Source organism: Acinetobacter sp. WCHAc060025 (assembly GCF_004209355.1).
GTDB classification, from domain to species: Bacteria; Pseudomonadota; Gammaproteobacteria; order Pseudomonadales; family Moraxellaceae; genus Acinetobacter; species Acinetobacter wuhouensis.
In genome coordinates this window covers 57,672-115,342 of the sequence record NZ_SGSX01000008.1, presented here as the reverse complement: position 1 = coordinate 115,342, position 57,671 = coordinate 57,672, and the positions used below count along the sequence as shown (strand labels likewise).

Sequence of the window (57,671 nt, the reverse complement as noted above, 5' to 3'; positions counted from 1 at the left end):
TGCAAACGCATTTCATCTAAAATTTGATCAAGTTGAATCAATTGTGTAGGCACACCAAAACCACGACTCGCATCATGTGCTTTTTTGATCCAAACACTGACTTTGGCGTCAAAATCAGCACGTTGCCCGATTCGGTAAAATAATTTTTCTTTATTTAAAATTTTGGCAATAATTTCTTCATCAAGCAGATCAATTGCATAGGCTTCATCTGCATCATAGTCATCGACTGCACCATCTACACCTGCGCGGTAACCATTCCAAATTTCCATTTCACGGTTACGTTCACGGCAGAATAAACTATAGATATATTCTTCACCGTCAGCATCGGTTTCAATCACTGCAACGGCTTGAGGTTCGGCGAATCCTGTGAGATAGAAAAAACTACTGTCTGCACGAAATTTATAATCTGCATCAGCATTTCGCATCACTTCAGGACTGGTTGCGATAATGGCAATACTATTGGGACCCATTTGCTCTGCGAGGCGGTCACGACGTTCCTGAAAATCGACTTGAGTGAGTTTCATTCTAGATCAGCTTTTGTTTTAAATTTGGAGTAATAAGGCAATATTTAACTTACATCTGCGTGATGATGAATGCAAATATTGTCCTCATTTGTGGTTTACACCTCTCACAGATGCGAAAGGTGTAATAGAAGAATGTTCAACAATTAACTTGGACGATGTGGGGTAAACATTTCCACAACGCTGTTACTTTCTGTGGCATCAATCGCTTGTTTCATTTTGCCATGAAAGTTTTGCAATAATGGGCTTTCCGCAACAGCAACTTTTTTGCGTCCCATTGACAATGACACCGGAATTAAACGTACAAATTCGTATAATTCTTGGTAGCTTTCTTCGCCTTCTTCATCATCGTCAGATTCATCAAATTCGACAGAAGCAACATCTTGTAAACTTTCAATCAATTCTTGTTCATCTGAACGGATATGACCTGAAGCCAAACCAAAACCAAGTACAACACCTGCACACCAATCTGCGAGCGCTTGTACACGTTCTGCCAATGTATGTTCATCATCTGGCAGCATCGGTAAATAGTCCAATTCATCTTCTGAAAGCGCATGTGAAACATCTTCTGTTTCATCTGCTAAGATTTCTAAAGCTTGATCGGTTAATTTTGGTACATCGAGTGTAGATAAAATTTGTAACCATTCATCAGGAGTTGGTATTTCTGTAACACAAACTATACCTGTCAACAAACCATGTAACTCACTCGGGCTTGAAATTTCTTCAATCCCTTCAAAATTTTGCTTCCAATCTGACCAACCTGAAATATCGTCTTGCATTCGCTTATCCAATCTCTATACTTCTCTATATATTACCTTTGATTGCAAATCTGTGCGACCCGTTATGTTAGAACAATTACAGCGTCTACAGACGCATATTGGTGTTTTAAAAACACGAATCGAAACACTTGAGAAAGAAAATGCATCGTTGTTAAAAGATAAAGATAACAGCGAAGAGCAAGCTCACTCTCAAATTAGTCATAAAAATAGTCTGATTACACAAAAGCAAGATGAAATTGAAAATCTGACGGAACAGCTAACTCAGCTACAAGGACAACATTCTCAACTTAATACTGATGCAGCGACACTTGCTGAACGTTATGCACGTTTAGAAAAGAGTTGTACTGATCTAAAAAATCGTTTTCAGGAAATTTTAGCTGAACGCAATGAATTACGTGTATCGAAAGAAAAAATGGCAAATGAAAACCGCCATCACTTACACGATATTAAAAGTCTTCAAGATGAACGCGAACGCTTAATTCAGAAAAATGAACATGCAAAATCAAAAGTAGAAGCGATTATCCAACGCTTGGCTATTTTAGGCACAGAACAAGACCATCATGCGCAAGAAATTCAACAGCTTGCTCATCCATCCGAAAGCAATGAGGAAGTTTAATCATGTCAGAACAAGTAACTGTAGAGCTTCGTCTGATTGAACAAATTTTTCGTTTGGCAACGACTTCAGATAAAAAGCCTGATTTGGAAAAAGCTGGACAATTGTTGAATGATAAATTTCAAGAATTTCGCCGTAAAGCTCCGAATGTTGAGCATAATAAATTGGTGATCATGGTTGCACTTGAATTGATGCAAGAAGTGCTGACCATGAATAAAACGTTACAAGAATATGCACAATGTGAACGTTTGCTTGAAAGCATGTTGGAAGATGTTGAAAAAGCGGGATAAACCGCTTTTTTTTCGTGCAAATGAGATGAGTTTTAGCCTCAATATTATGAAATATGGGTGCTAATGATTTGCCTCATCCCTCAGATTATGTATACTTAATATAACTCTGGGATGTTCGCCAGTACGTCTATTCCCCTGCCGATACTTAAACTTACGGATGCGTTCTGTGTATTTTGAGTGTATGCCCACCCCGAGTGGGAAACCCATTAAGTACGCGTCGTGTCCACCTTGAACTCATCGGGTTCAGGGTAACGACCATGCAGCGGCATCTTCGGAGTTCTTTATTTTAATAAATAACAACAACTTAAAGAAAATCAACATTTCAAAACCCGATTAAACACTGTTCTAAAATCCTTTCTGTAGCCGATGTGTAGCCACTAGAAATGTCACTTAATGTTCTAATGTATGGTTTCAGTTATTATAAAAATAATCCAAAGATTTAAACTCACGAAAACTTTTTTAAATAACCTTCCTTTAGAAAAATCAGGTAAAAAGGCTTTATTGTAATTCTTTTTTGCTTTTTATACTCATCACGAATTTCTCTTGCCTATTCTAATGTGATTTCAGGATATATCCAAAAAGAAAAATCTTACTGCTTTTTTTACTACTTTATAACGACCAATTGTCACGGTTTGACAAACCACAACACAAAGTATTCCCTAATTTTAATATTGAAAATGATCATTTTTCTAGCATAAAAAACTCAGGTAATAAAAAACCCTTGTTTACACAAGGTTTTTTTGAATTTGGCGGAAGCGGTGAGATTCGAACTCACGGAGGACTCGCGCCCTCGTCGGTTTTCAAGACCGGTGCATTAAACCGCTCTGCCACGCTTCCATGTGCGCCATAATACGAAGCTTTTTCGATTATGACAAGTAAAAATTACAGCCAAAGCATTCAAATGCATAATGTTTCATCAAATGCCTCGATTTTTCTTAAAGTTTGGCTGCTATTTCAGCACCTTCACGGATTGCACGCTTTGCATCAAGCTCACCTGCTAACTTCGCACCACCAATAATATGATACTGTGCTAAGGTCAATTCACCCTCTTGCGGCATTAAATCCTTCACAGACTCTTGCCCTGCACACACCACGATTGTGTCTACACGAAGCAATTGATCATGCCCATTGGTTTCGATCCATAAACCTTCATTGGTCACTGCTTTATACTGCACACCACGCATCATACGGACTGCATGCTTTTTCAACTGTGCACGATGTACCCAACCTGAGGTTTTTCCTAAGCCAATACCTAATGGCGTAGTTTTACGTTGCATCAAATAAATCTGACGAATTGGTGCTTCAACTTCAGCAGGCACAGATCCGCCTTCGGTCATATAGTTTGGATTTGAGTCTACGCCCCATTCACGTTGCCAATCTGCCAAAGGCTGTGGTTGAGGCTGATGTTCAGGCTTTAACAAAAACTCAGATACGTCAAAACCAATCCCGCCCGCACCGATCACAGCAACACTATGACCGACAGGTGCACCACGCAATACTTCTGCATACGACAACACTTGTGGTGCATCACTGCCTTCAATTTTCAGACCACGCGGCACAACACCTGTTGCAATCACGACTTCATCAAAGCCTTCACGTTCCAATTGTTCACGATTCACTTTGGTATTTAAGCGTAAGTCCACACCTGTTTTTTCGATTTGAACTTTGAAATAACGAATGGTTTCATGGAATTCTTCTTTCCCTGGTACCACTTTCGCCAAGTTAAACTGACCACCCACTTCACTCGAAGCTTCAAACAAAGTCACTTGATGACCACGTTCAGCCGCTACAGTTGCCGCAGACATCCCCGCTACACCACCACCAACAACTGCAATTTTCTTCGGTTTTTTAACTTTCAAATAAACCAATTCAGTTTCATGCGCAGCACGAGGATTCACTAAACAACTTGCACGTTTATTTTGGAATGAGTGATCTAAACATGCTTGGTTACAAGCGATACAGGTGTTAATTTCATCAACACGATTGGTCGCAGTTTTATTCACCCAAAATGCATCAGCAAGCAATGGGCGTGCCATTTGCACCATATCCGCTTTGCCTGCTAACAAAATTTCTTCAGCAGTTTCAGGCATATTGATACGATTAGATGCAATTACAGGCACAGAAACATGCTTTTTCACTTCTGCGGTATAATCAACAAATGCGGCACGAGGTACAGAGGTGACAATTGTAGGAACACGCGCTTCATGCCAACCGATACCTGTATTTAACAAGGTAATGCCTGCTTTTTCCAAAGCCTGCGCAACAGTGATCACTTCATCCATGGTGTTGCCATCATGGACTAAATCAAGCAATGACAAACGGAAACAAATAATAAACTTTTCACCGACTTTTTCACGAATCGCTTTCACGATTTCCACAGCAAAACGCATACGGTTTTCAATCGGACCACCCCAACGGTCTTCACGCTGATTGACATGGCGACTTAAAAATTGGTTCAGTAAATAACCTTCTGAACCCATGATTTCCACGCCATCATAGCCTGCTTTTTTTGCTAAACTTGCTGTTTTTGCATAATCCTGAATAGTATCCAAAATCAGACTATCGCTCATTTGACGCGGTTTAAACATCGAAATTGGTGATTTGATCGGGCTTGCAGACACCACAAAAGGTTGGTAGCCATAACGTCCTGAGTGCAAAATTTGCATCAGAATTTTAGCGCCATGCTTATGTACTGCATGCGTCACTAAACGATGTGGTGCAACATCGCCCAAGGTATTCATCGTACCACCTGCGGGTAACAACCAACCTTGGCGGTTTGGCGAAATACCACCTGTGATGATCAAGCCAACGCCACCTTTGGCACGTTCACCAAAATAGGCTGCAAGTTTTGGATAATTATAAAAACGGTCTTCCAAACCTGTATGCATCGAACCCATCACAACACGGTTTTTGATGGTCGTAAATCCCAAATGCAATGGTTTTAAAATATGTGCATAGCTAGTTGTCATGATGAATCCTTTTAGTTTGGCTTTGCAACTTGTTGCATATTACTTTATCGAGTTTTAAAAATTTTGTGATGACTATTTATGATATTTTCATGGTTGATTGTGTCAATTCAGCCAATCCTGTCAAGTCCAATCGCAGTCTTTTCAAAGAGATCAATACAGCTTTACAACAATCATGTATAAAAGTTCAGTTAGGCTAAACGCATGAATAAAACTTAGAAATGAGAAGATCCTCCCGATGAGCCATCCTGTTTTTTTAACACATTCAACCTTTAACCACATGCCAATAGGCAGTGAAAATCAGTGGCATGAATTTTTTCATACTGCATCCTTTGAATTGGAAGCTGATGCTTTTATTCCGATTTTATGGTTAATGCTATTTCGTCAGGCAAATTTAAAATGGGCAAAATATACGGATGAATTTGATATTTCTAATGCCGATATTCAAGTGGATTTAGCAGAATACCACGATCAATTTGGCGATGCACAATATGCCTATTTGGTGATTGATCAACAACAAGCTTTGGAAAATTTAACTGAACAAAAATCTGTATTTATAGAATTTTTTGGTGCTGAGAATATTGTACATTTTGAACAGTTTAAAACACTCATTGAACAACATTTTCCACAATATATTTTACTTAGACCAAGTGGTTTGGCTTTAGATTTAAATGATGCTGAATTTTTATTGCAACCTTTACAACAACTTGAATATTTTCAGCAAGATCCATCACAGCACTTAGGTTTTGCAGAGTTTCAACGCCAAGATTTCGCTCGTTTTGATGATCATCCTTATTATTTTTATGGCTCAAATCCGATGGAGATGATTACACCCTCTCTCAAAGAAAATGTTGATGAATTAAAAGATATTGAGGATATTAACACCACGACTGAACCATCAAATTGGGCGATTTGGATCTGCACAGCAATTGTTGTTTTAGCCACTTTAGCCGTTTATTTTATGACACAATCAATGCTGTATTCCGCTGTTGTATTTTTTGCCAGTGCATTTATTTTAGGTTTTATTTCATCGAAAATAGGGGAACAAAGAAAATTAATCCAAAACATGAGTAGTGATTCGCAATAAACTCAATGTGAATTTCAAAATCAATATGAGAATAATAAGATGGGATTGTATGCATTTTTAGACAGCTGTGAATTGGATCATATGCCAAATGGCAGTCTGAACGAGTGGGACAGCTTAAAGCCGAATGCATTTTCATTGGAATGTAAGTCTTTTATTCCACTGATGTGGTGGTTACTCTATCAACAGGATAGTATCCAACATGCACGCTATGTCGATGAATTTGATATAGATGACCCACAATCCGATATGGCTCGTGAGGAATGTATCGAAGATTACGGTGATGCAACCTATCCCTATTTTGTTATTTCTCAATCTCAAGCCTTACACAATCTTATACGACGTAAACAGGGATTTTTAAGTATTTTCGGGCAAAATTTCTCTGCATATTATGATGATTTTTATCAGCTCATTGAAATATATTATCCGAACTATATTTTATTCAGACCCAATTATTTAGATTTATCTGAGCAATCAGAACAAGAGTTTCGAGATAAACTTTCTGTTTATGAAGCCTTAGAATCCATGCAGATCGAAGCTCATCAAAATTATTGGGACACAGTTCAAACTGATCTATCACATTGGGAAAGCGATTTAAGATATTTTCTGTTGGGTACACGCTATTCAGGCGAAGAAATCGAGCAACTTCAATACATTCAAAACCAATATTATATTGAACCCGCATCTAAAAAGAATGAACTGCCCGAATGGTTATCATGGCTACTCGCTGTAATCATAGCAATCCCTGCCATCTTCGTTTGGTTCAAAACCCATTCTACTTTTTATACTGTTATGGCTTTTAGTGTGAGTGCATTCCTCATCGGTATATTACTCATCCGATTTTCATCACATAAATAAAAAACAGTCTGATTAATCAAACTGTTTCGACTATACACAAACAAATATTAATGAACGACTATTTCCAATTTTTTAACTTCGATGTATGCCCAATCCCGACATTAAAGCTATTGGTCGGATCAAGTTTTTGATAATGATTTTTCAAAGCGGGCTTCGCCACATATAAATGCCCGACATTATGTTCCGCAGGATATTCCGCACCACGATCATCGAGTAAATGCCACATTTCATGTTCCATTGCCAAAGGATCAACACCTTTCTGCACAATATAATCCTGATGAAACACATGACACAGAAAATGTCCGTAATACAATTTATGGATAATTTTTTCATCCATCGCTTTAGGTAAAGTTTCCACCCATTCACGGTCATTACGGCGTAGCGCAATATCAAGCGCGACAATATCTTCCACTTCGGAGCGATGCGTATCACGATAACGAATTGCTGCGCCTGCTACCGCAAAACGATGTAAAAATGCTTTACGCCCTTCTTCATCGGTACATTTAAAATAGTTGCCTGAAGTTTTATCTGAAAAATAAGTTTTTAAATATTGCTCGACCTGATCAACATCCTGATTTTCAATACGAATCATCAAATGATGTTCATACAGATCACGAAATTCATTCATGCGCTGTGGTAAATGATTCGGCAACATTTTAGTGAATATCTGTAAAACTTTATCAGATAAACCACGCAAACCTACTTTCTCCAGATAACCATCAACTTTATCTTTCATGGCAAATGCAGCAGGCACTTTTGCCGTACCGAATTTTTCAATAAACATAAAACTGTCTTTGCCGTATTCAGCACCAATATCATAGGCAACACGGTGAATGTACTCGCCTGCAATTGGCAAACGTGGCAAATCTTTCAATAAAAAACGACGAATTTCGGTCAAATCATCCTGTGAATTGGTGCCCACATAAAACACCTGACTCGGAATCTTTTCAAAGGTATCTAAACGCACTGCAAATACACAGACTTTCCCTGCCGAACCTGATGCTTCAAATAGGCGTGATGGATCTGCATTAAAACGTGCAGGAGTATTTTCATCGACCTGTTTCACATCATGTGAATAACGTTGATCGGAAGCACAGCAACTTGAATTGTTAATAATGTCATTGCTTTGATAATTTTTATTTTCAAGCGCATTCAAAATCTGTTCAGGTGTTTCACCCAAATTCACACCTAAATGATTCACTAACTCCAGTTCACCTGAATCATTGACTCGTGCATATAAAGCCAGTTCTGTATAAGCAGGACCACGGCGCACCAATGCACCGCCTGAGTTATTACACACTCCACCAAGCACCGATGCACCAATACATGAAGAACCAATCACAGAATGCGGTTCACGATTAAATGGTGCTAAATCTTTTTCGAGTTTATCCAGTGTCGCACCTGGTAAACAAATCACTTGTTTACCCTCATTAATCACCTGAATACCTACCAATCTTCGGGTGCTGATCAACACCACAGGACGGTCATAGTCATCACCGAATGGCGTTGAACCACCGGTCAGCCCTGTATTGGCAGCCTGCATGATTACCACACAATCCGCGTCAACAGCCGTTTTTAAAACCTGCCATTGCTCCAATAAACTGCCAGGTGCAACAACAGCAAGCACTTGTCCTGCACCATAACGACGACCTTGTCTGTATAGGCGTGTATCAGCATCGTCGGTTAAAACATGTTGTTTCCCAACGACGTTAATCAGGTTTTGAATGGTGTTTGATGATGAGGTTTGCATAGTCGATTCATTCCATTAAATGACAGATCGAAAATTTTTAATTAATAACGGCAATTCCCTCTCCTTTCAGGAGATGAACAGTACGGCTGTGCAAGGGGAGAGGTGAATATTTATTGAAAGATTATTTTCCAATTAAACATAATCTCCCCTAACCCCTCTTTAAAAAAGAGGGGAACTCCTCCCTTTTTCAAAGGGAGGTTGGGAGGGATTTATTTTCTAAAGAAGGAATCACCCCACCAACTCTTTCTCTAACTTCACCAAACAATCCTCAGTAATATCTGCAATTGTTTTCGCACCTGTTAAAGTCATCGCTACACGCATTTCTTTATCAATCAAATCAAGTAGATTGGAAACACCCTCACCGCCTGCTGCACCTAAAGCATAGACAAATGCACGACCAAGCATACAAGTATCCGCACCTAAAGCTAACATACGCACCACATCCAGACCATTACGGATACCCGAATCAGCTAAGATTTTAATGTCGCCTTTTACAGCATCTGCAATTGGAGGAAGCGCACGTGCAGACGATAAAACACCATCCAACTGACGACCACCGTGGTTCGATACCACGATACCGTCTGCACCGAAACGTACTGCATCTTTAGCATCTTCAGGATCAAGAATCCCTTTAATGACCATTGGACCATCCCAGAATTCACGGATCCACTCAAGGTCTTTCCATGAAATAGAAGGATCAAAGTTATTACCTAACCAACCTATATAATCTTCTAAACCTGTAGGCTTACCGAGATATTTTGAAATATTACCCAAGTCATGTGGACGACCCATCATGCCAACATTCCATGCCCAATGCGGATGGAAACAAGATTGCATATAACGGCGCATAGCAGCATTTGGACCACTCATACCTGAGTGTGCATCACGATAACGCGCGCCTGGTACAGGCATATCCACAGTGAATACCAATGTCGAACAACCCGCTGCTTTAGCACGTTCCAAGGCATTTTTCATAAAACCACGATCACGCAGTACATATAACTGAAACCACATCGGGCGGTTAATTGCAGGTGCAACTTCTTCAATTGGACATACAGATACAGTGGATAAAGTAAATGGAATACCCTTTTTATCTGCTGCAACTGCCGCCTGAACTTCACCACGACGTGCATACATCCCAGTCAAACCAACTGGTGACAAAGCCACAGGCATCGACAAAGTTTCATCAAACAGTTTTGTTTCCAGACTGAGTTGTGACATGTCATTTAAAACACGTTGTCTTAACGCAATTTTTGATAAATCTTCTACATTACGCTTCAAGGTATATTCAGCATACGCACCACCATCGATATAGTGGAATAAAAATGGCGGTAAACGACGACGCGCGGCTTCACGGTAATCATTCGCAGAAGAAATAATCATAACTATATCCTGTTCAATCGGCTAGCACGCTGACGACGGGCTTCTTCCTCATCAATCATCCGCACCTGCTGTACTACAAATTCTATATGTCCACAGACTGCATTCCGCGCAGCTTCTGGATCATGACGTTCAATTGCATCCATCACCTGGAAATGTTGATCACGCAACTGATCATAGCGACGTGCTTCGGTATAGACTTTTCGTCGTCCCAAAACCACGTTAAATTGCAACAAATCAAATAAACCACGCATCATCTGAATCAGCACCAGATTATGCGATGCCTCTGCAATCGCCAGATGAAACTCAGCATCCGCCATTGAGGCTTTATCATCATCACCCAAAGATTGAAAATGGGTAATCTGATCATAACAATAGCGAATTTTTTCCAGATCCTGCTCAGTTGCCCGCTTGGCAGCATACCAAGCTGTTCCACCCTCAAGTACCATTCGGGCTTCCTGCACATCAAAGCGATAAGCAGGATCTTCATCGATCAAATTACTTAATGGTTCAACAATCTGATTCTGTGACCAGTTCACAGGCAATTGCTGTAAAAAAGTCCCCGCTCCGACTTTGCTGACCAGCATGCCCGTACTGGTCAGTTGCGAAATGGCCTCTCTCAAAGAGGAACGGGATACACCGAGTTGCTCACACAACTTACGTTCTGCTGGCAGACGATCTCCGACTTGCATATTGTTTTCTTCAATCAACATGCGAAGGTTTTGTACCACTTTGTCGGAGATTTTCATCTGCTGTCCTCAGTTTTGCATCAGGTTTGTGCAATACCGTGAAAATTCATAATCATCAAGATCATGGAATCATCCACGGGAACACATAGGCTTGTAGAGTAATGATAATACCAATCATCACGGTAAATGAAATACTGTGTTTTACCGTAAACCTGAATAAATCAGACTCTTTACCCACTAAACCTACTGCGGCACAAGCAATCGCAATTGACTGAGGAGAAATCATTTTTCCTGTTACCCCACCGCTGGTATTTGCAGCAACAAGTAATACTTCTGGCACACCAATTTGCTGTGCAGTAGTCGCCTGTAATGCTGAGAACAACGCATTTGCGGAAGTATCAGAACCTGTCAGGAACACACCTAACCAACCCAAGAATGGCGAGAAGAATGTAAATGCCTGACCTGTATGTGCAAGTGCCAAAGCAAGCGTTGCAGACATACCTGAATAGTTTGCGATGAAAGCAAAAGCCAACACCATACCAATAGAATAAATTGGAATTTTTAACTCATTTACAGTTTCGCCAAATGTCACAATTGCTTCTTTTGGCTTCATTTTGAGGAAAATAATCGTAATGATCGCTGCAATGACAATCGCAGTCCCTGTCGCAGAGAACCAATCAAATTTATAGATCGCATCGTAGTCCTTAATTTCAGGAACGACAGGCGGCATCTTTTGCACCATTTGATGTAAAAATGGCACTTTGATTGAAATCACCATGTCATGCAAAGCACCATCTTTGGTGAACAAATCCTTAAATGGTTTAATACTCCAGACCGTCACCATTGCCGTTAAAATTGCAAATGGAGACCATGCTTTCGCGATTTGTGCGATGGTGAATTTCTTCTTACGTTCTTCGGCTAAATCAATCGCAGGCGTGCCTTCTTCATTTTCAAAACGGAAAATGTGTTTAGGCTGCCAGTATTTTAAAAGAATCGTTAAAGATACCAATGATGCAATCGCAGCGGTAATATCTGGAAGTTCAGGACCGACAAAGTTTGAGGTTAAATACTGTGCCAATGCGAAAGAACCACCGCCCACAATCACTGCTGGCCACGTTTCTTTTACACCACGCCAACCGTCCATAATCGCCATGATCCAGAACAATACGATCGGCACCATGAATGGCAACTGACGACCCACCATCTGACTGATTTCCATGGTGTCTACACCAGAAACCTGCCCTGCGACAATAATTGGAATACCCATTGCACCAAAGGCAACTGGCGCTGTGTTCACAATCAAACAAAGACCAGCAGCATAAAGTGGCTTAAATCCAAGTCCGACCAATAATGCAGCCGTAATCGCAACTGGCGCGCCAAAACCCGCCGCCCCTTCAAGGAAAGTACCGAAAGCAAAGCCAACGAACAGCATCTGTAAACGCTGATCTTCAGTAATCGACATGATCGAAGAACGAATGATATCGAACTGCCCTGTTTTTACCGAAACTTTATACAGGAATACAGCGCCAATGATGATCCAAGCAATTGGCCATAGACCATAAAGAAAGCCGTAGACCATTGAAGCCAAAGCCATTGCGATTGGCATTTGATAGGCAAAAAGCGAAACCAATAAAGCCAATACAACTGTAATTGTTCCCGCAACGCTTCCTTTCATGCGGAATACAGCAAGGGCTAAAAAGAAAAATACAATTGGAATAAGTGCGATGGCACTGGATACCCAGATATTGCCCATCGGATCGTAAATTTGTTGCCAATGTTGAAGCATTGTCATCTCCTTGAAATGCTTGCTAAAACGTCGAATGTGGTCTGATCAGCCAAGTATTTCACAACAATTGGTATGACCAATTAAAAATTTAAAACAAAAAAATAGCACTTTGTGCGCCTTAATAATAAAATCTGGCATTTTAAAGATCAACAAATTATTAAAAATAAAATATTGGTCAGACCAATAAAATCATGTTTTTCGCCTATTTAATCACTATTTTTAATTGATTCTGAACTCAACAATTACTAAAAACCACTGTTTTTGTTTATATTTTCTATTTAAAGCGAGTTTTTATAAAACTTTAGTCGTATCTGGCTATTTTATTAAACAATTTTATAATGTGCTAAACATATTTCAAAGACTTAAAACTCAATAGCAATAAAATATTGGTCTGATCATTTAAAAAATCACACCAATCTTATGACATTCAACGCATTTAGAAATTAAGTGTAAATCTGCCAAAAACTGCTAGCACCAAAGTCCTAAGCAGTTTTTGACAAAAAATAAACTGGTCTAAAAATAATCCAAAACAGCTTTCTACTTAAACTCATCAATGTTGATGATCCAAAGATACCGTTTGAATTTTTTGTTTGGATTTGAGCTTAAATGAACTCAAAATAATGCCTATGCAAATAAAGACTGCACCAATCATAATATTCAAGGTTAATGGTTCATCCCAAAACACATAACCAAAGAACAAACTTAAAATTGGAATACTCATGATCGAAATTGAAGCAACAAAGGTATCAACTTGAGTGACAATCCAATTCCACAATGCAAAAGCAGCACCAGTACCTATGATTGAAACATAAAATAAAATCGAATCATTCCATGGATTCATCCAGATATGTAGGTCAATAGGCTCAACCAGTAAAGCGCCAAATAATATGATGATGCCGCCAATCAACATTTGCCAGATTGTCAGTTTCACTTTGTCATAAGTCGCAAAATTTTTCTTGATATAGATCGTGGTCGCTGCCCACATAAAGCCAACAAAGATTAGCCCAAGTTCACCAAGCAAGGTAAGATTCATATGAATATCATGTAGCTGTGTCCAAAGAATTGAAACTAATCCCAAAACACCAAAAAACAAACCTACAATTTTCTGGGCATTCAATCGTTCTTTCAAAATGTAATGCGCCAAGACACCAATGAAGATCGGCATGGTAAATACCAATACGGCTGATAACCCTGAATCTACGAATTGCATGGCAAAAGTTTGAGTTGCATAAAAGCCAACACATAGCATTAAGCTAGAAATCAGTAATTTCCCCCAATCGCCTTTCTCAGGCAGGATTGATCTGTTTAAAAGCCGTTGGACAATTAACAATGTTAAGGCAGCGATGATTAAGCGTACTGAGATAAATTGAAATGGTGGGAAAATATGTAAGCTGAATTTAATCAATCCCCATAATGATCCCCACACCAGACACAACACCGTGATCGCACTCACCACTCGAATATTCATTTTTCTGTACTCTACAGATGGAATGTTTCCCTAGTGTAGAAAATTAATGACATCATGAATAATGCTATGTTTTAATAGATGCATCATTTTTTTTGATGTAGTTGTTTTTCATTTTATTCACCGTCTTGCGTAAATGTTCAAATTTTCGATTAACAGGCTTATTCAAAAATGTATCGGAAGCTCCTTCTCTTGCACCATATATGGCTCAGGGATGAGGAGGTAACTCCGCAAAAGGATCAAGGGTTTTTTAAATAGAAAACCTCTCCCTAACCCTCTCCTACAAGGAGAGGGAACATTTTAAATTGACCTAAATCAATCTGAAATTAACTTTTGCAAGAAGTCCATTGTCGAGGAGTTCACATGAATATTGATATGAGTGATATCCGTTCATTCATTACTGTGGCGGAGATGAAAAGCATTACAGCAGCAGCCAATAAGCTGAATTATTTACAGTCAAACATGACCGCTAAAATTAAAAAAATTGAAAATCATTATGATCGTCAAATGTTTATTCGAAAACCGAAAGGTGTTGAGCTGACAGAATCAGGGATCAATTTATATCAACAATACAAAAAAATGATGTTTACTTGGGAAGAAACTGAAAACAAAATTCATCAACAAGAAAAGTTTTTACGTTTTGGCACCAATACCAGTTTAGGAGGCATGCGCTTCTACCCTTCAATCAGTCAGTTATATACAACTTACCCCGATTTATCTTTTTCCATCAAAACTGGTGCTACAGGCTTTTTGGAACAAGAGGTTTTACAGGGAAATATTGATTTTGCTTATGTACTCGGACATCCCGAACAAAAAAATCTACAATATATTCAAAAAGGTAAAGATGAATTGGTGCTTATTGGCAAAGATGTCATCAACTATGAAAATTTATATGAAGCATTGAATCAGCAAAATTTATTATTTACCTCATTAGAATGTTGCTATTCGACAATGCTTGATCAAATTTATTTAGATCACACATTAAATAAAGGTGAAATGATTCATATTAATGATTATGAAGCGCTGGTGAATTTCACACAGTTAGGTATGGGGGTTTCTTTGGTCACTCGTTCATTGGCTCAGAAATACAATGTTCAATATAAGATGGAAATTCCTGAACAATATCGCCACATAGGGCTATATCTAATTGCGAGAAATGAGCATGTATTTACCCCAATTGAAAAACAGTTTATTGGGTTAAATGATCAGATAAAATAGAACATAGCCTTGTTGTTATATACTTTTCTCAAAAATTATTGATTATGTTCTAAACCCAACCTCATGAAGCAACATCTCCTGAATAAATCATAACTTAATTTTAGTGGCTTATGAGGTTAAAAGGTTTTATTCAAAAGTACTCAAGTCGTCGTGAACCGTACCATTACTCCCATTGGGTCTTTGTAGTTTTCCATAAAGAAAACAATCCTAATAGAGTTCCAATCGGAAAAGATGGCAACATCAAAACAGCCATCACGCGAGATAAAATTTTCCCTTGATTATTGCCTTTTTTAACACGAATACATGCCAAAATATTTAAACCAAACATCAACAACATGATGGCACTCAATCCCCATAACTGCATCTCTGCCATGGTCTTCTGTTGATACTCTAAATACCAAACAATTGCTAAAGCACAGAACAACAACCCTGCATAAATGCCATGAATTAAACTCAATGTTTCATTTTTACTTTTCGGTAATGTATATAACGGTGGTGGAGAATAATTCATGATTTTCCTTCAATTAGGATTCAGGCTAAGGGTCTAGTGCTATCATAGATTTAAATGAAGATTGATCATCAAATCTTTTTTGAAAATTATAGGCATAATTTAATAAAGACTTTATTAAACATAAGAAAAATCAAGATAAAATTCAAGTTGAATTATCTTTTATCCGCTTATTGCAAATGTATTCCCCTTAAATCAAGAGCAATAAAGCATCATGTTATTGTTAAAATTTATATTACTATTCACCTTTTTTTTAAGAATCGTTAATTCTTCTCCCATTTAAAAATAGAGAAAAACAACATGAAAATACCAATTACTGTTCCAATCGGAAATGCAGCTAAGACAAATAATGTGAAGAAAATAGAGGCTATACGCCCAATCGTACTTCCATGTTGCACTTCTCTCGAACACATATAATGAATAACAATAAGGCAAAGCTTACCAACCAAGCCACCTGTTAAATAAGCTGCATCTTGAACACCATTACTGATGGACAGGTAAATTAAATAAAAAGTATCCATCGCCACGATCACAGCAACAAGAATATGCAAATATGAGAGATATTTATTTTTAAAATTGAGCATGAAATTTTCCAAGGATTATTTTTATCGTAAAAACGTATATTTCAGCGATATTAATCTAATTTTCAAATGAAAAAAAATAATTTCCATTCAGAACGTGAAAAAAATCGCTGTGAGAAGTGCTATAATACTGCGTTTATAAAATTCTTTCGGGCGACCCGCTTTTGTGGTGCCTATGTTAAATAGTTAGGACTAGCAATGACTGATAATGCAACGATCTTGCAGAATGTACCAGTAGGCAAAAAAGTTGGTATCGCCTTTTCTGGTGGTCTAGATACTTCAGCAGCTTTATTGTGGATGAAACAAAAAGGCGCAGAACCTTATGCTTATACAGCAAATTTAGGTCAACCTGATGAAGATGACTACGATGCAATTCCACGTAAAGCTGAAGTTTACGGTGCTGTTAAAGCTCGCTTAGTTGACTGCCGTTTACAACTTGCATTAGAAGGTATTGCTGCGATTCAATGTGGCGCATTCCATATCAGCACAGGTGGCGTTCCTTATTTCAACACGACTCCATTAGGTCGTGCAGTAACAGGTACAATGCTTGTTACAGCAATGAAAGAAGATGACGTAAACATCTGGGGTGATGGTTCTACTTATAAAGGTAACGATATTGAACGTTTCTATCGTTATGGTTTATTGACCAACCCTGCGCTTAAAATTTACAAACCATGGTTAGATCAACAATTCATTGATGAATTGGGTGGTCGTGCGGAAATGTCACAATTCCTTATCGACAATGGTTTTGACTACAAAATGTCGAAAGAGAAAGCATATTCAACTGACTCGAATATGCTTGGTGCAACTCATGAAGCGAAAGATCTTGAGTACCTCAATGCAGGTATCAAAATCGTAGACCCAATCATGGGTGTTGCATTCTGGAAAGACGATGTAAAAATCGACGCTGAAGAAGTTTCAGTGACTTTCGAAGAAGGCTTCCCTGTTGCATTAAACGGCAAACGTATCGAAGATCCTGTTGAGTTCATTCTTGAAGCGAACCGTATCGGTGGTCGTCATGGTCTAGGTATGTCTGACCAAATTGAAAACCGTATCATCGAAGCAAAATCTCGTGGTATCTATGAAGCTCCGGGTATGGCACTTCTTCATATTGCATATGAACGTCTTGTGACTGGTATTCATAACGAAGATACGATTGAACAATACCGTATCAACGGTTTACGTTTAGGTCGTTTATTGTATCAAGGTCGTTGGTTCGATTCTCAAGCATTGATGCTTCGTGAAACTGCTCAACGTTGGGTTGCTAAAGCAATCACAGGTACTGTGACTTTAGAACTTCGTCGTGGTAATGACTACACGATTATGAACACTGAATCTGAAAACCTCACTTATGAAGCTGAGCGTTTAACGATGGAAAAAGGTGATTCAATGTTTACACCGATGGATCGTATCGGTCAGTTGACCATGCGTAACCTTGATATTACGGATACACGTGCAAAACTTGGTATTTATACAAATTCAGGTTTATTGGCTGTAGGTACAGGTTCTGCTGTTCCGCAGTTAAAAGACAAAAACAAATAAGTTCTAACTCTTAGAACAAAAAGAAAACCGCCAAATTGGCGGTTTTTTATTTTCAATGTGAAAAATATATTCAGATGAAAAATCACAAGAAATGAGAATGATAAATTAACTTTGGTTTTGAGTGTCTTCTAGCAACTTAGCTTGTTCATTTTTTCTTTGCTCTTGCTTGCGAAGTTCTACTTTGGCTTCTTGTTCTAAGCGTAACTTATCGTATTCTTTCTTAGTTTCAGCATCACTTTTAGCAGCAAAAAAAGCCATCGAGAGTATAAATATAGGAATCAACAAACCTAAAGTTGCTAAAATAAACAACTTCCTCTTCTTCTTTGCTTCTACTTGCGTCATCAGCTTCTGTCTTCAATCAATCACCATTTCGACTAATATAACAGAAGTGTAATGACAAAACATCGCGTTGTTTAACCTAGCAATGCTTGTTTTAAAATAGCTCTAACTATATTTGAGGTCTATTAACGATTTTTGGTTTTTTGATAAGCATCTTGAGCAAGTGCCAAACTCTTCTTTTTACCTTCAACACTATCTGGAATCTGATTGCTTGTACCATTATCTGAACGGCGTTGTAGATGTTGTGATTGCGAATACTGATGTACAGGTTGAGCCTGAGCTTGATTCAACTTTTGGAGTTCACGCATTTTTGCATTTTGACTTGCTGTTCTCTGCACCAGCTTTTGTTGCATTTGTTGTTGCTGATTAGGCGTAATAGCTCCAGCACATGGACGTGATTGATAAGTCACAGAACCATTCACAATACATTTATGCACATCTTTTGCAAAAACACTGTGTGAAAAAGCCAAACTCAAACCAATGAATAATATTTTTTTCACAACCGAAACTCCCTATAAGTTTCGTTAAAATATCAAAAAATAGACTAAGTTGCTATTTACATTATTCTTTTTAATCTTGACTAACAATATGTGAGTTAAAATGACTTTTTTTGGCAACTTAGACATTATTTTGTCATAAAACTTTTTATATCAAATAAATAGCACAGATGTTGAGAGGTCAATTTTACACTCAAGCAAAACACTTGGATAAAAAACCAAAGTACCCGAATAAAACCATCCAACCGTTCAATTGTAAAATCAATCATTATTTGAACACTTGATTCTGCTATTCGTTTAAAAATTTTCTTTAAGATCCAATACTTTTAGACAAGGTCTATTATATCAATCTGCGATTTCACGAATCACTCTGCAAGGATTTCCTACTGCCACAACTTTTGATGATATAGATTTAGTTACTACACTGCCTACCCCAATCACAGTATCATCACCAATTGTCACCCCTGGCATGATTGAAACACCCGCTCCAATCCAAACATTATTTCCTATGCTAATTGGATAGGCATATTCCAAACCTTGATTTCGCTGCACTTTATCAATTGGGTGTCCTGCTGTGTAAATCCCCACATTGGGCGCGATAAAAACATTGTCACCTATCGTGACTTTTGCACCATCTAAAATCACCAAGTTTACATTGGCATAGAAATTACGACCAATTTCAATATTGAAACCATAATCACAATGAAATGGACCTTCAATAATAAAATTATCCTCAATTTCCCCCAATAATGCTTTTAAAATTTCCTCTCTTTCATTCTTTTTTTCTGGGCTTAAATGATTAAATTCATGCAATTTCACTTTAGCTTGATGTCGCATTTCCAATATAGAAGCATCATTATTTGCATCATAAAGAAGCCCAGCTGCTGCTTTTTGCATTTCATTCATAAATTAAACCTTGAACATACTTTTTAAACTTACAACTATTTCATCCTACCTCTACTGGATCAATTAGGGTATCCATTTTTAATGGAATAGTATCTTAATTTATCTTGTATGTTGATGTACTTGTAAATTATCCTACGTGCTATAACCCGATCAATAAAAAGGCTTGCACATCGCAAGCCCTAAAAACCATGATATTAAAATCAATATTTAAATCAATCTTCCATATGCTGAATTATGGCTTGCCCAAACTCAGAACAACGAAGCAATTTAGCGCCTTGCATTAAGCGTTCAAAATCATAGGTCACTGTCTTTGCTGCAATCGCACCAGAAATACCTTTAATAATCAGATCAGCAGCTTCAATCCAGCCCATATCACGTAGCATCATTTCAGCAGAAAGAATAATCGAACTTGGATTTACTTTATCCTGCCCTGCATATTTAGGTGCTGTGCCATGTGTTGCTTCATAAACAGAAACAGCTCCACCAATATTTGCACCTGGGGCAATCCCAATTCCCCCAACTTCTGCAGCAAGTGCATCGGAAATATAATCACCATTGAGATTTAATGTTGCAATCACAGAATAATCCACAGGACGCATCAAAATTTGTTGTAAAAAAGCATCAGCGATAACATCTTTAATTACAATATCTTTGCCTGTTTTTGGATTTTTAATTTTCACCCAAGGACCACCATCAATCAACTCGCCACCAAAGCGATCAATTGCAAGCTCATAGCCCCACTCTTTAAATGCACCTTCGGTATACTTCATGATATTACCTTTGTGAACCAGTGTCACTGAAGGCTTATCATTATCAATGGCAAATTGAATGGCTTTACGAACCAGACGTTGCGTCCCCTCTTTGGATACAGGTTTAATCCCGATACCACAGTTTTCTTCAAAACGTATCTTGGTAACACCCATTTCTTCTTTTAGAAATTTGATTACCTTTTTCGCTTCAGGAGAATCCGCTTTCCATTCAATCCCTGCATAAATATCTTCAGAGTTTTCTCTAAAAATCGTCATATCTGTTTGTTCAGGATGCTGTACAGGTGATGGAACACCTTTAAACCAACGCACTGGACGCACACAAACATAGAGATCTAATTCTTGTCGAAGTGCAACATTTAGCGAACGAATACCCCCACCGACTGGTGTGGTTAATGGCCCTTTAATTGACACAACATATTCACGTAAAGCTTCAAAAGTTTCTTCTGGCATATAACTGCCATATATTTTATCGGCTTTTTCACCACAATAAACTTCCATCCATTCGATCGAACGTTTACCACCATACGCTTTTAAAATAGCTGCATCGACTACAGTTTTCATTGTTGGGGTTATATCTACACCTATCCCATCGCCTTCTATAAAAGGAATAATCGGATGATTGGGGACATTCAGTGATAAGTCTGCATTTACAGTTATTTTCGTTCCATCTGCAGGTACAACGATCTTTTGATAACCCATTGAGTAGGCTCTCCCTTTTATTATTGCTGGCTCATTCTAAAAAATATTTACCAATTCACATTACTTTCGACTGTACTTCACGCATAATAGTCTAATCGAATTCTAGTATTGTTTGAGATTTATACAGGGAATAACCACATTTCCCTTTTGAATAAAACTCAACTTACACCTTTTTTATGTAATTTAAGTAGTCATTTTTTATGAAAATCGTCATTCTCAATAAACCATACGGAGTCCTCTCCCAGTTCCGTAAAGACGAAGCACATATGACAATGTCTGACTATGTCAATGACTCGACTTTGCGTTTAGCGGGTCGTCTAGATATGGATTCCGAAGGCTTAGTCTTTTTAACAGATCATGGTGGTTTAAATCAGTTTATTACCAACCCAGCCAATAAAAAGTTTAAAACTTATTTGGTTCAAGTTGATGGTGATGTAACGGAAGAAGCGTTAGAGCAGTTGCGTAAAGGTGTTGAACTTAAAGATGGTATGACACTTCCTGCAAAAGCAGAGAAAGTTGAACAACCTGAATGGTTATGGGATCGTGATCCTCCTGTTCGTTTCCGTGCCAATATCCCAACATCTTGGGTTGAGATCTCAATCTGTGAAGGTCGTAATCGTCAAGTGCGTCGTATGACCTCTGCTGTTGGTTTCCCAACTTTACGTTTAATCCGCACCAAGATTGGCGCTATTGATTTGGTTCAAATGGGTTTAAAACCTGGTGAAACCAAAGAAATTGAACCTTTACTTTACCCAGACTTCCAAAATGTACCTGCCGAAGAACCTTATCGTTCACGTTCTTATGTGAAAAAACCAGGCGGTACTGGTGGTAAGCCAATGGTGCGTAAGAATAAAGATGGTTCTGTGAAAAAATCTGGTACTAAACGTATTTGGCAGATGGATGACTCTGAGAAACCGAAACGTCGTACCAATGGTACAACTCGTCCAAATACCAAAGCACCGCGTGGTCGTGGACGTAATGGTCGTTAATTAATACTCTAACTAATCTACAAACCTATTATTTAGGTTTGTAGATTGCCCCCATTACTAAGCCAACTCTTTTTCCATAATCTCTTGATATTCTTTTAATTTTATTTTTAAATCTTTGAAATTGCTAATAATAACAGCCCTTACCTCATCCTCATTTCCAGTTTCTATAAATTTTTCATAATCTTCTGAAGATAAAATTTGCTTCTGAAATGACAAATGCCATTTAGAAGAAAACTTTTTATTTACTTTTCCAAAAAATCTCGGATGACGTTGATAAATTTCTAAAATGTTTTTTCTTACATTTTGATCACCATCCCCAATTTTCAAATCAAAATTTATACAATCACTTTTAATATTAAATTCAAATAAATATATTGTGTCATTTTCCAAAACACCATTTGTAGGGAAAAGACTTTTTTCTATTAATTTATCATAATTAGAGTATAAAAAATTTGGCTGAAATCGGACATAACTTTTACTGCTTCGGAACGAAGTCAATGATTCATCCTTATCAATAAGCTCATGAAGAATATTATTGATTAAACTTGATTCAGTCTCAGCACAATATTTAAAAACCAAATCAAAAGCTGACTTATATTTTTGATAAAGTTTTTTTGTAATAATTTCAATTTCTTCGTTTTGATTAAGCATAGATTTCAACGTTTTCAAATATTGTTCAAGAACAAACCTTGTCTGTTCAGCCAAATTAATTTGCTCTGATGTAAGCAGTTGATTAAGTAACTTAATTACATGCTCATAGGTGATTTGTACATAATATTGGTTTCCAAGTTGACTTAGTTTTTGCTCTTCTAAAGACAAGTAAATATAAATTCGGTACTTATAATCACTATACTCTTTCTCTGCAAAATTCCGATATTTAGTCAGTTGACCATTTCCTTCTGATGAATAGATTTTATTTTCTACTACCATACAGAATTCATTTTTCTTTGATAGGAAAATAAGGTCAATATTCTTATATTCCCTCTTGATCACCAAATCATCAAAATCTAATTGAACAAAATCAAATACGGAAAGAGCTTTTTCATCACCCAAATCTTGAAACTCATTTTCCTTAAAATAAATTTTAATGAATTCTTTGAATGCAAAGTCACCTAAATTATGCGTTTCTTGTGGAGATAGTAACCACGCTAGAAAGTTTGAATGCTGTAGTTCCTTATGGGAAACCTTTAAAATTTCCATGAGATTAACTTCTTTATTCGTTAATCCCTGCAACCTTGAAAAATCATCATCAAGAATCAATTCTTTTAACTGATTCTCTACCCCTAAATCCATATCTAAAAAACCATAATGTTACATTTAACAAATTACATTATAAATCTTTCATTAATTAAATTTAAAGTACTGTTTATATTGAATTTTAATAAAAACAACCACCATGTAATTAATTAAAAATCACATTTTTACAAATAAATCATTTAAAGCCACCAATAAACACCTTAATAATGATACATTATTTTATTAAATAAAATATTTAAGTATCAATAAAAGGATTTACTATGACGCAAGATTTACAACAAGCTATTTTTGATAATGATACCGTGATGCAAAACTTAGGTATTAAACTCGATCATTACTCACATAAAGCCGCGCAACTTTCTCTTACAGTTACTCCTGCACATACCCAAGGACACGGCACTTGCCACGGTGGTGTTATTTTCACCCTTGCTGACGGTGCTTTTGCCCTCGCCTGCAATTCAGAAATGACAGCTGTTGGACAACATTGCAATATCAGCTATATCAAGCCTGGGAAAGTGGGTGACACATTAACTGCCAAAGCCATATTTAAAGCCCCAAGCGGACGCTCGGAAATTTATGACATTACCGTGACCAATCAAAATGCTGAAATTATTGCTGAGTTCCGAGGTGTCTCACGAATGATTCCAAATAAAATCTAGGCAATTTTTCAAAATAAAAAAAGCCGATGCAAATGCATCGGCTTTTTCGTACATCGGTAAAGTTTCTTAAAACGGTTACTTTACCAATGCCTTTTTCAATTTAAACTGAGTCAGCTTAGATTGCTTCAAGTGCTGTATTAAATGTCGCACTTGGACGCATGATTGCGCTTACTTTTGCAGTATCTACTGCATAGTAACCACCGATATCTACTGATTGACCCTGAACAGCAGCAAGCTCTTCAAGAATTTTAGCTTCGTTTTCATCTAAAGCTTTCGCTAAAGGTGCAAACTTCGCTTTCAATTCAGCATCTTCGTCTTGAGCAACAAGTGCATCAGCCCAATATTTCGCTAGGAAGTAATGGCTACCACGGTTGTCCAATTCACCTGTACGGCGTGATGGAGATTTATCATTATCCAACAACTGACCAGTTGCTTGATCTAATGTTTTCGCCAACAATTTCGCACGTGGATTGTTTTCTTTGATGCCCATTTCTTCTAAAGAAACAGCCAATGCCAAGAATTCACCTAAAGAATCCCAACGTAAGTGGTTTTCTTCAACAAGTTGCTGTACGTGTTTAGGCGCAGAACCACCAGCACCAGTTTCGTACATACCACCGCCCGCCATTAACGGAACGATAGACAACATTTTCGCAGAAGTACCCAATTCCATGATTGGGAACAAGTCTGTTAAATAATCACGTAAAATGTTACCCGTCACAGAAATTGTATCCAAACCACGCGCTACACGTTCAAGTGTATAACGCATTGCACGTACTTGAGACATGATTTGAATGTCTAAACCAGCAGTGTCATGTTCTTTCAAGTATTTTTGTACTTTCTTGATCAATTCGTTTTCGTGTGGACGGTACGGGTCAAGCCAGAAGATTGCAGGCATACCAGAGTTACGTGCACGAGTTACAGCAAGTTTCACCCAGTCGCGGATCGGTGCGTCTTTCACCTGACACATACGCCAGATATCGCCTTCTTCCACGTTTTGTGACATTAATACTTCACCAGTTTCTAAGTCAGTGATGTTCGCAACACCCGCAGCAGAAACTTCGAAAGTTTTGTCATGTGAACCGTATTCTTCAGCTTTTTGCGCCATCAAACCAACGTTAGGTACAGTACCCATCGTACGTGGATCGAAGTTACCATTCCACTTACAGAAATTGATCATTTCTTGGTAAATACGCGCGAATGTAGACTCAGGCATTACAGCTTTACAGTCGTAAGGTTTGCCGTCAGCACCCCACATTTTACCGCCACCACGGATCATTGCAGGCATAGAAGCATCTACAATCACGTCGTTTGGTGAATGGAAGTTGGTGATACCTTTAGCAGAATCAACCATCGCTAATGCAGGACGGTGTTCTTGGCAAGCGTGTAAATCTTCAATGATTTCTTCACGTAAAGAAGTCGGTAAAGTTGCGATCTTTTCATAAAGACCTGCCATACCGTTGTTTACGTTAATGCCAAGCTCATCAAACAATTTACCATGTTTTTCAAAAGCTTCTTTGTAGTAAATTTTCACACAGTGACCAAATACGATCGGGTGTGAAACTTTCATCATTGTTGCTTTAACGTGTAAAGAGAACAAAATGCCCGCTTCTTTACAATCATCTAATTCTTTTTCATAGAAGTCGCAAAGTGCTTTTTTGCTCATGAACATTGAATCAATCACTTCGCCATCTTGAAGCGCAACTTTTGGCTTAAGTACGATGGTTTCGCCAGCAGTTGTGATCAATTCCATTTTCACGTTACGTGCACGATCAAGTGTCATTGATTTTTCGCCATGGTAGAAGTCACCTTCGTCCATGTGTGAAACGTGAGTTTGAGACCACTGTTTCCATTCACCCATAGAGTGTGGGTGTTTTTTCGCATAGTTTTTAACTGCAGCAGGTGCACGACGGTCAGAGTTACCTTCACGAAGTACAGGGTTTACTGCTGAACCAAGACATTTGCTATAGCGTGTCTTGATTTCTTTTTCTTCTTCAGTAGTCGGATTTTCCGGATAATCAGGAAGCGCATAACCTTTTGCTTGAAGCTCTTTGATACAAGCAGTCAATTGCGCTACAGAAGCACTGATATTTGGAAGTTTGATAATGTTTGTGTCTGGATCTTGAGTGAGACGACCTAGCTCTGCGAGGTTATTTGGAACCTTCTGCTCATCACTGAGGTAATCTGTGAATTCTGCGAGCACGCGGATAGCAACAGAAATATCAGTTTTGACAATTTCTACGCCAGCTGGTTTAGTAAAGGTCTCAATGATCGGCAGTAGCGAGTAAGTCGCCAATAATGGCGCCTCGTCAGTCAGTGTGTAAATGATTGTTGACTTTCCACCAGCCATATATAGCCCCTTGCTTTAGAGTGTGTTGAGAGGATAGAACTTGTGGCCCCATCCCTTACGAACCGAATTGCTTAAAATTAACCCTGAGAGTATCAGCCTTCAACGTTTCACAGTCAACGTAAGATCTGTGATAACGACATTTCGAAAAAAAATGGTACATCATAAATACTGCACATTTATGATCAAAATACTCACAATTCACATTTATTGTGAAAAAAATTGCATTCTTTAAGTCTTATTGTATTTATTTGGTCAAATGCATGAAATTTCAAGCCCGCATTCTACATGAAAAATCATCAAGCATTTGCAAATAATATAGACTAATCACTGATACGCATCTTAAAGTTTCAGGTTTAGACTGCTTTTGACATCATTAAAATTTATTATGAGTACATCTATGTCACAACAAGATTATGAAAATGGTTTAAAAGTTCGTACCGAAGTGATGGGCGAAAGTTTTGTAAAACGTGCACAAGACAATACTGTGCCATTTACCCAACCGCTCCAAGACTGGATCAATGAACATGCGTGGGGCTCAACTTGGCAACGGGAAGGCGTTCTACCTCGTAAATATCGTTCACTCATTACCATCGCATTTTTAACTGCACAAAAAAGCCCAACAGAGCTAAAAGGTCATGTTCGTGGCGCTTTAAATAACGGTGCAACTGTAGAGGAAATACAAGAAGTGCTTTTACATAGCCTTCCCTATTGTGGTGCGCCCGCAACACAAGAAGCATTTCGTGCTGCGCTAGAAGTGATTCATGAATACCAAAAAACTGAATAACTTTTAAAGGTATGAACATAAAAATAGGAAGTTCAACTTGAGCTTCCCTTTTTCCAACAAAGATTAATTTTCAAACGAAGATCAGGATCAATTCCAAAACACATTAAATGTATAAAAAAATTCATCTACTTCAAATTTGATGTGATAGCCCAACTGCGTTAACTCAGCAGATAATGCACGAATATCTTCGAGTGCTAAATGCTTCGGTAAAACCGTAAAGACTGCCGTATTGCCCTGATTGGCATTTTCAATAATTAATTGAGCTAACCGCGTTTTATAAAGTTCAATGTCTAAATTAGAATTGGCTGCCATTTTTTTAGCCTCCAAAGCATGAATGAACATAAAATACCTATATAATTTATTTTTGATTTCTTTCAAGATATAAACAAAATTCAAAAGTTGATGTACATTTTGTGTACTGTTTTAGCATCATTAGATATGAGAAATAATAATGAAATTTACAATACCCACCTTATTTAGCATTGCATTATTACCACAGTTAAGTTTTGCATTACCCGCTTTCAAAAATTATCCCGCTGTTCCATTTACAGGAAAATACAAAGCGATAAAAATCGACCGTTCAAACCAAATCTATAAAACAGTCTTAACTGAATTAAAAAATGAAAAGATCAATTTTGCAGGAAAATATGTATTGTCTCCTATTGGTTGTGGGGGCGGTTGTTCGAATATAGCTTTTTATAATGCACAAAATGGTCATGCGGGTTATTTAAAACAAAGCTTTTCAGACTGCTATTCCGAAAAACATGGTTTTCAAATGAATGATTATGAATATCAAGCTAACAGCCAGTTACTGATCGCCATTGGTCGTCGTTCAGAAAAGATAGAACAATGTGAAAAAGTTTATTATTTGATGAAAAATGATCGCTTGGTTGAAATTACCCATCATCCAGTGTGGAAGTAAATCTCTATCCATCGAAAACAACTTATATTTTTAGTTTCGTTGATGATTATTTCAAAGCTTTCATTGCAAAATAGTGTTTTAAAATCAGCTATACTCTAAGTGTCTTGTCACTGTTTTGATTTTATTGGTACGTCTATGTCTAAACCACTTTCTATTTCTCCTGCACTTCTCAATCGTGCTGCAATGGGAAATCCTGCTGCTCAGTTTGAATTGGCTGAAATTTATATGGAAAGTGATGATGAAGAATATGTTCAACTTGCTGAAGAATGGGCGCTCAAAGCAGCTCAATTGGGTCATGTTGAGGCGATGTATTGGTTAGGTGAAGGTTATGCCGTCTATGCCAAAGACATTTTAGAAGAAGATCCTGAAGAAGCAAAAACCTACTTTGAACATGCGCATCGTTGGTTAGAACAAGCGGTCAAACATCAGCACCCTGCGGCAATTTTTGAATTGGCAAATTTCTACCGTCGTGGTGACGTGGTTGAAAAAGATGTGGCTAAATCGATTGAAATGCTTGAACAAGCAGCTAAACTCGGTGAAGTCCAAGCTATGCGTGATCTTGTGGTAATCTATGAACATGGTTTAGGTGTAGACGTAAATGAAGAAAAAGCGGATTTTTGGGCTGAAAAAGCAAATACTGCTGAAGATTCTGCCGAATAATATAAATGCATCAAACTTATATTAAATGAGTTTGATGCTCACTTTCTTTAATTGCGTAAGTTTACATAAATAATATCTAAGTCCTGTTTAGGAACAAAGTTCTTCTCCACCATCTGAAACTGTGTTGGACTAATTTTGCTGACTTTCCCTTTCCAACAAAATGACACCAATTCTTTTGGATCACGTTCAATGGTTAATTTAAAATTTTCAATCGGTTTTGCCCAATTCGCCCCTGTTGTTAAAATATAGCCCAACGCACTGAATGAGGAATTTTCTGACTGTGCTTTTTTCAAACCTTTTTTAAAGTTAGCATCCATACAATATTGTTGATTATATTCATCTTCATACAGTGCAACTGAACCACCAACCAGTGGTTTATATTGATGCTTCACTTGTGTAACTGAATTGGCTTTAAATGTTTGCTTCCAGCTATAAATGACTTGCCCTGTCCAATAAATTTCCTGATCTTTTGTATAACCTTGTACCAGTTTTTGAATTTTTGGCATTTTACAATTAAAAATTTTAGATGAAAAAAACTTGCTTTCAGAAGCATCCATCCAAGGCGTCAATAAATCTTTTTCAGAAAAACCACAATGCTTAAATTCATCAGTCACATCTGTTTCTTTTGCACGTTCATCGACTTCACCATTTTCAATGGTTTCATAAACGCTCTGACATGCATTTTAGGCACTACAGTTTTTCCATCAACTTGAACTTTAAAACTTTTCAATAATTCTTCGGTATGGGCAAAGTCTCCATCACGATAATTATCTAATTGAGGTAAAGGAAATAAGATGGTTTCTGTCACATCCTGCTTGCTGAGATTTTTAAACTGATAATCGACCTTAATAATTTTCTTGCTGATAAATAAATCTTCACTTTGCATCGTAATATTCTTATTTTTTAGATATTCGATTCCACCTGTACTGACATAGCCAGTGGAATCATTGGCAAGTGCCAAAGTTGAACAACATAAGCCTGAGAGTAAAATTATTCTTTTCATGATCATGTTCCATTTTTTTAATTTCAAATATTAAAGCATTTAAAATACTAAACTTAAGGTGCATTTTTAAGATACATAAATAAAATCCAACCAGCAAATAAAACACTCCATGTGATGATAAAGAATATAGCAATAAATAAATATCTTTTAGGTTTAGACCATGTTTGAATCGTATTATGTGGGTTAATAATTCTTTTCGCTCCAATACCGATAACAGCAAATACACCCAACCCTAGTAAAACTTGAAAAATCACTAAAAACTCAGAAATCCATGAACCACGAATATCAACGATGTCCTGACTGTAAAAAAAGATGGACTGCGATGGGTCTTTTGAGTTTATCAATACAATATTCTGCCCCTGTTGAAATGACTGCCGAATTTTAGATTCAGTCAGCTGATACAGATCCGAAGCATCATCACTCATCCACAAAGTATACTGCCGTGCGACATCACTCTGTTCAGTACTATAAATTTGCCCATTAAACTGATACTGATAAATCAGAATCCCGTAGGTCGAATTAATACTTCTCGAACCTCGATGAGCATCTAGCTCAAGTGAGATCAACTGGACATCGCTCCCTCGTTGCCAACTGGGATGCGTCCATTCAAATTCTTTTAACTGTAACAAAGGTGAAGAGCGTAAAATGATTTGTAAAAAGAGATATAAAACAAACGGTAATACCAAATACAGATACCAAGCAACTTTCTTCTTAAAATAAAATTGACTGCTCAATAAAATAAGCAAAGAAAGCACAAGACTATAAGGAACTACTCGAAGATTTTCATTATCAAACAGACTCAACCAAAGCCCAAAAGCAACAAGTGGAATTCCAAAAATGAGACTTAGATTTTCTTTTAATTTATTCAAATTTTATCATCCAAAAAGGTGTTAAATTCATTGTTTTAATCATTAATCCAAGTTTAAAGGATTTAGAATAGTTTATGCCTTAGTTGATAAGCTTTATACAATGAATCTCAAAATTTGCTGATCTATATTGTATGAAGATCTATACTTTTCATTAACGATTTATGTCTAAAATAGCATCGACCATTTTTTGGGAATATATTCAAAAATAAGCCCAACTCCACTAATGATTATTGCCACTACACTTATAAATAGAATAAAACAAATGCCTTTAATGCCAATTTTCAATACAACATTCATGTGTTGTGTATATTTCTCAACAAGCTCGGAAAATTTAAGTAGAATCAAAGCACCAATAAATATCAATGGTAATAAGAATATTTCTTGTGGTGATGATTCACTTCTACTTGCAAAAACTTGTGAACTGAGACTTAACGTGATTATTAACCAATATATTTTTTTAAAAATGTTCGGACTTTTATTCATTGTTCTAATTCAAGCTGTGTTCAGTTACATATTAGCCAATTTCAGATTGGAACAAAATTAAAATATCGGTACAATAGTCGCCAGTCGAGGGATGCTGCGACTTTCTTACAGGCACTAAATGTAAGATCGCTAGGCTCGACCATCGGTATTCTGCTCAAAGTTATCAACTTAGAATCACCAACAACGGCATCCGCGAGCATAATGATCAATTATTTAAATTAAGGAGATCGTGATGAACGCGGTTAATGCTTCATTTACAGATTATAAAGTTGCCGATATTTCACTTGCTGACTACGGCCGTAAAGAAATCAAACTTGCTGAAGCAGAAATGCCAGCTTTGATGGGTCTTCGTAAACGCTATTCTGCTGCGAAACCACTTGCAGGTGCAAAAATTTTGGGTTGTATTCACATGACAATCCAGACTGCTGTTCTCATCGAAACTCTGGTTGAGTTAGGCGCAGAAGTTCGTTGGACATCTTGTAACATCTTCTCTACTCAAGACCATGCTGCTGCTGCGATCGCTGCTGCGGGTATTCCTGTATTTGCGTGGAAAGGTGAAACTGAAGAAGAATACAACTGGTGTTTAGAACAACAGATTAATGTAAATGGCACACCTTGGGATGCCAACATGATTCTGGATGATGGCGGTGACTTAACTGCACTTGTTCACGAAAAATATCCTCAAGTAATTGCTAAAATTCACGGTATTACTGAAGAAACAACTACAGGTGTTCAACGTCTGTATGAAATGCACCGTGACGGTACTTTAAAAGTACCTGCAATCAATGTAAACGACTCAGTAACCAAGTCTAAAAATGACAACAAATACGGTTGCCGCCATTCATTAAACGATGCCATCAAACGTGGTACAGATATGCTTTTATCTGGTCGTCGTGCGCTTGTAATCGGTTATGGTGACGTAGGTAAAGGTTCTGCTCAATCACTTCGTCAGGAAGGCATGATTGTACGTGTAACTGAAATTGACCCAATCTGTGCAATGCAGGCATGCATGGACGGTTATGAAGTTGTTTCTCCATACAAAAATGGCGTACAAACGGGCAAGAAAGAAGACATCAATCTTGACCTTCTTCAAAACACTGACCTGATCGTAACAACAACGGGTAACTATCACGTATGTGATTCTGCAATGCTTGATTCATTAAAAGCAGGTGCAGTGGTTTGTAACATCGGTCACTTTGACACTGAAATCGATACTAACTATTTACGTGGTTACAAATGGGTTGAAGTTAAGCCACAAGTACACCAAGTGTATCGTACAGAAAATGAAAACGATTACTTAATCCTTTTATCTGAAGGTCGTTTAGTGAACCTTGGTAATGCGACTGGTCACCCTTCACGTATTATGGATGGTTCATTTGCTAACCAAGTCTTAGGTCAAATGCATTTATTCGCTGAAAAATTTGCTGATCTTCCTGAAGATCAAAAACAAGCTGCAATCCGTGTAGAACTTATTCCTAAGAAACTAGATGAAGAAGTTGCTGCGGCAATGGTTGTTGGTTTTGGCGGTGTCTTGACTCAATTGACTCAAGTACAAGCAGATTACTTAGGTGTAACTGTTGAAGGTCCGTTTAAGTCTGAGTCTTATAAATATTAATTGATATTAACCCTCTCCCTAGCCCTCTCCCATAGGGAGAGGGAACATTCATTATCAAATGTATGTCATCGAGGGTAAGTCCTCTCCTTTCAGGAGAGGATTTAGGAGAGGTAAAATCAATCAAAAATATTGATAAAAAAGGATTTAACCATGACCAAACGTGTCCCGATTTCTTTTGAGTTTTTCCCGACAAAAACCGATGCAGGTGCGGAAAAACTCAAAGTTGTACATCAAGAACTTCAGTTACTGAATCCTGAATTTTTCTCTGTAACTTATGGTGCGGGGGGGTCAACCCGTGAACGCACCTTGTCTACACTGGATGATTTCAACGGCAAAGGTACACCTGTTGCGCCTCACCTGTCTTGTATTGGTGACAGCAAACAACGTATTGCTGAATTGCTGGATTTGTATAAATCACAAGGCATTGACCGTATTGTAGCGCTTCGTGGTGATTTACCATCAGGTCAGGTTGGTTTAGGTGAACTGCCTTATGCAACTGATCTGGTTCGCTTCATTCGTGAACATTCAGGTGATCATTTCCATATCGAGGTTGCCGCATATCCTGAAATGCATCCGCAAGCCGACAGCTTTGACAAAGACATTCAACGTTTTTGTGATAAAGCCCGTGCAGGTGCAAATGCAGCACTGACTCAATTCTTCTTCAATCCAGATGCGTATTTCTACTTCGTAGACCGCATTCAAAAAGAAGGTATTGATATTCCTGTAGCACCAGGGATTATGCCGATTACCAATGCAAGCAACCTGATTCGCTTTGCTGATGGTACAGGTGCAGAGATTCCACGTTGGATTCGTAAGCAACTGGCTACTTATGGTGATGATTCTGCAAGTATCAAAGCCTTTGGTCATGAAGTTGTGGTGAAGCTCTGTGAACGCCTGATTGCAGGTGGTGCGCCAAGCCTGCACTTCTACACAATGAACCATACCGAACCAAACCGTCAGCTTGTACTGGATCTTGGTTTAGCATAATTCAAAATTGAATCACCTATTTTGCGAGTAAGACTGAATGCCCCGTTTTTATATTGAAACTGATTTAGCTGTTGATACTACGGTTGAACTGACTGAAACAGTTTTCCATCACTGGGTCAAAGTCTTACGTGCGCAAACCGGTGAAAAAGCCACGTTGTTCAATGGACAAGGTGGTGAATATGCTGTGACACTGGCAGATGTTGCGAAAAAATCCGCTTCAGTGCATGTTGATGCATTTAATTCTGACAACCGTACACCACACTTCACAGCTCTACTTGGGCAAGTGATGAGTAAAGGTGACCGTATGGATTATGCGATTCAAAAGGCTGTCGAGCTCGGTGTTTCCAGAATTCAGCTGCTGACTTCGGAACGTTGTGAAATGCGTTTAAAATACGACCGTGATCAGAAGAAAATTGATCATTGGCAAGGGATCGCAATTGCAGCCTGTGAACAATGCGGCATGAATATTGTTCCTCAAATACTTGCACCTCTCAGTCTTGAGCAATGGTTACAAACAGCATTACCGACAACTAAACTTGTACTCGCACCTGAAAAAGAACAGACGGATGTGCTCAAAGATGCAAGCCAAGATATTGTGCTATTGATTGGTCCAGAAGGTGGACTCAGTGAAGCTGAAATCAGTCAGGCGAATGATTACGGATTTAAAAACTGGTGCATCGGGAACCGTGTATTGAGAACTGAAACAGCTCCAGTTGTCGCATTATCCATTTTGAATTATTATAAATAAAAAAGCAAAACAAGTCACATATCACTATTGCAATCTGATATATTTCACGGTATTTTAGCTTTAAAACAGCCTATTGATTAATAAAACTAAAAAATAAATTATTATTTCAATGCTTTTCTTAAAATGACAAAGGTGTAATGATAAATGAATGATGTTCAGGAAGAGCTTCTTTCATATGGTGTCAACTCATCCAATATAAGAAAGATCGCAAAACAGCTTAGAATTTTTTTTCTATGGCTACTTTTTAGCTGTGTTTCTGATGTATTCATTTATTTTTGTCTATTTCATAAAACGTCGAGTGCATTAACGATTTGGTTGGCACTTTCAAGTTTTTTTATTTTGTCTTTTTTTATTTTTAATACTTACGTCGCATATCAATATAAAATAAAAAATTTAAATATATCAATATATTATTTCAGGTTTTTTGTTTAATTTTAGGTAGTCTACTGGGTTTAGGTATTTATATACTTAATTTAGAAATCTCGTTGATGCCAAATACAGTTGCTCCTTTTTACTCTTTTCTATTATCTGGATTTTTATTAAGTTTCCCATCCATGATGGCTATGAACTTTCTAAATCAAAGATTCAGCTACTTTTTAGCTTTTTATATCCCTGCTGTTACCCCAATTTTTAGTGTCCCTCTACTTTTTCCCACAAATACAAATGAGATCTACAGTACAATTTTTATTATATGGTTCTTACTTTTATTTTTTTGCGCCTATGTCTCACATAAAATTTATATTCGTGCAGAAAACCTAAACACTAAAAATAAATTTCTGTTTAAACAATCACAGGAACGACTTGAAGAATCACAATATTTGCAACAACAACTCAAATCAGAGATTTCAAAAACTCAAGCAATGAAAGATGAATTGCAAATGCATAATCATCTACTTGAACAAACTGTGAAAGAAAGAATTTATGATTTTAAGCAAATCAATGACCGTTTGGAGAATCATCAAGCCAATTTATCTTTTGCACATGAAACGGCTGGAATCCACTCATGGGTGTGGAATATTGAAAAGCGCACCTTTGAAATTGCCAACTCAAAAAGTGATGTAGAGTTTAGACAATTAAATCTAAAACCAAATAGTATCAATGACTATATTCATCCTGATGATATTGCGAACTATAAAACCTTACTCATCCAGCATCTCAAAGGAAAAAGTGGGCGTTTCGAAGCTATTTACCGTATTAAACATGATGATCAATGGTGTTGGGTTCAAGACATTGGTAAAGTCGTTTCTAAAAACTCAAAAAATAAGCCGCTAAGAATGGTTGGCATTCAACGTAACATTCAAAAAGAAAAAACAGATCAGGAAAAATTAAAACTTGCAGCGAATGTACTAGATCAAGTTGCGGAAGGTGTTTTTGTTTTAGATAATAACCTATGTTATTTAGAGGTTAATCCTTATTTCGAAAAACTCTTAAATTATAAAGAAGAAGAAGTTATTGGACGACATCTATTTGATATTACAATAAATAACAACCCGAAAATTCAACAAGAATATACCCTAATCACTCAAGAATTAATCCGCGATGGAGAATACGAGTCTGAAATACAGGTCGATTTCACTTCAGGTAAAAAAGTCATTCTGTGGGTTCATATCAATGCGATTTATGATGAAAAAAATAAAGTTGCCAATTATGTTGGCATTATTACTGATCTAACTGATCGTAAAAAACAAGAGCAACGGCTATCATACTTAGAACATTATGATATTCTGACCGATTTACCAAATCGTTTTTATTTCAAGCAACAACTCCACAATTATCTGACACATTATTCTGATTCATTTAAAAGCTTTGCTGTTTTACGAATCAATATCGACCGTTTTAAACTATTTAATGAGTTTACAAGTCACAAAGATGGAGATGAATTACTCAAACAAGTTGCCAATCGTTTAAGACTCAGTTGTACTCACGCGTCCTTAATTGCTTATCTGAATAATGATGATTTTGCAGTTATCTATAATCTAAGTAGCTGTAATATTGATATTCACCAACAAACTCAAAAACTATTAGAAGATTTTAAACAACTCTTCGAAATCAATGGACAAGAACAAATTATTACCATTTCTATTGGTGCCGCTATTTATCCAGAACATGGTCTACAGTTAGATAGCTTAAATGGGCATGCTGAATCCGCACTGAATGAAGCCAAGCGTTTAGGTGGAAATACTGTTTATTTCTATTCAAACAAGAAAACAGCCATTCATAATCAAGAAGTCAACTTAGAAAATGAATTGCGTAAAGCCATAAAAAACAAAGAGCTTGCAGTACATTATCAACCTAAAATTTGTATTCGAACCAATAGAATATACGGCTTTGAAGCATTAATTCGCTGGTTACACCCTATTCATGGTTATATTTCACCCGACATCTTTATTCCGCTTGCAGAAGAAACCAGTTTGATTTCAGACATTGGGCTTTTCGTACTGCATGAAACTTGTAAGCAAATTCAAGAATGGCAAGGCTTAGGTTTTGATCACTTTAGAGTTTCAATCAATATCGTTGCGCAACAAATTTATCGTGGTGAGTTAGTCGATGAAATTGATTATGCACTTCAAAAATATAATATTTCTGGGGACATGTTAGAGCTCGAACTGACAGAATCTACATTATTTGATAAATCAGAGGATGTAAATATTCTTCTACAGCAACTCAAAGAACGCCATATTTCTATTTCTTTGGATGATTTTGGTACAGGCTATTCATCGCTCGCCTATTTAACCAGTTATCCTTTCGATATTCTCAAAATAGATAAAGCATTCATTTCAAAGATTGGGCAAGAGAAAGATGAAGCGATCGTAAATGCAATCATTGCAATGGGCAATGCGATCGGGATTACGCTTGTTGCAGAAGGTGTTGAAACTAGAGAACAAATGTTGTTCCTAGAAAAACACGGTTGCTATATTTTACAAGGCTTCTATTTCTCTAAAGCGCTGTCCTCTGCGGATAGCACGAAATATTTAGAACAACATAAACTTATCACTATTTGTTAGGATATTTAGATTTCAAAGCTATAACTTTGTTTGAAATAAGCACATTTTGACTGTCGATATTGCTCAACAAATGGTATATTCAAGAAAATTTAGCCAAAATCACCAGCGCCCGCTGGTACATTGTAACAAACGAGATGTAAATGGACGATCAATCACTAAAACAGCAAGCTCTGTATTATCATGAATTTCCAACTCCAGGAAAAATCAGCGTCACTCCTAGTAAGCAACTCGTTAACCAACATGATCTTGCACTTGCCTACTCCCCAGGTGTTGCTGCGCCATGTTTGGAAATCGAGAAAGACCCATCAAAAGCGGCTCTTTATACAGCACGTGGTAACTTGGTCGCTGTGGTCAGTAATGGTACTGCTGTTTTAGGTCTTGGAAATATTGGTCCTTTAGCTTCAAAACCTGTGATGGAAGGTAAAGGCGTATTATTTAAAAAGTTCGCTGGTGTCGATGTATTTGACATCGAAATTGCTGAAAATGATCCAGATAAAATTGTTGATATTGTTGCAGCATTAGAGCCTACTTTTGGCGGTATCAACTTAGAAGATATTAAAGCACCAGAATGTTTCTACATTGAACAAAAACTTCGTGAACGCATGAATATTCCTGTGTTCCACGATGACCAACACGGTACTTCAATTATTGTTGGTTCTGCATTAATCAATGCTTTGCAATTGAATGGCAAAAAAATTGAAGAAATCAAAATCATCGCTTCAGGTGCAGGTGCTGCGGCCCTCTCTTGCTTAGATTTACTTTGTGCGATTGGTGCGAAGAAAGAAAATATCATCGTGGCTGACTCACGTGGCTTATTGACCACTAAACGTGAAGGTTTGGATGAGTCTAAAAAGCGTTATGTGCAAGACATCGAAGGTACTCAACTTGCAGACGTAATCGCAGGTGCGGACATGTTCTTGGGGCTTTCTGCGGCAGGTATTTTAACCAAAGAAATGGTTAAAGTGATGGCAGCTGATCCAATCATCTTTGCATTGGCAAACCCAGATCCAGAAATTTTACCTGAACATGCACATGAAGTTCGTCCTGACGTAATCATGGCAACAGGGCGTTCTGACTATCCGAACCAAGTGAATAATGCACTTTGCTTCCCATATATCTTCCGTGGTGCTTTGGACGTTGGTGCAACTACCATTAACGAAGAAATGAAGATTGCATGTGTACATGCGATTGCACGTATGGCGCACGTTGAAGCAGACGCTGCATCTTATGGTGAAAAATCTGCATCTTTTGGTCGTGACTATTTAATTCCACGTCCGCTTGATCAACGTTTGATTCTTGAAATTGCCCCTGCTGTTGCACAAGCTGCAATGGATTCTGGTGTTGCAAGCCGTCCGATTACTGATTTCTCTGCATATCGTCAACGTCTTTCTGAGTTCGTTTATAACTCAGCATTGATGATGAAGCCTATTTTTGCCCAAGCGAAATCTGCTCCTAAGCGTATTGCATACGCTGAAGGTGAAGATTTGCGTGTACTTCGTGCAGTTCAAATTGCAGTTGATGAAGGTTTAGCGCATCCGATCCTTGTGGGTCGTACTGCTGTAATCGAAGCAAATATCAAAAAATTAGGCTTACGTCTTGAAAATGGTGTGAATATCACCATCGTTGATCAAGAAAATAATCCTGATTATGAAAAATTTGCTGAAGATTATCACAGCATTATGCAACGCAAAGGCGTAACACCTGAGTATGCTCAACGTGAATCACGTCGTCGTTCTACTTTGATTGCTGCAATGTTAGTTCGTCACGGTCTTGCTGATGGTATGTTATGTGGTACCTATTCAAGCTATGACATCCATTTGGATTTCGTTAGCAATGTAATCGGGCTAAAAGAAGGTCGTAATAACTTCTTTACCTTGAATGCATTGATGCTTGAAGATCGCAATTTATTTATTGCTGATACCTATATCAACCGTAATCCAACTGCTGAACAATTGGCTGAAATGACTATTTTAGCGGCTGAAGAAGTACGTCGTTTCGGTATGACTCCACGTGTTGCATTATTGTCTCACTCAAGTTTTGGCTCAGATCAAACTGACCCTAGCGCTCAAAAAATGCGTAAAGTGTTTGAAATTTTGTCCGAAATTGCACCTGAACTTGAAGTTGAAGGTGAAATGCATGCCGATGCGGCTTTGGATGAAAATATTCGTCATTTTGCATTCCCGAACTCACGTTTCAAAGGTTCTGCAAACTTGTTGATCATGCCAAACCTTGATGCGGCAAACATTTCATTCAACTTGTTAAAATCTACATCTGGCAATAATGTGACCATTGGTCCGATCTTGCTAGGTGCTTCTAAACCAGTTCATATTTTAACACCGACTGCAACAACTCGTCGTTTGGTGAATATGACTGCATTAACAGTTGCTGAAATTCAACAAGCTGAAAGTTAATACATGAATCTTTAGTAAACTAAAGATCTGTACTTGAGAAAACCTCTATTCTGTTGCATGATGGCATTAAGAATAGAGGTTTTTTCATGCAAGTTTATTTAGTAGGCGGTGCTGTCAGAGATCATTTACTCGGTCATCCCTATCACGAAAAAGATTATGTTGTTGTCGGTGCAACACCTGAACAACTTCTTGCCCAAGGTTATCAACCTGTGGGTAAAGACTTCCCTGTTTTTTTGCATCCTGAAACCAAAGATGAATATGCACTTGCCCGAACCGAACGTAAATCTGGGCATGGTTATCATGGCTTTGAGTTTTATACCGATCCTGCGGTAACCTTAGAAGAAGATTTAATTCGCCGTGATTTAACCATTAATGCAATTGCGATGGATGCCGATGGTCAAGTGTTTGATCCCTATCATGGTCAGGATGATTTAAATAATAAAATCCTGCGTCATGTATCTATTGCCTTTGCTGAAGATCCTTTACGTGTACTCCGTGTTGCCCGCTTTGCGGCACGTTATGCGCAATATGGCTTTTCAATTGCTGATGAAACTTTGGCATTGATGCGTCAACTCGCTGAGTCAGGTGAATTAGAAGCGCTAACCCCTGAACGTGTTTGGAAAGAAACCTCTCGTGCTTTGATGGAAGATCGTGCTGATGTTTATTTTCAAGTATTACGTGAATGTGGTGCTTTAAAAGTTTTATTCCCTGAAATTGATGCCTTGTTTGGTGTTCCACAACGTCCTGAATATCATCCTGAAATTGATTGTGGTATTCATACTCTGATGTCTTTGCAACAAGCTTGCAAAGCCAATTATTCTTTGGATGTGCGTTTTGCTGTCTTGGTTCATGACTTAGGTAAAGCTTTGACGCCTGAAGCAGAATTACCGCGTCATATCATGCATGAAGAACGTGGAATTAAGCCTGTGACTGAAGTATGTGATCGTTTAAAAGTTCCTACGTTAACCAAGCAACTTGCTTTAGCCGTATGTAAAGAGCATTTGAAATGTCATCAGGCATTTACTTTAAAAGCAGGCACGTTGTGGCGTTTGTTACAACGTCTGGATGTGTTGCGTCGTCCTGAGCGTGTTGAAGCTTTTGTGCAGGCGTGTGAATGTGATGCGCGTGGTCGTTTAGGTTTGGAGGATCGTGATTATCCTCAGGCAAACTATGTTTTAGATGCGATGAAAACTGTTCGTACGATTAAAGCTTCTGACCTGCCACCTGAAATTCAAGGTGCTGATATTGGTGAAATGTTGATTCAGAAACGTATAGAAGCGATTGGTCATTTAAAGCATGAGTTAGGTCATCATACACATACAGCATAAATAAACGAATCCTCTCAGAAATGGGAGGATTTTTTTAGGATACAGAAAAGTGGGAATCCGGCATGAATTTCATTTTACGACCTATAAATTTAGAACAAGACATTGAAGATATTACCAACCTCACTAAACAATTGGGCTATCCAACCAATGCTGAAAATTTATATGACCGCTTCAAAATAATCTCATTTGATAAAAATTATCATACTTTAGCTGTTGAATTTGATCATCATATTATAGCTTATACTGGTTTCATCCGTCTAAAAAGTTGGGAGATTGATGGAGAATTCATCAAAATTCAAGTTTTTGTCGTTGATGAAAATTATCGTAGTCAAGGTATCGGTAGATTGTTATTAAATGCGGTTGAAAATTTTGCAAAAGAACATCAAATTTTTAGGATTCTATTGAATAGTTCAAATCGTCCTGAACGTGAAATTGCCCATAAATTTTATAAAGATTTGGGTTTCGAAGCGAAAAGTACTGGTTTTCATAAATGGGTTAAGTTTTTATAATAATCATACTAAAACCCAAACTCATTATTCAAAACTGAGTACTAAATTTGAATCCAATTCAGATAATTTTTTTAAATCATTTCCACTTATTTTATCTACATTTTCATGCCATACAACCCACAACTCGATAAATCCCGAGCCTGTAATTGTTGAATCATCATGAAGTGTTGCACGTGTCAATGCACCATCTTCTTCATCTTCACTTTCAAGCCAATCAACATATTCAACATAAGGAAAAATTTTTTGAGGTGTTAATATACAAAATCCTTCGCCAATATTTTTTAGAATGACTTTTTCAATAATACTCATAATTTATTACACTTTATTAAAATATATGGTCGATAGGTGCAGGGCTCGAACCTGCGTCCATTCGGTCCCAGAGCCGAACGTTCTACCACTGAACTAACCTATCAAAATTTATAATTTACCTGAAAAGTATTTATTCTTTTTTAGATAATACGCTAAAAACGGATTATCAACCTCAACACCATTTACAAGTTCAGGTGTAGGATTGAACTTTACAATAGCATGAATTTTAGGTGCTATCCAACCCGATTTTTCAGGGTCTAAGTTTGCCAATATGCACTGTTGCACTACATCTGCCTTTGTACATACAACTTTATTCTGAAAAATTTCCCATGGAAAAGGAAGGTTACGCCATACAAGTGTATTAGGATCGAGCTGCCCTCCTGAATTAAAATGCCAAGCAGCAACATCCCCCGCCATTAACCTAAGTACTTTACCAAAGCAGATATCATCAAGTAATACTTCCAACCCCATTGCATAAATAAGTTGCATCCACTGATCACGAGCTTTATTCCATGCACCAGCCACATGGTTCCAAGTTGAAGAATCATTTCCTCGCTTAACAATCATTGTCTTGCGATTAATTTGATTATTGTTCCAAAGTTCCTCCAAAAATTTTGCTATATTTTCAAGAATATTTGTCCATCGCCCTAATAAAGCTCCCTTTTGATGATCTGACAAATGCCCCAAGACCTCTTGAGTCGTATAAATTTGTGCAATAGCCCACCAATTCGTACTTTCATTATGCTTACAACGATTGAATAACATGTCACAAATTTCATCAAATGGGCGTTCTTGAGATTCATTTGTAAATACACTACGTAAATTACTCCGTGCATTAAAATACGCAATAAAACAGGCACTACTTAGGTCACTTGTAAAGTTGTCATATACGATATGGTGCGCTAAGCCATGCTTTGCAATTTTTTCGAACTCATTCTTCTCAAGTTCCTTTTGTACAGTCTTTTGCTTTTTTTCTAAACGCTTTGCTAATCGCCATCTTTTATTATACTGCCGTTTGGACAACTGCAAATTTAGTAAATTACGCTCACTCTTATTCAGACGATCATGTATAAAATCATTCTTGCCTATTCGTTTTAATGAAGTATTTTCAATTTTTATTAAAACTTTTTGAATATCTTCGACATTTCTATCATCTAAATCTTGAAATTTTGAAAACTGAAACAATTCATTTACTTTCAAAATTTGTTTTTTTGCCCCAACGACATTTCTAAAATTTTGAGACATAGACGAATAAGAAATATTTCTACGAGAAAGTGCACCCTGAGCTGCTTTTTCTAAAATGATTTTTTCTTTACTGCTTAGTTGATCAGAAAGAAGTTTTCGTATCAATTCTGCAATATCTTCAGGACGCATTCTCTTATCTAAAGAATAATATAACTCATCTACAAAATTCATTTTATCCTCGTTCCACGAGTTTTATTCTGATAATAAAATCATATCTTGCCTAAAAATTTAAGCAAGATTTATCAAGATCACGACACATCCGCTGTAAAACTCACCACCTTTTCCAGCTTCATTTGATTGGTCACAACCATCAACAAACGATCAATTCCCAAAGCAATCCCTGAACATTCTGGCATATTTGGTAAAGCAGCAAGCAAATACTCATCTATCGGCATCACATGCAAGCCTAACTTTTCACGTTCTGCATTATCAGCTTCAAAACGACCACGCAACACATCTGCATCAATCAATTCATCATAAGCATTGGCAAGTTCCAAACCTTCGATATACAACTCAAAACGTGCCGCAACCAGTTCACCATCTTCATCTATACGAGTTTTAGCAAGTGACGCCATTTCAGGTGGAAAATCCGTTAAAAACACAGGCGTATCAAAACCTAAACTTGGCTCGACCATGTGCGAAAATAAAAGGTCGATATAACCCAAACGATCATCACCCAAATCCAAATTTAAACCCACACGGCGACAAGCGTCTTTTAATTCTTTCAATGTCGCTTGCAACGGATTTAAATCCAAACGATCCATAAAAGCATGTTTATAACTGTAGATCGTTGGGCGCACTTCACCAAAACGATCGACCAGAACTACATTGAGTAAATCTGTCACTTCCAGCATCAAATCTTTCAATGAAAATGCAGGACGATACCATTCCAGCATAGTGAATTCACTGTTGTGCTTACGCCCATGCTCATCATCACGGAATACTTTACAGATCTGATAAATCGCCCCACTGCCACTCGCAAGCAAACGCTTCATCGCAAATTCAGGTGAAGTCTGTAGATAATGGGTTTGTTTTTTGCCTTGAACATGACGCTGTGCCTGCACAGAAGCCAAATGCACATCAGTCACGCCTGCTTGAGAAAGTATAGGTGTTTCCACTTCCAACACATCACGTTCAGTAAAAAACTGACGAAGTTGAGCATACATTTTGGCACGGGCTTTTAATGCTTTTATGTCACAAGTCGGCTGATAATTTACAGATTCACTCATGCTTTTGGCCCACCATGTGCAGCCCATTCACGGCGTAAAGGATAAGTTTTACGCAAATAATCAAAAGCTTTTTGATCAACCTTTCCATCTTTTAGGCAAGCTCGCAGATTTTGATCATCACGTAAAATATTATAAATATCAGACAAATGATGCTTCAAAGTTTGTTTAATACTATTGCCATAGAAAAATTGGGCACATGCTGGAAGTTGCGACTCAAACTTTTTATGCGCAGGATAATCAAAAGTTTTACAAAAGGCTTCGTAAATCATTTGTGTACCACGTGCCTTACCTTCCAAGCTGTAGCCTGCGATATGTGGTGTCACGATGGTGATTAAATCTAATAATTGTTCTGAAATTTCAGGCTCATGCTCAAATACATCTAAGACTACTTTACGTTTTGTTTGAAGAATATCTTGAATTAAAGCAGCTTCTTCAATAACTGGACCACGTGCTGAATTAATCAAAATTGTTTCAGGCTTTACCATTGCCAAAGTTTCTGCATTGATCAAATGATAAGTTGGATACTCACCTGATTTCGTTAATGGTACATGTGTCGTAATTGCATCTGAATCTTTTAATAATTGTTCTAATTCTACTTGTTGAATATTTTCATGCTGTACAAATGGATCATAACCGATGACATTCCAACCCAAAAGTTGCGCCATATAAGCTAAACGTGAACCAACATTTCCAAGACCGATAATCCCTAAAGTGAATTGCTTCCCTTGATCTAAAAACTCAGGATCTATGTGTAATAAAGCTGTGATGACGTACTCTGCAACAGCCTGAGCATTACATCCGGCTGCATTTGACCAAGCAATTTGCTGTGCTTCTATTGCTGATATTTCCAGATGGTCAGTACCAATCGTGGCACTGCCCACAAATTTAAGTTGTGTATTTTGAATAAGTTGAGGATTTACTTTTGTGACTGATCGTATCAATAATGCTTCAGCATCTTGAACATCATCATGACTTAAACTACGCCCTGCTTTTTGCTGAATCTCACCAAATTCTGCAAAAAAATAATCAGTAAATGCTAGATTTTCATCTGCAACAATTTTCATAGTGTAGTCCAAGGTATTGATGCAACTATGATACCGCGTTGTAGTTTTGAAAACTATGAAGAAGCGATGTTCTTCTAAAATCGATCTGGTGTTTGTTCTGATTTTCTACGAATAAAAGTGTTGAATATCATATCCAATTAAATTTCTAAGTAGGTCAAACGATCTCGACCTAAACGCTTTGATTCATACAAAGCATTATCTGCGACATTTAAAATCTCATCATACGCCATCTGTTTATTTTTATATAAAGTCATACCAATACTTAATGTTAAATATGCAGAAATTTCTGATTTCTCATGAACTATTTTTTGGTCTCGTATGTCTTGTAAAATGTTTTCAGCAATCTGTTTTGATTCTTGTAAATTTGTATTCACCAAAACAATGACAAACTCTTCTCCTCCATAACGAATCGCCAAATCATCTTCTGAAATATGTCTTTTTAAGGTTTGAGCAACACGTATTAAAGCCAAATCACCTTGTTGATGCCCATAGACATCATTAAACATTTTAAAAAAATCTACATCAATAAATAGTACAGCTAAACTACTCTGAGATTGCTGTGTCCATTGAATCATTTCTTCCATTTGATACTTAAAACTACGCCGATTTCCCAATAATGTTAAAGTATCTTGTTGACTAATCGTGGTTAGATGTTTATTTAAAATTTCATACAATTTTTTATCTAGTTCAATAATTCGTGACTGTAAAAAGCGTACTCGTTCTGTGGAGACCGTTAAAATAGCAAGCCCTAAGCCCACTAAATTTCCCAAGATCATGACATTAAATAATACCCATGGTGGGACATGCTTAGCAGTCAATCCCAAGACAATACATGTCAAAACCGCGGCAATAATCCCTGCAACAAAAGTATGTAATGGTCTTAGCCCAGAACACATATAAGCAAACATCAACGCGAAAATGATAATCAGCGTACCACGCCATGTCATAGCCAGTGATTGCGTTAAAAATAAAACACTTTGAACGATAGTTAAACTGATACAAATGACGGTACTCACGATAGCACTATAATTATTTTTCCAAATCGGATGCTTCGCCATGATATAAATGCACAACAAAGCCACCCATCCTGTTGTATATGAAATCAAGGTCATGAATACATCATGATTTCTAAATTGTGCTTCAGTGGTAAAATAATTGATCGGTAAACTAATGATTTCAAAAATCAAATAAAAAATACTGGCTGGAATGAATGCACTGATAATCAACTTACAAATTCGTGCTTGTCGATCATTCCAGAACTTTTCTTCTAATTCTTCTGAAAATTGTGATGCGATTTGTTTTTTTTGATGACCCAATAAAGTTTCAAATTCATGTCGTTCTTTCTGAATATCTTCAACTTCATTTTCTAAGGTCATATTCTTCGCTATTGAAAGTTTAATGATGTGCGAAAAATTATTATAGACAATTCGTTTTAATTTAAAACAATTTTATAAAATATATATTTGAATAATAATGTTTATATTTAATATTAACTAAACATAATATTAAGTTTTTATTTAAAGAAAATGGCGCACTCGACCAGATTTTCTAAGTTATTCAATCACTCATAGAAACATTTTCAATCAGAGTCTTGTACCGTAAATAACTCATACTTTGAAATTTTGGGATACGTTTTTGTGTATCAACTTTTCAGAAAAACCTAATTATTGAATTAATATTACTGCATAACATCAATTCAATAATATTCTATTCTATAATTTGGGGGGGCAAATCATACTTCAAATCAATATCATTCAGACCGCCAAATTCACACTGTTTTTTTAATGGCTAATCAAGACAACTCACTCACTGTTCTTTTTGAGTAATCTATGCTTTCAATTGTCTGCTTTTCGACTGAAGCTTTTAAATTCACCAAGAAAATTGCGAGTGCTGCGATAAAACCAGGAATTGCAATCACTAAAAAATTCATTTGATGTGGTAATTGTAAAGTCAATAAAGCACCAGTTAGGACAGGTCCAACGATTGCACCGATACGACCAATGCCCGAAGCCCAGCCCATACCTGTTGAGCGTACTGCTGCTGGATAAAATTGTGCGACAAAAGTGTAAAGTAGTATTTGTGATCCAATCGTTGCAGCCCCTGCAATCGCAATCAGGCTATACAATAAAATTTGGTGGCTCTTAAATCCGAGTAAAATTAACGCCACAGCACCCACACTAAACATAATGGTTAATACAGGTTTTAAATGGAAACGGTCGGCCAAAACACCACCACCAATCGCACCAACCATGCCACCAATATTTAAAGCGAAAAGGAAAAGCATACTTGCGCCAAGTGAATAGCCTGCTTGGATCATTAATTTCGGTAACCAACTTCCAAGCGCATAAACCATTAACAAACACATGAAGAATGCCACCCAAAACATCATGGTGCTAAAAGTGCGACCTTGTTGAAATAAAGCTTTGAGTGGTGCTTCATCTTCACGACTTGCTTCATTTAAACTAAATTCAGTACTTGTTGTTATAATCTGCTGTGGTGAAATTTTTTGCACGATTTCAGCGACTTTATCTCTTTCACCTTTTTGAGTTAAAAACATCAATGATTCAGGTAAAAATTTCCAAATCAACGGCAGACATAACATTGGAATGCCTGCAATATAGAACATAATTTTCCAGCCATAATCAGCAACAAGCCATGCACCTAATAGCGCAGAAGTCATACCACCAATCGCATAACCACTAAACATTACTGCCACCAAAGTACTACGATTTTTTTTTGGTGCATATTCAGTCATTAAGGCGACAACATTCGGCATCACACCGCCAATTCCAAGCCCTGCAAGAAAACGTAAAATTCCAAACTCAATTGGTGTAGAAGCAAATGCACCCAGAAAAGTAAAACCGCTGAAAATAGCGACGCAAATCATAATGGTCTTTTTACGACCCAATTTATCTGACAGCGTCCCAAAACTCATTGCACCAAACATCATGCCAAATAGTGCTGTACTGGCTAGCAATCCCGCTTGAACTGCTGTTAATCCCCATTCTTGCATGAGTAATGGCAAAGCGACCCCATAAATCACCAAGTCATAGCCATCAAAAATAATGATCATCAAACACCACAACAAAACACTCCAATGAAATGGTGTAAATTTAGCGTCATCCACGATGCTATTTATATTTAATTTATTCGTTTGCATAACCAGCCTCCTGCTGAGAAACGTGATAAAAATTTCCCAAACAATGGATGAAGCCCTTTTTTTTGTCCAAAACCGATTACATATAAATCCATACCTAAAAGGTCGGCTTATTAAAATTAATAAAATAAACAACATCTTAAGAATAATTTATGCATCATATTGGTGTATATTTTTCATTAAATATTTTTAAAATGATTCTGAAAGAGAGCTTTAATTGTGTTTTTATTTAAAAAAGAACAGAAGTTTCTAATTTCAAATACGTTACTTTTCACATTAATTTTATTTATCTAACACCAATATAACGCTAAATCATCATTATCAATATCACTTTTAAGTGATGATATTTAATCATAGAATTAAATCACTCAATGATTAAATATCTCTCATTTCAATATTGATTTGCAAAATTTTGGCTTACGCACCCATCTTCAAATACTCGCTCGATCATATTGAAAGCCTTCCAAATCGTAGACTTGGTAAATGCAATCAAATAAAGAATGAATATCCTCGCTTTCATCCATGCAACGAATCGCCATAAAAATAGGACTTTTCGCAGAACTGTCTAATAGCGGGATATATTTCAAATTTGGCAATTGAATGGTTTTTGCACTTTCAGGAACGATACACATGCCTTCACCTGCGGCAACTAGTCCCAAAGCCAATTGAATTTCACGAACTTCTTTTAAGTTTTTAGGGTCTAAACCATGTTCAGAAAATAAATTGCGAACTTGAGTAGAAAAGTTCGGCTTAGGATGACTCGGATAGAGAAATAAATTTTCATCCTCGATATCGGCAAAATATGTACCTTTTGAATCTGCTAAAGAGTGGCTGGTATGCACTGCCAACATCAGTGGTTCTTCTCTGAGCAATACTCGACGTACCGCAGGATCTGAAATTTTTAAGCGTCCAAATCCAACATCAATCCGCCCTTCTTTCAGTGCTTGAATTTGATCTTTGGTGCTCATTTCCACCAATTCAATTTTGAGACGTGGTTGTTGCTGACGAAACATATAAACAATTTTCGGCAAAAGCCCATACAGTAATGACCCGACAAAGCCCATCGTCACAGCTTTTTCAATCAATCCAATGCGTTTGGTCATGGTTTTGACCTCTTCCGCATTAGACAAAAGTTTAACCGCATGTTGATAGAAAAATTGCCCAGCTTCAGTGGTTTTTAGCGGGCGGCTTCCTCTCTCAAATAATGAGATTCCAAGCTCACTTTCAAGATTTTGAATCTGTCTACTGAGTGGTGGTTGCGCGATAAAGAGTTTTTCAGCGGCTTTGGTAAAACTTTGCTCTTCCACAACAGCAACAAAATAGCGTAAATGCCTGAGTTCCATCTCAACACCATACCTTTAAGATATAAAAAAATGCAAATTTGATCTTAGACAGCGACCATCCATTCTTTTAAGGTATATCAAACACAAGATGTAAATCAAGTTTGTTCGTAGTCGATTGCTCTAGTCTGAGAATTAACGCTGAAAGATGACTCAACTAAGTAGCATTCGAAACTGAAAACCTTATGTCTTTTAAACAGGGATGCGTTATTTGCTCGCTACACATCATCCGCTAGCAAAGTAACGATACTCACAGAATTTAAGTCGCGAAAGCATTTAACAAAACTCAAAGCGTTGTCAATTCATCGTTCAAAAAATCCTTTGAATTGCCCACCACATGGATAGTCGGAGAACGGACATGCCTCGTATTCCAGTGATAAACACCAGTCACCTTGATCGTATAGATGAATTACTTGTCGATAATTTTGAAACAGGTGAATTTAAATTACATCGTTCAGTATTTACAGATCAAAGCCTGTTTGACCTTGAAATGAAATACATTTTCGAAGGCAATTGGGTGTATTTGGCACATGAAAGCCAAATCCCAAATAACAACGATTACTACACGACTTATATGGGTCGCCAACCGATTTTAATTGCGCGTAATCGCAATGGTGAACTCAATGCGATGATCAATGCATGTTCACATCGTGGTGCACAACTTTGTCGTCATAAACGTGGTAATAAAGCAACATATACCTGCCCTTTCCATGGTTGGACCTTTAATAACTCGGGTAAATTATTGAAAGTAAAAGACCCTGCTGATGCGGGTTATTCAGATTGTTTCAATAAAGATGGTTCACACGATCTTAAAAAAGTGGCTCGTTTTGAAAACTATAAAGGTTTCTTATTCGGTAGCTTAAACCCAGATGTGCCAAGCCTTGAAGAATTCCTTGGTGAAACAACCAAAGTGATTGACATGATTGTCGATCAATCTGAACAAGGTCTAGAAGTTTTACGTGGTGCATCGACCTATACCTTTGAAGGCAACTGGAAACTGACGGCTGAAAATGGTGCAGATGGTTATCACGTTTCTGCGGTGCATTGGAACTATGCAGCAACCACGCAACAGCGTAAAGAAAAAGAAGCCGGTGACAATGTACGTGCCATGAGTGCTGGTTCTTGGGGCAAACAAGGCGGTGGTTCTTACGGTTTTGACAATGGTCATATGTTGTTATGGACCCAATGGGGTAATCCTGAAGACCGTCCTAACTTTGCCAAAGCCGATGAATATACTGAAAAATTCGGTGCGCCAATGTCGAAGTGGATGATCGAACGTTCACGTAACCTTTGCTTATATCCAAACGTATATTTAATGGATCAATTCGGTTCGCAAATTCGTGTGGTTCGCCCAATTTCTGTCAATAAATCTGAAGTCACAATTTACTGTATCGCGCCAGTTGGTGAAGCACCTGAAGCACGTGCACGTCGTATTCGCCAATATGAAGATTTCTTTAATGCTTCTGGTATGGCAACACCAGATGATTTAGAAGAATTCCGTGCATGCCAAGCGGGCTATGCAGGCATCGAATTGGAATGGAACGACATGTGTCGTGGTTCTAAACATTGGATTCAAGGACCTGATGATGCAGCCAATGAAATCGGTTTAAAGCCTGCAATTAGCTGTATCAAAACAGAAGATGAAGGGCTTTACTTGGCACAGCATCAGTATTGGTTAAAAACCATGAAACATGCAATTTCTGCTGAAAAAGAACTGGCTGAATTAGAAGCGCCGACACAAGGAGAAGTAGCATGAGTACACAAGATAAAACTTCTTTGGAAAATATCTGTCAATTTCTCTATCGTGAAGCTCGCTTTTTAGACGATGAACAATGGGATGATTGGTTGGCATGTTATGCACCAAGCGCATCATTTTGGATGCCAGCTTGGGATGATGATGACAAATTAACAGAAGACCCACAGTCTGAAATTTCACTCATCTATTATCCAGACCGTCAAGGGCTTGAAGACCGTGTGTTCCGTATCAAAACTGAACGCTCATCTGCAACCATGCCTGATACACGAACTTCACACAACATTGCCAACGTGGAAGTGATTGAACGTGATGGCGACAAAGTAACAGTACGCTTCAATTGGAACACGCTCAGTTTCCGTTATAAAGCTTCATACAGCTACTTTGGTATGTCGAAATACGAAATAGATTTTTCAGCTGATCAGCCAAAAATCCTCAGTAAATATGTCGTACTGAAAAATGACTATATCAATCAAGTGATTGATATTTACCACCTCTAGAACGCGATTCTTCTCAAAAGTCGATTCAAAAACCACCTCTAAGACTGGGTTGATCAACTCAGCAAGGTCGCCGTTCAGCCATATGGAAATTTGACTGGGCGGCAGAAGATTTAGATACATTAAAAGGATTCTGCCATGTCAAACCATAATGTTGCACTTCAGTTCGAAGATGGCGTCACTCGCTTTATTTCCGTTGCACAAGATGAAACCCTTTCTGACGCAGCTTATCGTCAAAAAATCAATATTCCTCTAGACTGTCGTGATGGCGCTTGCGGAACATGTCGTGCATTTTGTGAATCTGGCAGTTATGACATGCCAGAAGAAAATTATATTGAAGATGCACTTACACCAGAAGAAGCTGAACAAGGCTATATTTTAGCGTGTCAATGTAAACCGACTTCGGACGCTGTATTTAAAATTTCGGCATCATCGGATGTTTGTAAAACACAAATTCACCAATTTCAAGGCACTCTCTCCCGCGTTGAAAATCTGTCTGATTCAACCATTACCTTTGATATTCAGTTGGATGAAGGTCAGCCTGAGATCAATTTCCTTGCTGGACAATATGTCAATGTGGGCATTCCAGGAACAACAGAAACACGTTCATATTCATTTAGCTCTAAACCAGGCAATCGTTTAACAGGTTTTGTGGTACGTAATGTACCAAATGGGAAAATGAGTGAGTTCCTGAGTAAAACTGTAAAATCTGGCGATAAAATGACCTTTACAGGACCTTTTGGTAGCTTCTATTTACGTGATGTTGCTCGCCCTGTACTTATGCTCGCAGGTGGTACAGGTATTGCACCATTTATGTCAATGCTGCAAGTTCTTGAAGAAAAAGGTTCAACACAACCTGTACGTCTAGTTTTTGGTGTAACCAATGATTTTGACTTAGTCGCGCTTGAAAAACTCAATGCACTTCAAGAGAAACTTCCATGGTTTGAATACCGTACTGTGGTTGCACATAATGACAGTCAACATGAACGCAAAGGCTATGTGACTGGGCATATTGAAAATGAATGGTTAAACAAAGGTGATGTCGACATCTATCTATGTGGTCCAGTACCAATGGTTGAAGCAGTCCGTAGTTGGTTAGATACCGAAGGTGTTAAACCGAAAAACTTCCTCTTTGAAAAATTCTCTGCGAATTAAATAGAGTCATCCCAACAAACCCCGTTTTCATAGAACGGGGTTTTAAAGTTTTTAGATTGATAGATTGGACTTCTTGCGTAAGACAAAACTGATCATGAATTGACAATAAAATGAATATTGCAAGTCCCTCCACCTGTGCCATAGATGTTTTGAAATGAGAGGATTGTAAAGGTGAAGTTTTTTTCCAAATAAATCCACACTCTCTTGCGAAATCCTATTTCTCATCCTTTAAAAAGAGAGGAAATTTTCATTGTTCAGTAATCAACTTCCGCATGCGGTCTATAAGGAATGGAGCATAAAATGTCAGATCGTCAAAGATTTTTAAATAAAGTCGTCATTGTTACAGGTGCTGCACAAGGCATTGGTCGTGGCGTTGCCCTACAAGTCACAGCAGAAGGTGCGCAAGCCATACTCGCAGATCGTTCTGAATTTGTTGAAGAAGTATGGGCAAAAATCAAAAGCAATGGTGGTAATGCAGTTACGATCAATGCAGATCTAGAAACCTACGCAGGTGCTCAAGCCGTTGTCGAAAAAGCCATTGCGACCTATGGGCGTGTTGATGTACTCATCAATAATGTCGGTGGTGCTATTTGGATGAAACCTTTTCAGGAATTTACTGAAGAAGAAATCATTAAAGAAGTCAATCGCTCTTTATTTCCAACCATGTGGTGCTGTCGTGCTGTCTTGCCTGAGATGATCAAGAATCAACAAGGTACGATTGTCAATGTATCTTCAATCGCGACGCGCGGCATTAACCGTATTCCCTACTCTGCATCTAAAGGTGGCGTGAATGGTTTGACTGCTTCTTTGGCTTTTGAACATGCCAAAGATAATATCCGTGTCAATGCGATCGCAACTGGTGGCACAGAAGCACCGCCACGTAAAGTTCCTCGCAACAGTAATCCAATGTCTGAACACGAAACCCAATGGATGCAAGAAGTGGTTGATCAAACCATAGATCGTACTTTCTTAGGTCGTTATGGCACAATCCAAGAACAAGTGAATGCAATTACTTTCCTTGCTTCCGATGATTCTTCATATATTACAGGTACAGTAGTTCCAGTCGGTGGCGGTGATCAAGGTTAATTCATCTATTTAATCAATCACTCAATCCATTACGCAAGGATGCATACAATGGCAAATCTTTTACAGACTTTAAAAGAAGACTGGTCACTATCAGCCACAGTTGCAGGATTTTTAGCAGTTCTGATTTCATACTCAGGGCCACTGATTATTTTCTTTCAAGCCGCACAACAAGCCCACGTTTCGACTGCCATGATGATTTCATGGATTTGGGGCATTTCGATTGGCGCTGCGATTGCGGGAATTTATTTATCAATTAAGTTTAAAGTTCCTGTAATCACCGCATGGTCTGCGCCAGGTACGGCACTGTTGGTCACACTCTTTCCCCATGTTTCATTGAATGAAGCTGTCGCGGCTTATCTCACGACCGCCATTGTGATTTTCATCATTGGGATTACAGGCTATTTTGATAAATTATTGAAATGGATTCCTCAAGATGTTGCCGCAGGAATGATGGCAGGCATTCTATTTCAATTTGGTTTGGGCTTATTTAAAGCCACGGACAGCATGCCACTCATCGTCTTTGGCATGTTGTTAGTATTTTTGATTGCCAAACGCTTTACACCACGCTATGCCATGCTATGGGTACTGGTTTCAGGTGTTGCCCTTAGCTTAATCATGGGCAAAATGAATCCTGTTACGGTTGATTTTAGCCTTGCCATTCCACAATTTATTATGCCTGAATGGACATTGAACTCTACGTTAAATTTAGCCTTGCCTTTAATCCTTGTGAGTTTAACGGGACAATTCCTACCAGGTATGGCGATTATGCGTTTGAGTGGTTATGACACACCTGCAAAACCCATCATTGCAGTAACCAGTATTGCATCCTTTGCGGTGGCATGTGTTGGAGGAATTACCATTGTGTTGGCATCCATTACAGCAGCCTTATGTATGGGCAAAGATGCGCATGAATTAAAGGACAAACGCTATATTGCAGGCATTGCCAATGGAATATTTTATATTTTAGGTGGCTTATTTGCAGGCAGTATCGTCATGCTGTTTAGTTTATTACCTAAAGAATTGGTGGCAGCATTAGCAGGTCTCGCACTACTTGGCGCAATTGCGACGAATATTTCAGTGGCAATGAAAAATGAAGCGCAACGTGAAGCTGCGCTGATTACTTTTTTGGCGACTGCATCTGGAATGCATTTCCTAGGACTAAGCTCTGTATTTTGGGGCATTTGTATTGGTGTACTTGCACATTTGATTTTAAATAAACGCCATGCTTCTTCCTAAGTCTTTCAACATGCTTGTAATCAGTCAAAAAAATCATTACATCTATAAGTTATTTCTAGTGGTGTTTATTGATTAATTTCAATTCTCACTGCTTCTCATGGTATTGGTAATTTTCAATAAATCACCAAACCATATGTTTGATTTTTTGTCAGCCCTCTTACGCCCCACCACGTCAAATTTCTACGATTATATTCAAATCTGTGCAATATACTGTTTGAACTCTCCCTAACTCTCTGATTTTTACAGGTCGTAAATCGTCCTAAAATCATTAAATTCTCAATAATATCTTTTACTTTTAAATCTGATGAATTGTTTAAATTTAAATCAGGCATCATTTTTATGTGACATTGGTAATACTTTACTCTTCGGGCGTTATCACAAAGTCGTATAAATCGCTAAATTTCACAACAATATACTTTTTAAGTATCTAAAGATACCGAATTCGGACTGGTTAAGGATATTACATTAAATTAAGGTATATATAACGATTATTCACAAAGCAATATCAGGATTAATGCTGAACAAACGCATAAGATGATTTTAAAAATATGACGTGAATCAGCATTATGGCAATATTAAGGAGATAGCCATGACAGCCAACAATGTTAGAATTTTCGAGACAGAAGAAGTACAAAACTTCATCAATTTGCTTAGCGGACTTGAGCAAGAAGGTGGAAACCCACGTACTAAGCAAATCATTCATCGAGTGGTTTCTGACTTATTTAAAACTATTGAAGATTTAAACATTACTTCTGATGAATATTGGGCTGCGATTGCATATCTAAACCAATTGGGTACAAGTCATGAAGCTGGTTTACTTTCTCCAGGTTTAGGTTTCGACCATTTCCTTGATCTACGTATGGACGCTGCTGATGCTGCTTTAGGTATTGACAACCCGACACCACGTACAATCGAAGGTCCTCTTTATGTTGCAGGCGCACCTGTTGCACAAGGCTTTGCTCGTATGGATGATGGTAGTGATCCAAATGGTCATACTCTGATTTTACACGGTACAATTTACAATGCAGATGGTCAACCTATTCCAAATGCGCAGGTTGAAATCTGGCATGCCAATACTAAAGGCTTCTATTCACACTTTGACCCAACTGGCGAACAAACACCGTTCAATATGCGCCGCACCATTATGACAGATGCACAAGGTCATTATCGTGTACAGACGATTCTACCTGCTGGTTATGGTTGCCCTCCTGATGGTCCAACACAACAGTTGCTTAACCAATTAGGTCGTCATGGTAACCGCCCTGCACATATTCACTTCTTCGTGTCTGCAGATGGTCATCGTAAACTTACCACGCAGATTAATGTTGCTGGCGACCCGTACACTTATGATGACTTTGCTTATGCAACGCGTGAAGGTCTTGTTGTAGATGCGATTGAACATACAGATGCGGCAGTAAGCCTGGCAAATGGTGTTGAAGGTCCTTTTGCTGAAATGGTATTTGACCTTAAGCTGAGCCGTCTGGTTGATGGTGTAGACAACCAAGTGGTAGACCGCCCTCGCCTAGAAGTTTGATATTCTCAAACTTGATCTGTTGAATATTAAAATCAGGCTGGCTGTAACAGTTTAGCCTGATTTTATTTTATGGAAAGATAGAAAATAATATGGATATTCATACTTTCGATGCTGCAACCCACGATATTTTAGCCATTCTCCCAGAATACGATATGCCATTGGCTCGGTTGCGTGCCATATTACAGGCAGGTCAGATTCCAACGGTTACCGTTATTGGCAAGTATAATCATGGTAAAAGCCGACTGTTAA

50 protein-coding genes, 2 tRNA genes, 1 other RNA gene and 1 pseudogene (2 of these 54 cut by a window edge) are annotated in these 57,671 nt (G+C 37.7%); 26 read left to right on the top strand and 28 right to left on the bottom strand.

The genetic code is table 11. From position 1 onward, the window contains the following. Positions 1–524, bottom strand: partial view of a Xaa-Pro aminopeptidase gene (gene pepP, locus EXE09_RS08550; RefSeq protein WP_130116988.1) — the beginning only. Its footprint begins 799 nt before the window's first position; 524 of the gene's 1,323 nt are visible here — the first part of the coding sequence; the start codon lies at positions 522–524; its stop codon lies off the left edge, out of view. A 143-nt stretch (positions 525–667) separates the two neighbouring features. Further along, positions 668–1,300, bottom strand: coding sequence for a UPF0149 family protein (locus EXE09_RS08545; protein ID WP_087552926.1), 633 nt, complete (start codon positions 1,298–1,300; stop codon positions 668–670). A 64-nt stretch (positions 1,301–1,364) separates the two neighbouring features. Between EXE09_RS08545 and EXE09_RS08540 the strand changes: the two genes are divergently transcribed. The 3 genes from EXE09_RS08540 (at position 1,365) to ssrS (ending at position 2,485) form a co-directional block, all read left to right on the top strand. Continuing rightward, positions 1,365–1,916 carry a hypothetical protein gene (locus EXE09_RS08540; protein WP_130116987.1) on the top strand — a complete coding sequence of 184 codons (552 nt, stop codon included), beginning with the start codon at positions 1,365–1,367 and terminating at the stop codon, positions 1,914–1,916. 2 nt (positions 1,917–1,918) lie between these two features. After that, positions 1,919–2,203, top strand: coding sequence for a cell division protein ZapA (locus EXE09_RS08535; protein ID WP_068974829.1), 285 nt, complete (start codon positions 1,919–1,921; stop codon positions 2,201–2,203). 100 nt (positions 2,204–2,303) lie between these two features. Next, a non-coding RNA gene (gene ssrS / locus EXE09_RS08530) (6S RNA) lies at positions 2,304–2,485 on the top strand. Positions 2,486–2,950: 465 nt separating this feature from the next. Here ssrS and EXE09_RS08525 read toward each other — a convergent pair. Next, positions 2,951–3,040, bottom strand: a tRNA-Ser gene (locus EXE09_RS08525). A gap of 98 nt (positions 3,041–3,138) precedes the next feature. Next, complete coding sequence (locus tag EXE09_RS08520; protein ID WP_130116986.1) at positions 3,139–5,172, bottom strand: NADPH-dependent 2,4-dienoyl-CoA reductase; 2,034 nt, start codon at positions 5,170–5,172, stop codon at positions 3,139–3,141. 235 nt (positions 5,173–5,407) lie between these two features. On the opposite strand from EXE09_RS08520, the gene EXE09_RS08515 reads away from it, so the two are divergent. Further along, positions 5,408–6,256, top strand: a complete 849-nt coding sequence (locus EXE09_RS08515; RefSeq protein WP_130116985.1) for a YrzE family protein — start codon at positions 5,408–5,410, stop codon at positions 6,254–6,256. Between the two features lie 39 nt (positions 6,257–6,295). Continuing rightward, positions 6,296–7,111 (top strand): hypothetical protein, encoded by an 816-nt coding sequence (locus EXE09_RS08510; protein ID WP_130116984.1) that lies wholly within the window; start codon positions 6,296–6,298, stop codon positions 7,109–7,111. Positions 7,112–7,169: 58 nt separating this feature from the next. Here EXE09_RS08510 and dld read toward each other — a convergent pair whose 3' ends face one another. The 5 genes from dld to EXE09_RS08485 all read right to left on the bottom strand — a co-directional run bounded on the left by dld (position 7,170) and on the right by EXE09_RS08485 (position 14,184). Further along, positions 7,170–8,861 (bottom strand): D-lactate dehydrogenase, encoded by a 1,692-nt coding sequence (gene dld / locus EXE09_RS08505; protein ID WP_130116983.1) that lies wholly within the window; start codon positions 8,859–8,861, stop codon positions 7,170–7,172. Between the two features lie 228 nt (positions 8,862–9,089). Beyond that, positions 9,090–10,244 carry an FMN-dependent L-lactate dehydrogenase LldD gene (lldD, locus tag EXE09_RS08500; RefSeq protein WP_111860043.1) on the bottom strand — a complete coding sequence of 385 codons (1,155 nt, stop codon included), beginning with the start codon at positions 10,242–10,244 and terminating at the stop codon, positions 9,090–9,092. Positions 10,245–10,246: 2 nt separating this feature from the next. Further along, on the bottom strand, positions 10,247–10,990 hold the full coding sequence (lldR, locus tag EXE09_RS08495) for a transcriptional regulator LldR (protein ID WP_130116982.1): 744 nt from the start codon (positions 10,988–10,990) through the stop codon (positions 10,247–10,249). 61 nt (positions 10,991–11,051) lie between these two features. Then, positions 11,052–12,722, bottom strand: coding sequence for an L-lactate permease (lldP, locus tag EXE09_RS08490; protein WP_171478624.1), 1,671 nt, complete (start codon positions 12,720–12,722; stop codon positions 11,052–11,054). A gap of 544 nt (positions 12,723–13,266) precedes the next feature. Then, on the bottom strand, positions 13,267–14,184 hold the full coding sequence (locus EXE09_RS08485; RefSeq protein ID WP_130116980.1) for a DMT family transporter: 918 nt from the start codon (positions 14,182–14,184) through the stop codon (positions 13,267–13,269). Between the two features lie 360 nt (positions 14,185–14,544). On the opposite strand from EXE09_RS08485, the gene EXE09_RS08480 reads away from it, so the two are divergent. After that, positions 14,545–15,399, top strand: a complete 855-nt coding sequence (locus EXE09_RS08480) for a LysR family transcriptional regulator (RefSeq protein ID WP_068974946.1) — start codon at positions 14,545–14,547, stop codon at positions 15,397–15,399. A 163-nt stretch (positions 15,400–15,562) separates the two neighbouring features. On the opposite strand, the gene EXE09_RS08475 is transcribed toward EXE09_RS08480, so the two are convergent. Together EXE09_RS08475 and EXE09_RS08470 are read right to left on the bottom strand one after the other, a co-directional pair. Continuing rightward, complete coding sequence (locus EXE09_RS08475; protein WP_068974945.1) at positions 15,563–15,910, bottom strand: hypothetical protein; 348 nt, start codon at positions 15,908–15,910, stop codon at positions 15,563–15,565. Positions 15,911–16,170: 260 nt separating this feature from the next. Further along, on the bottom strand, positions 16,171–16,491 hold the full coding sequence (locus EXE09_RS08470) for a hypothetical protein (RefSeq protein ID WP_130116979.1): 321 nt from the start codon (positions 16,489–16,491) through the stop codon (positions 16,171–16,173). A gap of 195 nt (positions 16,492–16,686) precedes the next feature. On the opposite strand from EXE09_RS08470, the gene argG reads away from it, so the two are divergent. Further along, positions 16,687–18,030 (top strand): argininosuccinate synthase, encoded by a 1,344-nt coding sequence (gene argG / locus EXE09_RS08465; RefSeq protein ID WP_130116978.1) that lies wholly within the window; start codon positions 16,687–16,689, stop codon positions 18,028–18,030. A 105-nt stretch (positions 18,031–18,135) separates the two neighbouring features. On the opposite strand, the gene EXE09_RS08460 is transcribed toward argG, so the two are convergent. From EXE09_RS08460 to icd, 4 genes are all read right to left on the bottom strand, one after another. Then, positions 18,136–18,372, bottom strand: coding sequence for a hypothetical protein (locus EXE09_RS08460; RefSeq protein ID WP_068974942.1), 237 nt, complete (start codon positions 18,370–18,372; stop codon positions 18,136–18,138). A gap of 122 nt (positions 18,373–18,494) precedes the next feature. Beyond that, positions 18,495–18,869 carry a DUF4124 domain-containing protein gene (locus EXE09_RS08455; RefSeq protein WP_130116977.1) on the bottom strand — a complete coding sequence of 125 codons (375 nt, stop codon included), beginning with the start codon at positions 18,867–18,869 and terminating at the stop codon, positions 18,495–18,497. Between the two features lie 342 nt (positions 18,870–19,211). Continuing rightward, on the bottom strand, positions 19,212–19,772 hold the full coding sequence (locus tag EXE09_RS08450; protein WP_130116976.1) for a sugar O-acetyltransferase: 561 nt from the start codon (positions 19,770–19,772) through the stop codon (positions 19,212–19,214). Between the two features lie 212 nt (positions 19,773–19,984). Then, positions 19,985–21,241 (bottom strand): NADP-dependent isocitrate dehydrogenase, encoded by a 1,257-nt coding sequence (gene icd / locus EXE09_RS08445; RefSeq protein WP_130116975.1) that lies wholly within the window; start codon positions 21,239–21,241, stop codon positions 19,985–19,987. 200 nt (positions 21,242–21,441) lie between these two features. On the opposite strand from icd, the gene EXE09_RS08440 reads away from it, so the two are divergent. Continuing rightward, positions 21,442–22,230 carry a pseudouridine synthase gene (locus EXE09_RS08440; RefSeq protein WP_068974939.1) on the top strand — a complete coding sequence of 263 codons (789 nt, stop codon included), beginning with the start codon at positions 21,442–21,444 and terminating at the stop codon, positions 22,228–22,230. A gap of 57 nt (positions 22,231–22,287) precedes the next feature. Here EXE09_RS08440 and EXE09_RS08435 read toward each other — a convergent pair whose 3' ends face one another. Then, positions 22,288–23,523 (bottom strand): PD-(D/E)XK nuclease family protein, encoded by a 1,236-nt coding sequence (locus tag EXE09_RS08435; RefSeq protein ID WP_130116974.1) that lies wholly within the window; start codon positions 23,521–23,523, stop codon positions 22,288–22,290. A gap of 224 nt (positions 23,524–23,747) precedes the next feature. Between EXE09_RS08435 and paaI the strand changes: the two genes are divergently transcribed. Beyond that, positions 23,748–24,146, top strand: a complete 399-nt coding sequence (paaI, locus tag EXE09_RS08430; protein WP_130116973.1) for a hydroxyphenylacetyl-CoA thioesterase PaaI — start codon at positions 23,748–23,750, stop codon at positions 24,144–24,146. 115 nt (positions 24,147–24,261) lie between these two features. Here the strand turns inward: paaI and EXE09_RS08425 are convergent, their stop codons facing one another. Next, on the bottom strand, positions 24,262–26,493 hold the full coding sequence (locus EXE09_RS08425) for an NADP-dependent isocitrate dehydrogenase (RefSeq protein WP_130116972.1): 2,232 nt from the start codon (positions 26,491–26,493) through the stop codon (positions 24,262–24,264). Between the two features lie 397 nt (positions 26,494–26,890). Here EXE09_RS08425 and EXE09_RS08420 point away from each other — a divergent pair, with 397 nt between their 5' ends. Next, positions 26,891–27,277, top strand: a complete 387-nt coding sequence (locus EXE09_RS08420; protein ID WP_130116971.1) for a carboxymuconolactone decarboxylase family protein — start codon at positions 26,891–26,893, stop codon at positions 27,275–27,277. An 87-nt stretch (positions 27,278–27,364) separates the two neighbouring features. Here EXE09_RS08420 and EXE09_RS08415 read toward each other — a convergent pair whose 3' ends face one another. Then, positions 27,365–27,619: a hypothetical protein gene (locus EXE09_RS08415; RefSeq protein ID WP_068975263.1), complete on the bottom strand. Its 255-nt coding sequence runs from the start codon at positions 27,617–27,619 to the stop codon at positions 27,365–27,367. A gap of 109 nt (positions 27,620–27,728) precedes the next feature. Here EXE09_RS08415 and EXE09_RS08410 point away from each other — a divergent pair, with 109 nt between their 5' ends. Both EXE09_RS08410 and EXE09_RS08405 read left to right on the top strand, forming a co-directional pair. Further along, a complete protein-coding gene (locus EXE09_RS08410) occupies positions 27,729–28,199 on the top strand; it encodes a hypothetical protein (RefSeq protein WP_130116970.1) in 471 nt (156 codons plus the stop codon). Positions 28,200–28,334: 135 nt separating this feature from the next. Then, on the top strand, positions 28,335–28,859 hold the full coding sequence (locus tag EXE09_RS08405) for a tetratricopeptide repeat protein (protein ID WP_130116969.1): 525 nt from the start codon (positions 28,335–28,337) through the stop codon (positions 28,857–28,859). Positions 28,860–28,906: 47 nt separating this feature from the next. Here EXE09_RS08405 and EXE09_RS08400 read toward each other — a convergent pair. Both EXE09_RS08400 and EXE09_RS08395 read right to left on the bottom strand, forming a co-directional pair. Next, positions 28,907–29,862, bottom strand: a pseudogene (locus tag EXE09_RS08400) (DUF4424 family protein). A gap of 53 nt (positions 29,863–29,915) precedes the next feature. Next, positions 29,916–30,731 (bottom strand): hypothetical protein, encoded by an 816-nt coding sequence (locus tag EXE09_RS08395; RefSeq protein WP_130116968.1) that lies wholly within the window; start codon positions 30,729–30,731, stop codon positions 29,916–29,918. A 715-nt stretch (positions 30,732–31,446) separates the two neighbouring features. Between EXE09_RS08395 and ahcY the strand changes: the two genes are divergently transcribed. The 7 genes from ahcY to EXE09_RS08360 all read left to right on the top strand — a co-directional run bounded on the left by ahcY (position 31,447) and on the right by EXE09_RS08360 (position 41,817). Then, positions 31,447–32,829: an adenosylhomocysteinase gene (gene ahcY / locus EXE09_RS08390; RefSeq protein ID WP_087553530.1), complete on the top strand. Its 1,383-nt coding sequence runs from the start codon at positions 31,447–31,449 to the stop codon at positions 32,827–32,829. A 150-nt stretch (positions 32,830–32,979) separates the two neighbouring features. Beyond that, positions 32,980–33,816 (top strand): methylenetetrahydrofolate reductase [NAD(P)H], encoded by an 837-nt coding sequence (metF, locus tag EXE09_RS08385; RefSeq protein ID WP_068975269.1) that lies wholly within the window; start codon positions 32,980–32,982, stop codon positions 33,814–33,816. Positions 33,817–33,853: 37 nt separating this feature from the next. Then, the gene (locus EXE09_RS08380; RefSeq protein ID WP_130116967.1) at positions 33,854–34,564 is read left to right on the top strand and encodes a 16S rRNA (uracil(1498)-N(3))-methyltransferase; all 711 of its coding nucleotides are present in this window, start codon (positions 33,854–33,856) and stop codon (positions 34,562–34,564) included. A gap of 818 nt (positions 34,565–35,382) precedes the next feature. Continuing rightward, complete coding sequence (locus EXE09_RS08375) at positions 35,383–37,569, top strand: EAL and GGDEF domain-containing protein (RefSeq protein WP_228255449.1); 2,187 nt, start codon at positions 35,383–35,385, stop codon at positions 37,567–37,569. A 140-nt stretch (positions 37,570–37,709) separates the two neighbouring features. Continuing rightward, positions 37,710–39,980 carry an NADP-dependent malic enzyme gene (locus tag EXE09_RS08370; RefSeq protein WP_087553526.1) on the top strand — a complete coding sequence of 757 codons (2,271 nt, stop codon included), beginning with the start codon at positions 37,710–37,712 and terminating at the stop codon, positions 39,978–39,980. Positions 39,981–40,066: 86 nt separating this feature from the next. Further along, positions 40,067–41,308: a multifunctional CCA addition/repair protein gene (locus EXE09_RS08365; RefSeq protein WP_068975273.1), complete on the top strand. Its 1,242-nt coding sequence runs from the start codon at positions 40,067–40,069 to the stop codon at positions 41,306–41,308. A gap of 62 nt (positions 41,309–41,370) precedes the next feature. Further along, positions 41,371–41,817 (top strand): GNAT family N-acetyltransferase, encoded by a 447-nt coding sequence (locus tag EXE09_RS08360; protein WP_130116966.1) that lies wholly within the window; start codon positions 41,371–41,373, stop codon positions 41,815–41,817. A gap of 24 nt (positions 41,818–41,841) precedes the next feature. Here EXE09_RS08360 and EXE09_RS08355 read toward each other — a convergent pair whose 3' ends face one another. The 8 genes from EXE09_RS08355 to EXE09_RS08320 form a co-directional block, all read right to left on the bottom strand. Then, positions 41,842–42,126, bottom strand: coding sequence for a hypothetical protein (locus EXE09_RS08355; protein ID WP_130116965.1), 285 nt, complete (start codon positions 42,124–42,126; stop codon positions 41,842–41,844). 30 nt (positions 42,127–42,156) lie between these two features. Beyond that, positions 42,157–42,229, bottom strand: a tRNA-Gln gene (locus EXE09_RS08350). Between the two features lie 5 nt (positions 42,230–42,234). After that, the gene (locus tag EXE09_RS08345; RefSeq protein WP_130116964.1) at positions 42,235–43,542 is read right to left on the bottom strand and encodes a hypothetical protein; all 1,308 of its coding nucleotides are present in this window, start codon (positions 43,540–43,542) and stop codon (positions 42,235–42,237) included. Between the two features lie 77 nt (positions 43,543–43,619). Further along, positions 43,620–44,600, bottom strand: coding sequence for an EF-P lysine aminoacylase EpmA (gene epmA / locus EXE09_RS08340; protein ID WP_130116963.1), 981 nt, complete (start codon positions 44,598–44,600; stop codon positions 43,620–43,622). Next, the gene (locus tag EXE09_RS08335) at positions 44,597–45,664 is read right to left on the bottom strand and encodes a 4-phosphoerythronate dehydrogenase (protein WP_130116962.1); all 1,068 of its coding nucleotides are present in this window, start codon (positions 45,662–45,664) and stop codon (positions 44,597–44,599) included. Before EXE09_RS08335 ends, epmA begins: the two co-directional genes overlap by 4 nt. Positions 45,665–45,801: 137 nt before the next feature. Further along, positions 45,802–47,040, bottom strand: coding sequence for a GGDEF domain-containing protein (locus EXE09_RS08330; protein WP_130116961.1), 1,239 nt, complete (start codon positions 47,038–47,040; stop codon positions 45,802–45,804). A 416-nt stretch (positions 47,041–47,456) separates the two neighbouring features. Continuing rightward, positions 47,457–48,824: an MFS transporter gene (locus EXE09_RS08325; RefSeq protein ID WP_130116960.1), complete on the bottom strand. Its 1,368-nt coding sequence runs from the start codon at positions 48,822–48,824 to the stop codon at positions 47,457–47,459. Positions 48,825–49,252: 428 nt separating this feature from the next. Next, positions 49,253–50,164 (bottom strand): LysR family transcriptional regulator, encoded by a 912-nt coding sequence (locus EXE09_RS08320; RefSeq protein ID WP_130116959.1) that lies wholly within the window; start codon positions 50,162–50,164, stop codon positions 49,253–49,255. Positions 50,165–50,519: 355 nt separating this feature from the next. Here EXE09_RS08320 and benA point away from each other — a divergent pair, with 355 nt between their 5' ends. From benA to EXE09_RS08285, 7 genes are all read left to right on the top strand, one after another. Next, positions 50,520–51,917, top strand: coding sequence for a benzoate 1,2-dioxygenase large subunit (benA, locus tag EXE09_RS08315; RefSeq protein WP_130116958.1), 1,398 nt, complete (start codon positions 50,520–50,522; stop codon positions 51,915–51,917). After that, entirely contained in the window at positions 51,914–52,414 is a 501-nt protein-coding gene (gene benB, locus EXE09_RS08310) for a benzoate 1,2-dioxygenase small subunit (RefSeq protein ID WP_130116957.1), read from the top strand. Before benA ends, benB begins: the two co-directional genes overlap by 4 nt. A 135-nt stretch (positions 52,415–52,549) precedes the next feature. Beyond that, the gene (benC, locus tag EXE09_RS08305; protein ID WP_130116956.1) at positions 52,550–53,566 is read left to right on the top strand and encodes a benzoate 1,2-dioxygenase electron transfer component BenC; all 1,017 of its coding nucleotides are present in this window, start codon (positions 52,550–52,552) and stop codon (positions 53,564–53,566) included. 300 nt (positions 53,567–53,866) lie between these two features. Beyond that, a complete protein-coding gene (locus tag EXE09_RS08300) occupies positions 53,867–54,652 on the top strand; it encodes a 1,6-dihydroxycyclohexa-2,4-diene-1-carboxylate dehydrogenase (RefSeq protein WP_130116955.1) in 786 nt (261 codons plus the stop codon). 48 nt (positions 54,653–54,700) lie between these two features. After that, positions 54,701–55,888: a benzoate/H(+) symporter BenE gene (gene benE / locus EXE09_RS08295; protein ID WP_087553513.1), complete on the top strand. Its 1,188-nt coding sequence runs from the start codon at positions 54,701–54,703 to the stop codon at positions 55,886–55,888. Positions 55,889–56,477: 589 nt separating this feature from the next. Continuing rightward, positions 56,478–57,422 carry a catechol 1,2-dioxygenase gene (catA, locus tag EXE09_RS08290; RefSeq protein WP_130116954.1) on the top strand — a complete coding sequence of 315 codons (945 nt, stop codon included), beginning with the start codon at positions 56,478–56,480 and terminating at the stop codon, positions 57,420–57,422. 89 nt (positions 57,423–57,511) lie between these two features. Then, positions 57,512–57,671 carry the start of a GTPase gene (locus tag EXE09_RS08285; RefSeq protein ID WP_130116953.1) on the top strand. The gene runs 1,100 nt beyond the window's last position, so 160 of the gene's 1,260 nt are visible here — the first part of the coding sequence; it begins with the start codon at positions 57,512–57,514; its stop codon lies off the right edge, out of view.

Coding starts and splice junctions, on each gene's coding strand:
- EXE09_RS08405 (WP_130116969.1), top strand. CDS start 28,335: ATGTCTAAACCACTTTCTATTTCTCCTGCACTTCTCAATCGTGCTGCA.
- EXE09_RS08545 (WP_087552926.1), bottom strand. CDS start 1,300: ATGCAAGACGATATTTCAGGTTGGTCAGATTGGAAGCAAAATTTTGAA.
- EXE09_RS08510 (WP_130116984.1), top strand. CDS start 6,296: ATGGGATTGTATGCATTTTTAGACAGCTGTGAATTGGATCATATGCCA.
- EXE09_RS08360 (WP_130116966.1), top strand. CDS start 41,371: ATGAATTTCATTTTACGACCTATAAATTTAGAACAAGACATTGAAGAT.
- benA (WP_130116958.1), top strand. CDS start 50,520: ATGCCTCGTATTCCAGTGATAAACACCAGTCACCTTGATCGTATAGAT.
- EXE09_RS08335 (WP_130116962.1), bottom strand. CDS start 45,664: ATGAAAATTGTTGCAGATGAAAATCTAGCATTTACTGATTATTTTTTT.
- benE (WP_087553513.1), top strand. CDS start 54,701: ATGGCAAATCTTTTACAGACTTTAAAAGAAGACTGGTCACTATCAGCC.
- ahcY (WP_087553530.1), top strand. CDS start 31,447: ATGAACGCGGTTAATGCTTCATTTACAGATTATAAAGTTGCCGATATT.
- dld (WP_130116983.1), bottom strand. CDS start 8,861: ATGCAAACCTCATCATCAAACACCATTCAAAACCTGATTAACGTCGTT.
- paaI (WP_130116973.1), top strand. CDS start 23,748: ATGACGCAAGATTTACAACAAGCTATTTTTGATAATGATACCGTGATG.
- EXE09_RS08345 (WP_130116964.1), bottom strand. CDS start 43,542: ATGAATTTTGTAGATGAGTTATATTATTCTTTAGATAAGAGAATGCGT.
- lldP (WP_171478624.1), bottom strand. CDS start 12,722: ATGACAATGCTTCAACATTGGCAACAAATTTACGATCCGATGGGCAAT.
- EXE09_RS08330 (WP_130116961.1), bottom strand. CDS start 47,040: ATGACCTTAGAAAATGAAGTTGAAGATATTCAGAAAGAACGACATGAA.
- EXE09_RS08540 (WP_130116987.1), top strand. CDS start 1,365: ATGTTAGAACAATTACAGCGTCTACAGACGCATATTGGTGTTTTAAAA.
- EXE09_RS08370 (WP_087553526.1), top strand. CDS start 37,710: ATGGACGATCAATCACTAAAACAGCAAGCTCTGTATTATCATGAATTT.
- catA (WP_130116954.1), top strand. CDS start 56,478: ATGACAGCCAACAATGTTAGAATTTTCGAGACAGAAGAAGTACAAAAC.
- EXE09_RS08410 (WP_130116970.1), top strand. CDS start 27,729: ATGAAATTTACAATACCCACCTTATTTAGCATTGCATTATTACCACAG.
- lldR (WP_130116982.1), bottom strand. CDS start 10,990: ATGAAAATCTCCGACAAAGTGGTACAAAACCTTCGCATGTTGATTGAA.
- benC (WP_130116956.1), top strand. CDS start 52,550: ATGTCAAACCATAATGTTGCACTTCAGTTCGAAGATGGCGTCACTCGC.
- EXE09_RS08320 (WP_130116959.1), bottom strand. CDS start 50,164: ATGGAACTCAGGCATTTACGCTATTTTGTTGCTGTTGTGGAAGAGCAA.
- EXE09_RS08325 (WP_130116960.1), bottom strand. CDS start 48,824: ATGCAAACGAATAAATTAAATATAAATAGCATCGTGGATGACGCTAAA.
- benB (WP_130116957.1), top strand. CDS start 51,914: ATGAGTACACAAGATAAAACTTCTTTGGAAAATATCTGTCAATTTCTC.
- argG (WP_130116978.1), top strand. CDS start 16,687: ATGACTGATAATGCAACGATCTTGCAGAATGTACCAGTAGGCAAAAAA.
- EXE09_RS08475 (WP_068974945.1), bottom strand. CDS start 15,910: ATGAATTATTCTCCACCACCGTTATATACATTACCGAAAAGTAAAAAT.
- EXE09_RS08355 (WP_130116965.1), bottom strand. CDS start 42,126: ATGAGTATTATTGAAAAAGTCATTCTAAAAAATATTGGCGAAGGATTT.
- EXE09_RS08435 (WP_130116974.1), bottom strand. CDS start 23,523: ATGGATTTAGGGGTAGAGAATCAGTTAAAAGAATTGATTCTTGATGAT.
- EXE09_RS08440 (WP_068974939.1), top strand. CDS start 21,442: ATGAAAATCGTCATTCTCAATAAACCATACGGAGTCCTCTCCCAGTTC.
- metF (WP_068975269.1), top strand. CDS start 32,980: ATGACCAAACGTGTCCCGATTTCTTTTGAGTTTTTCCCGACAAAAACC.
- EXE09_RS08515 (WP_130116985.1), top strand. CDS start 5,408: ATGAGCCATCCTGTTTTTTTAACACATTCAACCTTTAACCACATGCCA.
- EXE09_RS08535 (WP_068974829.1), top strand. CDS start 1,919: ATGTCAGAACAAGTAACTGTAGAGCTTCGTCTGATTGAACAAATTTTT.
- EXE09_RS08300 (WP_130116955.1), top strand. CDS start 53,867: ATGTCAGATCGTCAAAGATTTTTAAATAAAGTCGTCATTGTTACAGGT.
- EXE09_RS08520 (WP_130116986.1), bottom strand. CDS start 5,172: ATGACAACTAGCTATGCACATATTTTAAAACCATTGCATTTGGGATTT.
- EXE09_RS08460 (WP_068974942.1), bottom strand. CDS start 18,372: ATGACGCAAGTAGAAGCAAAGAAGAAGAGGAAGTTGTTTATTTTAGCA.
- EXE09_RS08425 (WP_130116972.1), bottom strand. CDS start 26,493: ATGGCTGGTGGAAAGTCAACAATCATTTACACACTGACTGACGAGGCG.
- EXE09_RS08415 (WP_068975263.1), bottom strand. CDS start 27,619: ATGTTCATTCATGCTTTGGAGGCTAAAAAAATGGCAGCCAATTCTAAT.
- EXE09_RS08380 (WP_130116967.1), top strand. CDS start 33,854: ATGCCCCGTTTTTATATTGAAACTGATTTAGCTGTTGATACTACGGTT.
- epmA (WP_130116963.1), bottom strand. CDS start 44,600: ATGAGTGAATCTGTAAATTATCAGCCGACTTGTGACATAAAAGCATTA.
- EXE09_RS08365 (WP_068975273.1), top strand. CDS start 40,067: ATGCAAGTTTATTTAGTAGGCGGTGCTGTCAGAGATCATTTACTCGGT.
- EXE09_RS08450 (WP_130116976.1), bottom strand. CDS start 19,772: ATGAATGAAATGCAAAAAGCAGCAGCTGGGCTTCTTTATGATGCAAAT.
- lldD (WP_111860043.1), bottom strand. CDS start 10,244: ATGATTATTTCTTCTGCGAATGATTACCGTGAAGCCGCGCGTCGTCGT.
- EXE09_RS08480 (WP_068974946.1), top strand. CDS start 14,545: ATGAATATTGATATGAGTGATATCCGTTCATTCATTACTGTGGCGGAG.
- EXE09_RS08485 (WP_130116980.1), bottom strand. CDS start 14,184: ATGAATATTCGAGTGGTGAGTGCGATCACGGTGTTGTGTCTGGTGTGG.
- icd (WP_130116975.1), bottom strand. CDS start 21,241: ATGGGTTATCAAAAGATCGTTGTACCTGCAGATGGAACGAAAATAACT.
- EXE09_RS08420 (WP_130116971.1), top strand. CDS start 26,891: ATGTCACAACAAGATTATGAAAATGGTTTAAAAGTTCGTACCGAAGTG.
- EXE09_RS08470 (WP_130116979.1), bottom strand. CDS start 16,491: ATGCTCAATTTTAAAAATAAATATCTCTCATATTTGCATATTCTTGTT.